The organism is Desulfovibrio desulfuricans (assembly GCF_004801255.1).
In the GTDB taxonomy this organism is placed as follows: Bacteria; Desulfobacterota; Desulfovibrionia; order Desulfovibrionales; family Desulfovibrionaceae; genus Desulfovibrio; species Desulfovibrio desulfuricans_C.
Map to the genome: position 1 here is coordinate 1,247,672 of NZ_CP036295.1, position 57,671 is coordinate 1,305,342.

At 56.3% G+C, this 57,671-nt stretch carries 49 protein-coding genes and 3 tRNA genes (2 of these 52 running past the window's edge); 39 read left to right on the plus strand and 13 right to left on the minus strand.

The window, feature by feature from the left end; all coding sequences use genetic code 11:
* The 3 genes in view from DDIC_RS05240 to DDIC_RS05250 are tightly spaced (at most 4 nt apart) and all read right to left on the minus strand, a layout consistent with a single transcriptional unit that may run on beyond the window.
* On the minus strand, positions 1-2,969 hold the 5' portion of the coding sequence (locus tag DDIC_RS05240) for an efflux RND transporter permease subunit (protein ID WP_136399465.1). The gene continues 103 nt to the left of window position 1, outside the view; the window shows 2,969 of its 3,072 coding nt (coding positions 1-2,969); it begins with the start codon at positions 2,967-2,969; its stop codon lies beyond the left edge, outside the window.
* Complete coding sequence (locus DDIC_RS05245; protein WP_136399466.1) at positions 2,956-4,029, minus strand: efflux RND transporter periplasmic adaptor subunit; 1,074 nt, start codon at positions 4,027-4,029, stop codon at positions 2,956-2,958. The genes DDIC_RS05240 and DDIC_RS05245 overlap by 14 nt, the downstream gene beginning before the upstream one ends.
* A 4-nt stretch (positions 4,030-4,033) precedes the next feature.
* On the minus strand, positions 4,034-4,657 hold the full coding sequence (locus tag DDIC_RS05250) for a TetR/AcrR family transcriptional regulator (RefSeq protein ID WP_168732474.1): 624 nt from the start codon (positions 4,655-4,657) through the stop codon (positions 4,034-4,036).
* Positions 4,658-5,002: 345 nt separating this feature from the next.
* On the opposite strand from DDIC_RS05250, the gene DDIC_RS05255 reads away from it, so the two are divergent.
* The gene (locus DDIC_RS05255) at positions 5,003-6,262 is read left to right on the plus strand and encodes a hypothetical protein (RefSeq protein ID WP_136399468.1); all 1,260 of its coding nucleotides are present in this window, start codon (positions 5,003-5,005) and stop codon (positions 6,260-6,262) included.
* A gap of 105 nt (positions 6,263-6,367) precedes the next feature.
* On the opposite strand, the gene DDIC_RS05260 is transcribed toward DDIC_RS05255, so the two are convergent.
* A tRNA-Lys gene (locus DDIC_RS05260) sits at positions 6,368-6,443 on the minus strand.
* 366 nt (positions 6,444-6,809) lie between these two features.
* Here DDIC_RS05260 and DDIC_RS05265 point away from each other — a divergent pair.
* The 15 genes from DDIC_RS05265 to DDIC_RS05335 all read left to right on the plus strand — a co-directional run bounded on the left by DDIC_RS05265 (position 6,810) and on the right by DDIC_RS05335 (position 18,686).
* Positions 6,810-6,896, plus strand: a tRNA-Leu gene (locus DDIC_RS05265).
* A 172-nt stretch (positions 6,897-7,068) separates the two neighbouring features.
* On the plus strand, positions 7,069-8,277 hold the full coding sequence (locus DDIC_RS05270) for a tyrosine-type recombinase/integrase (protein ID WP_136399469.1): 1,209 nt from the start codon (positions 7,069-7,071) through the stop codon (positions 8,275-8,277).
* A 110-nt stretch (positions 8,278-8,387) separates the two neighbouring features.
* A complete protein-coding gene (locus DDIC_RS05275; protein ID WP_136399470.1) occupies positions 8,388-9,533 on the plus strand; it encodes a hypothetical protein in 1,146 nt (381 codons plus the stop codon).
* 258 nt (positions 9,534-9,791) lie between these two features.
* Positions 9,792-9,968: a helix-turn-helix transcriptional regulator gene (locus DDIC_RS14140; RefSeq protein ID WP_432612329.1), complete on the plus strand. Its 177-nt coding sequence runs from the start codon at positions 9,792-9,794 to the stop codon at positions 9,966-9,968.
* A 161-nt stretch (positions 9,969-10,129) separates the two neighbouring features.
* Positions 10,130-11,335, plus strand: a complete 1,206-nt coding sequence (locus tag DDIC_RS05285; RefSeq protein ID WP_168732475.1) for an AAA family ATPase — start codon at positions 10,130-10,132, stop codon at positions 11,333-11,335.
* Positions 11,328-12,440 carry a CHC2 zinc finger domain-containing protein gene (locus tag DDIC_RS05290; protein WP_136399473.1) on the plus strand — a complete coding sequence of 371 codons (1,113 nt, stop codon included), beginning with the start codon at positions 11,328-11,330 and terminating at the stop codon, positions 12,438-12,440. The genes DDIC_RS05285 and DDIC_RS05290 overlap by 8 nt, the downstream gene beginning before the upstream one ends.
* Positions 12,441-12,450: 10 nt before the next feature.
* Entirely contained in the window at positions 12,451-12,888 is a 438-nt protein-coding gene (locus tag DDIC_RS05295) for a hypothetical protein (protein ID WP_136399474.1), read from the plus strand.
* Positions 12,889-12,948: 60 nt separating this feature from the next.
* A complete protein-coding gene (locus DDIC_RS05300) occupies positions 12,949-13,440 on the plus strand; it encodes an ERCC4 domain-containing protein (protein WP_136399475.1) in 492 nt (163 codons plus the stop codon).
* Positions 13,437-14,243: a phosphoadenosine phosphosulfate reductase family protein gene (locus DDIC_RS05305; RefSeq protein ID WP_136399476.1), complete on the plus strand. Its 807-nt coding sequence runs from the start codon at positions 13,437-13,439 to the stop codon at positions 14,241-14,243. Before DDIC_RS05300 ends, DDIC_RS05305 begins: the two co-directional genes overlap by 4 nt.
* Positions 14,244-14,920: 677 nt before the next feature.
* On the plus strand, positions 14,921-16,252 hold the full coding sequence (locus DDIC_RS05310) for a flagellar basal body-associated FliL family protein (protein WP_136399477.1): 1,332 nt from the start codon (positions 14,921-14,923) through the stop codon (positions 16,250-16,252).
* A 414-nt stretch (positions 16,253-16,666) separates the two neighbouring features.
* Complete coding sequence (locus DDIC_RS05315) at positions 16,667-16,870, plus strand: helix-turn-helix domain-containing protein (RefSeq protein WP_136399478.1); 204 nt, start codon at positions 16,667-16,669, stop codon at positions 16,868-16,870.
* A 71-nt stretch (positions 16,871-16,941) separates the two neighbouring features.
* Positions 16,942-17,220 (plus strand): hypothetical protein, encoded by a 279-nt coding sequence (locus DDIC_RS05320; protein ID WP_136399479.1) that lies wholly within the window; start codon positions 16,942-16,944, stop codon positions 17,218-17,220.
* Positions 17,213-17,482, plus strand: coding sequence for a hypothetical protein (locus DDIC_RS05325; RefSeq protein WP_136399480.1), 270 nt, complete (start codon positions 17,213-17,215; stop codon positions 17,480-17,482). The genes DDIC_RS05320 and DDIC_RS05325 overlap by 8 nt, the downstream gene beginning before the upstream one ends.
* Positions 17,475-17,687, plus strand: a complete 213-nt coding sequence (locus DDIC_RS05330; RefSeq protein WP_136399481.1) for a hypothetical protein — start codon at positions 17,475-17,477, stop codon at positions 17,685-17,687. The genes DDIC_RS05325 and DDIC_RS05330 overlap by 8 nt, the downstream gene beginning before the upstream one ends.
* Before the next feature lie 399 nt (positions 17,688-18,086).
* The gene (locus DDIC_RS05335; protein WP_136399482.1) at positions 18,087-18,686 is read left to right on the plus strand and encodes an NYN domain-containing protein; all 600 of its coding nucleotides are present in this window, start codon (positions 18,087-18,089) and stop codon (positions 18,684-18,686) included.
* Between the two features lie 539 nt (positions 18,687-19,225).
* Here the strand turns inward: DDIC_RS05335 and DDIC_RS05340 are convergent.
* Positions 19,226-19,555: a hypothetical protein gene (locus tag DDIC_RS05340; RefSeq protein ID WP_136399483.1), complete on the minus strand. Its 330-nt coding sequence runs from the start codon at positions 19,553-19,555 to the stop codon at positions 19,226-19,228.
* A 67-nt stretch (positions 19,556-19,622) separates the two neighbouring features.
* Between DDIC_RS05340 and hpsG the strand changes: the two genes are divergently transcribed.
* The 9 genes from hpsG (at position 19,623) to DDIC_RS05385 (ending at position 30,953) form a co-directional block, all read left to right on the plus strand.
* Positions 19,623-22,097 (plus strand): (2S)-3-sulfopropanediol dehydratase, encoded by a 2,475-nt coding sequence (gene hpsG, locus DDIC_RS05345; RefSeq protein WP_136399484.1) that lies wholly within the window; start codon positions 19,623-19,625, stop codon positions 22,095-22,097.
* A 204-nt stretch (positions 22,098-22,301) separates the two neighbouring features.
* A complete protein-coding gene (gene hpsH / locus DDIC_RS05350) occupies positions 22,302-23,198 on the plus strand; it encodes a (2S)-3-sulfopropanediol dehydratase activating enzyme (protein WP_136399485.1) in 897 nt (298 codons plus the stop codon).
* Between the two features lie 1,082 nt (positions 23,199-24,280).
* Complete coding sequence (locus DDIC_RS05355) at positions 24,281-25,048, plus strand: SDR family NAD(P)-dependent oxidoreductase (RefSeq protein WP_136399486.1); 768 nt, start codon at positions 24,281-24,283, stop codon at positions 25,046-25,048.
* Positions 25,049-25,105: 57 nt separating this feature from the next.
* Positions 25,106-26,170 (plus strand): ABC transporter substrate-binding protein, encoded by a 1,065-nt coding sequence (locus DDIC_RS05360; RefSeq protein ID WP_136399487.1) that lies wholly within the window; start codon positions 25,106-25,108, stop codon positions 26,168-26,170.
* Positions 26,171-26,259: 89 nt separating this feature from the next.
* A complete protein-coding gene (locus DDIC_RS05365; RefSeq protein WP_136399488.1) occupies positions 26,260-27,108 on the plus strand; it encodes an ABC transporter permease in 849 nt (282 codons plus the stop codon).
* Positions 27,105-27,884, plus strand: a complete 780-nt coding sequence (locus tag DDIC_RS05370) for an ABC transporter permease (RefSeq protein ID WP_136399489.1) — start codon at positions 27,105-27,107, stop codon at positions 27,882-27,884. The genes DDIC_RS05365 and DDIC_RS05370 overlap by 4 nt, the downstream gene beginning before the upstream one ends.
* Positions 27,881-28,651, plus strand: a complete 771-nt coding sequence (locus tag DDIC_RS05375; RefSeq protein ID WP_136399490.1) for an ABC transporter ATP-binding protein — start codon at positions 27,881-27,883, stop codon at positions 28,649-28,651. The genes DDIC_RS05370 and DDIC_RS05375 overlap by 4 nt, the downstream gene beginning before the upstream one ends.
* A gap of 9 nt (positions 28,652-28,660) precedes the next feature.
* Positions 28,661-29,434, plus strand: coding sequence for an ABC transporter ATP-binding protein (locus DDIC_RS05380; RefSeq protein ID WP_136399491.1), 774 nt, complete (start codon positions 28,661-28,663; stop codon positions 29,432-29,434).
* Positions 29,435-29,528: 94 nt separating this feature from the next.
* On the plus strand, positions 29,529-30,953 hold the full coding sequence (locus tag DDIC_RS05385; protein ID WP_247647562.1) for a sigma-54 interaction domain-containing protein: 1,425 nt from the start codon (positions 29,529-29,531) through the stop codon (positions 30,951-30,953).
* Between the two features lie 247 nt (positions 30,954-31,200).
* Here the strand turns inward: DDIC_RS05385 and DDIC_RS05390 are convergent, their stop codons facing one another.
* The 5 genes from DDIC_RS05390 to DDIC_RS05410 all read right to left on the minus strand — a co-directional run bounded on the left by DDIC_RS05390 (position 31,201) and on the right by DDIC_RS05410 (position 37,820).
* The gene (locus DDIC_RS05390) at positions 31,201-32,052 is read right to left on the minus strand and encodes a PhzF family phenazine biosynthesis protein (protein ID WP_136399492.1); all 852 of its coding nucleotides are present in this window, start codon (positions 32,050-32,052) and stop codon (positions 31,201-31,203) included.
* Positions 32,053-32,151: 99 nt separating this feature from the next.
* Positions 32,152-32,670, minus strand: a complete 519-nt coding sequence (gene ybaK, locus DDIC_RS05395; RefSeq protein ID WP_247647563.1) for a Cys-tRNA(Pro) deacylase — start codon at positions 32,668-32,670, stop codon at positions 32,152-32,154.
* A complete protein-coding gene (locus DDIC_RS05400) occupies positions 32,652-34,706 on the minus strand; it encodes an ATP-binding protein (RefSeq protein ID WP_136399493.1) in 2,055 nt (684 codons plus the stop codon). The genes ybaK and DDIC_RS05400 overlap by 19 nt, the downstream gene beginning before the upstream one ends.
* 163 nt (positions 34,707-34,869) lie before the next feature.
* Entirely contained in the window at positions 34,870-36,447 is a 1,578-nt protein-coding gene (locus DDIC_RS05405) for a dephospho-CoA kinase (protein WP_136399494.1), read from the minus strand.
* Positions 36,444-37,820 (minus strand): NlpC/P60 family N-terminal domain-containing protein, encoded by a 1,377-nt coding sequence (locus DDIC_RS05410; protein WP_136399495.1) that lies wholly within the window; start codon positions 37,818-37,820, stop codon positions 36,444-36,446. The genes DDIC_RS05405 and DDIC_RS05410 overlap by 4 nt, the downstream gene beginning before the upstream one ends.
* 151 nt (positions 37,821-37,971) lie before the next feature.
* Between DDIC_RS05410 and DDIC_RS05415 the strand changes: the two genes are divergently transcribed.
* A tRNA-Glu gene (locus tag DDIC_RS05415) sits at positions 37,972-38,047 on the plus strand.
* 901 nt (positions 38,048-38,948) lie between these two features.
* Here DDIC_RS05415 and DDIC_RS05420 read toward each other — a convergent pair.
* The 3 genes from DDIC_RS05420 to lysA all read right to left on the minus strand — a co-directional run bounded on the left by DDIC_RS05420 (position 38,949) and on the right by lysA (position 42,614).
* Positions 38,949-39,842, minus strand: a complete 894-nt coding sequence (locus tag DDIC_RS05420) for a DUF2156 domain-containing protein (RefSeq protein WP_136399496.1) — start codon at positions 39,840-39,842, stop codon at positions 38,949-38,951.
* Positions 39,843-39,931: 89 nt separating this feature from the next.
* Complete coding sequence (locus DDIC_RS05425) at positions 39,932-41,344, minus strand: MATE family efflux transporter (RefSeq protein WP_247647564.1); 1,413 nt, start codon at positions 41,342-41,344, stop codon at positions 39,932-39,934.
* A 1-nt stretch (position 41,345) separates the two neighbouring features.
* Positions 41,346-42,614 carry a diaminopimelate decarboxylase gene (lysA, locus tag DDIC_RS05430; RefSeq protein ID WP_136399497.1) on the minus strand — a complete coding sequence of 423 codons (1,269 nt, stop codon included), beginning with the start codon at positions 42,612-42,614 and terminating at the stop codon, positions 41,346-41,348.
* 411 nt (positions 42,615-43,025) lie between these two features.
* Between lysA and DDIC_RS05435 the strand changes: the two genes are divergently transcribed.
* From DDIC_RS05435 to DDIC_RS05495, 13 genes are all read left to right on the plus strand, one after another.
* On the plus strand, positions 43,026-43,448 hold the full coding sequence (locus DDIC_RS05435) for an FKBP-type peptidyl-prolyl cis-trans isomerase (protein WP_136399498.1): 423 nt from the start codon (positions 43,026-43,028) through the stop codon (positions 43,446-43,448).
* A gap of 450 nt (positions 43,449-43,898) precedes the next feature.
* Positions 43,899-46,091 (plus strand): glutamine synthetase III, encoded by a 2,193-nt coding sequence (locus tag DDIC_RS05440; RefSeq protein ID WP_136399499.1) that lies wholly within the window; start codon positions 43,899-43,901, stop codon positions 46,089-46,091.
* A 359-nt stretch (positions 46,092-46,450) separates the two neighbouring features.
* Positions 46,451-47,908 carry an anthranilate synthase component I family protein gene (locus DDIC_RS05445; protein WP_136399500.1) on the plus strand — a complete coding sequence of 486 codons (1,458 nt, stop codon included), beginning with the start codon at positions 46,451-46,453 and terminating at the stop codon, positions 47,906-47,908.
* Positions 47,889-49,481, plus strand: a complete 1,593-nt coding sequence (trpD, locus tag DDIC_RS05450; protein WP_136399501.1) for an anthranilate phosphoribosyltransferase — start codon at positions 47,889-47,891, stop codon at positions 49,479-49,481. The genes DDIC_RS05445 and trpD overlap by 20 nt, the downstream gene beginning before the upstream one ends.
* Positions 49,471-50,304: an indole-3-glycerol phosphate synthase TrpC gene (locus DDIC_RS05455; protein ID WP_136399502.1), complete on the plus strand. Its 834-nt coding sequence runs from the start codon at positions 49,471-49,473 to the stop codon at positions 50,302-50,304. Before trpD ends, DDIC_RS05455 begins: the two co-directional genes overlap by 11 nt.
* Positions 50,298-50,930, plus strand: a complete 633-nt coding sequence (locus DDIC_RS05460) for a phosphoribosylanthranilate isomerase (RefSeq protein WP_136399503.1) — start codon at positions 50,298-50,300, stop codon at positions 50,928-50,930. Before DDIC_RS05455 ends, DDIC_RS05460 begins: the two co-directional genes overlap by 7 nt.
* Positions 50,927-52,120: a tryptophan synthase subunit beta gene (gene trpB / locus DDIC_RS05465; RefSeq protein WP_136399504.1), complete on the plus strand. Its 1,194-nt coding sequence runs from the start codon at positions 50,927-50,929 to the stop codon at positions 52,118-52,120. Before DDIC_RS05460 ends, trpB begins: the two co-directional genes overlap by 4 nt.
* Before the next feature lie 2 nt (positions 52,121-52,122).
* Positions 52,123-52,890, plus strand: coding sequence for a tryptophan synthase subunit alpha (gene trpA, locus DDIC_RS05470; RefSeq protein ID WP_136399505.1), 768 nt, complete (start codon positions 52,123-52,125; stop codon positions 52,888-52,890).
* Between the two features lie 470 nt (positions 52,891-53,360).
* Complete coding sequence (locus tag DDIC_RS05475; RefSeq protein ID WP_136399506.1) at positions 53,361-53,636, plus strand: DUF2325 domain-containing protein; 276 nt, start codon at positions 53,361-53,363, stop codon at positions 53,634-53,636.
* A 607-nt stretch (positions 53,637-54,243) separates the two neighbouring features.
* Positions 54,244-56,475 (plus strand): ferrous iron transport protein B, encoded by a 2,232-nt coding sequence (gene feoB / locus DDIC_RS05480; protein ID WP_136399507.1) that lies wholly within the window; start codon positions 54,244-54,246, stop codon positions 56,473-56,475.
* Positions 56,476-56,601: 126 nt separating this feature from the next.
* The gene (locus DDIC_RS05485) at positions 56,602-57,090 is read left to right on the plus strand and encodes a thermonuclease family protein (protein ID WP_247647565.1); all 489 of its coding nucleotides are present in this window, start codon (positions 56,602-56,604) and stop codon (positions 57,088-57,090) included.
* A 30-nt stretch (positions 57,091-57,120) separates the two neighbouring features.
* Positions 57,121-57,543 (plus strand): hypothetical protein, encoded by a 423-nt coding sequence (locus tag DDIC_RS05490; protein WP_136399508.1) that lies wholly within the window; start codon positions 57,121-57,123, stop codon positions 57,541-57,543.
* A 2-nt stretch (positions 57,544-57,545) separates the two neighbouring features.
* A protein-coding gene (locus DDIC_RS05495) for a 3'-5' exonuclease (RefSeq protein ID WP_247647566.1) crosses the window boundary here: on the plus strand, positions 57,546-57,671 show its 5' portion. Its footprint extends 405 nt past the window's final position; only the first 126 of its 531 coding nucleotides appear in the window; its start codon is at positions 57,546-57,548; the stop codon falls past the right edge of the window.

Sequence of the window (57,671 nt, forward strand, 5' to 3'; positions counted from 1 at the left end):
GCCGTTGCCAGCCCGCCCATGATCGCGTTGGCCATGGGGCCCCAGAAAACGGTCGGGGCGATGGGCAGCATGCCCAGAATGGCCGCCACCGCCGTGAGCATGATAGGCCTGAATCGTATGGTCGCCGCCGCCTTGACGGCATCCCAGTCAGACAGGCCCGATTTTTTTTCGCAGTCGATCTGGTGCACAAGAATGACCGAATTTCTGATGATCATGCCGATGAGCGCCACAACCCCCAGCAGCGCCACAAATCCCATGGGCTGATGGGTGAGCAGCAGCCCCAGCACAACCCCGATAACCCCCAGCGGCGCAACGCAGATAACAAGCAGAAGATGGGTGAAGTTTTCAAGCTGGATTATCAGCACGGTAAGCATGAGTAAAACCATGAGGGGGATTGCCGCCGCCACCGAGGCCTGCGACTTGGCGCTTTCTTCCACAGAGCCGCCGGTTTCGATGCGATAGCCCGCAGGCAGGCTGCGCCGCAGCGCGTCCATGTCTTTTTGCAGGGCCTCCACAATACTGTCAGGCATGACGTCTTTTTTTACATCGGCCTGAACGGTCATGGTGGGCATTCTGTCCCTGCGCCATATCAACGGGTACCCCTGGGCGTACTCGATATCAGCCACCACGCCCAGCGGCACGGACCGGCCGTCGGGCAGGGGCATGTCGAGCATCTGCAGGTCCTCAACCGTCGTGCGCTCCTTGTCCCTTGCGCGCAGCACGACATCAACAAGGTATATTCCGTCCCTGACCTGCGTCGCGGTGACGCCGGACACCGTCGAATAGAGCGTCTGGGCGACGGCGGCGGAGGACAACCCCAGGCGCCGGGCTTCGTCCTGACGTACCCGGAGGCGTATTTTGCGCTCCGGCTCTCCCCAGTTGGTATTGATATTGTGCAAAACAGGCGAAGTGCCCATGAGCGCGGCCACTTCAGCCGCGTACTTTTGCACCTGCGTCATGTCTTTGCCCGACACCCTGTACTGCACGGGCCACCCCACAGGCGGGCCCAGCTCCATGGCGTAGGCTCGGCCCACCAGCTCGGGAAAATCATGGTCGAGCGCCGCCTGCAGGCGCTCCTGCACCTGCTCGCGTTCTTTGGGCCCTTTGGTGACAACAACGGTCTGGGCAAAAAAGTTGTTCTGCAGCTGCTCGTCCAGCGGTAGATAAAAACGTATCGCGCCTCGCCCCACATACGAGCTCCAGTGGTCTACGCCAGGGTCAGCGGCCAGGATGGCGTCAAAACGCTGCGAGATGCGGTTTGTCTCCCTGATGGAGCTGCCCTGCCGCAACGTCATGTCCACCATAAGTTCCGGCCGCTCTGACGAGGGAAAAAACTGCTTTGGCACAAGGGGTAGTGCCGCAAGCGCCAGCACAAAGGCAAGCAGCGTCGCGCCCACCATCTTTTTGGGATGGCGCATGGCCCACAAAAGAGCGCGGTGGAAAAGCTCGGCGGTTTTTTCGGCCCGTGCGCTGTGCGCCTGCAGATGCTCCTTAAGCACCTTTACGCCGATAAGCGGCGCAAACAGCACCGCCACAAACCACGAGACAATCAGGGCCATGCACACCACGGCGAAAAGGGAAAACGTATATTCCCCTGCGGAACTTTTTGCCAGCCCGATGGGGATAAAGCCCAAAATGGTCACAAGCGTGCCCGTCAGCATGGGAAAAGCCGTGGAGGTGTAGGCAAATGTGGCGGCCCTGGTCTTGGTCCAGCCTTCTTCAAGCTTTGAGACCATGCTTTCAACGGTAATCATGGCGTCGTCAACTAGCAGGCCCAGGGCAATGATCAGCGCCCCCAGCGAGACGCGCTGCAGGTCGATGCCGCAGACATCCATGCCGACAAAAACAAAGGCCAGCACAAAGGGGATGGAAAACGCCACCACAGCCCCCGCCCGCGCTCCTAAGCTCAAAAAACTGATGCCAAGCACGATCAGTATGGCCTCAATCAGGGCCTCCATAAATTCGTTAACCGCATCGTGAACGACCGCAGGCTGGTTGGCCACCAGGTGGGCTTCTATGCCCAGCGGCAGCGTTGCGCACAGCTCTGTCACAGCTGTGTTGATGTTTTTTTCGAGCAGCAGCACGTCGCCGCCCTTGCGCATGGATACGGCAAGCCCCACGGCGTCATGCCCGTTGAAGCGAAAAAGCGGCTGCGGCGGGTCGATGTAGCTGCGGCGGACGTCGGCTATGTCGCCAAGGCGCACCTTTTTGTCCCCGGCATACAGCGTGACGTTCGCCAGCTGCTCGGCGGAAACGAATTTGCCCGTGGGTTCAAGAACAATCTGTTCCTTGCCCGTGTCTACTGCGCCCGAGGGCGTCAGCGCATTTTGCCTGCTGAGGGCGGCAATAATCGCTTCGCGGCTGATGCCCAGCGTGGCCAGCTGGTGCGGCGAAAATTCCACATAATAAGCCTCGTCCTGCTCGCCGATGGTGGTCGCCTTGGCAACGTCCTGCACATGCAGCAGCTCGCTGCGGATATCTTCAACATAGTCCTTCAGCTCGCGATGCGTGAAGCCGTCGGCGGTAAAGGCGTAGATGATGCCGTAGGTGTCGCCAAATTCGTCATCAAAAAAAGGTCCCTGCGTCTCGGAGGGCATATCCTGCCGGATGTCACCCACTTTTTTGCGCACCTGATACCAGATGTCGGGCACGTCCTTTTTGGGCGTGCCCGAAAGCAGCTCAATGAAAATTGTGGTTTCGCCGGGCAGGGTATAGCTCTTGAGGTAATCGAGGGATGGCGTCTCCTGCAGCTTTTTTTCAATGCGGTCAGTAAGTTGCAGCATGGTCTCTTCAATGGTTGCGCCCGGCAGGTACGCGCGGACGACCATTGTTTTGACCGTAAACTCGGGGTCCTCGTTCTGCCCCAGCTGAAAGTACGAGCGCACGCCGGCTACAACAACCAGCACCATAAAAAAGACCATCAGCACCTGATGGCTGAGCGCCCACTCTGACAGGTTAATGCGCTTCATCGCTCGCCGCTTCCTTGATTCTTTGCCCTTGCCTGAGGGCCTGCCCCCCAGCGGTCACGATCTTTTCGCCAGCCTCCAGCCCTTTTGCCACAATAACGGCGTCGGTAGTGTATTGGCTTACCTCAATGGGTCTTGCCGTTACGCTGCTTGAGGAAGCGTCGATCACCCATACCGAGGGTTGCCCATCGTGCAGCAGCACGGCGGCGGAGGGGATGCGGATAACCTTGTCTTCCGGCAACAGGATGCGGCCGACCACAGTTGCGCCCAGGGGCATCTGCACTGGTTGTGCAACTATGGCTTTTGTCTGGTAGGTGCGCGTGGCTGAGTCGGCTTCTGGAGAAATTTCATAGATGGTCGCCTCTGAGCAGACGTTATGCAGTCTGTCCAGGCACACTTCCATTGCTCGGCCAGGCAGCAACGAGCCAAGGAGGCTCTCGGGCATATCAAACACAGCGTCGTAGGCGTTGTTTTCGGCTATTTTAAACACGGGCTGCCCCGCGTTAACAACTTCGCCGCTTTCAGCAAACTTGTTGACCACAAGGCCGTCGCTCTCCGAGGTCAGCACTGTGTACATCAGCTGTTCTTCCGCAGTATGCTGACGCGATTTTGCAGCCTCAAGCTGCGCTGTCGTCGCCTTGAACTGCCGTGTGGTGGCCTCGTGCTCCCTTTTGGACACGGCATGCGCGGAGAGCAGGTTTGCCACGCGCAGCGCCTGTTTTCTGTCCTGCTCCAGAGTTGCCTGCGCGGCCGCCACATCAGCCTTTGCAGAGGTGAGCGAATCTTTTACCACCGTGTCGTCAAGCCGGGCCAGCACCGTGCCAACAGTAACCGTATCGCCTACCGACACGTAACGCTCGGCAATCTTGCCGGAAATACGAAATGCGGCATTGACGTATTTGTGCGCGGCGATTTGCCCTGTCAGCTGCGTTGGCTTTTGCCCGTACCCCAGCGCCACAACCATGGATTTGACAGGGCGCGGTTGGTCGCCCTTGGACGAGTCCTGGCAGCCGACGGCGGCCAGGCAAAGTAAGATCAGCAATACAATAGCAGCATGGCGCATAAAATTAAGGCTCCTCAAGGCTGTCCTTGCCGGGCTTTTGCAGCAGTGAATCGAGAATGGCTGGTATGATGGTGTCGGCTGCTTCTGTGCCGGGTACGACGGATTCGAGCACGAGGCCCTGCCACAGGGCCATCAGCGCAAGCGCCATCTGCTTTAACGGTATGGCCGGTTTGCGTCCCAGGCAGTCCGCCAGTTTGCCAAGAGACAGGGAGAGCCTGCCGCGCCAGCGCTCTGAGTTGGCGGCATACATGTCGTTGAAATGGTCGTTGTGTCTGGCGTACAGGGCAAATTCCAGCGTAAGGTTGGAGAGAATCTGATCGCTCTGTACTTCCTTGAGCCAGTCCGCAATCTCTCTGGCCATGGTTTGAGGATCCTCTGGGTTTTGCGAGGCAATAAGCTCGTCGAGGGAGGCAAACAGACGAACCGTATGGATTTCGAGCACTTCCATCAACAACTCGTCCTTGTTGCCAAAGTTGGAATAGAACGCCCCCAGCGTGTACCCGGCCGTTACGCATATGCGGCGGATGGATGCCTCATAGATGCCCACCCGCAACAGCTCCTGCTCTGCCGCGTTGATCAGCGCTTGGCGCGTCTGCTGTCGGCTTTCCTGCCGTGTAAGTCTCTGCATGCGTCCCTCCCGTAACCCGGATGTTGCCCATGGCTGACCTCTTACCAAATTCAGATAGCACTTGCAATCCAGATTGCACGTGATATTTGAATTTGGTAGAAAATACCTGTCGCCAAGATAATCAGGTGGAGTGCTGCACCCAGTTTTGGTTAAAAACAATAAAATCAGCATGATGATAATTTTTACATAGCAGCGCCTGCAGGTCAGACATGACTGATCTGGCCTGCAAGGCCTGTTGCCCCGCCTTGCAGCATGTGTGAAATGCCCTGTACGCTGCCAGACAGGGCTGCAATGCCAGCTATGCAAAAGATGATTATACCATGCGAATATTACAGGAGTTTATATATGTGGTCAGTAAAAAAACGGATGGAAATAGTAACAAGGTATTTTGCATCGCTCTTCGGGGCTGTTTCTTTTCAGGAAAATGGAGAAAACGCTGATAGTAATTTTAGTAAGGGCAGCAGCAGTATTAAAGTTAATATATTTAAAAAAGATGAAGGCTCGTACTATATAAACAGGGCAATCAGCTTTACCCAGGAAGAACAGGAAATCATAAAATGTATTTCAAAAGAAATGCGCAAACTCTTTGCACAACATCTGCTTCCGCACTACGCCAACATCTGCTTGCCGCAAGCGCAATTGCTCGGCATTTCAAAGGCAATTTCGCCTTCAAACTACAAAACAGTATTAACAGTGCTGAATATTCTGGAAGAATTTTCTACGCAGACCTATGAAGGGCAAAGAATTACGTTTTCTGTAGGCATTGATGAAACAGTTACGTTTATGGGCAACAACCTGTCTGATGTGTGCAGGCACGATTTTTCGCGTGTGCTGACATCTGACTGCAATTCCTTGCTGGTCTGCAGCAGGCAGGGGGGGATTGTTGATCATTTATCGCCGGTTAACAGCTGCGATATGGAAGACTACTTTGCGCCGCTGGAGTATCTGCCCATTGCCGCCTGGTCTTCACAGGGTAAATACGTATTTTGTCTCAATGATAACGGCGAAATATTGGTATTCAAAAACAGGTGTCTGATTTTTGCGAAACGCCGGGGGCAGTGGTGCTACTTTTCGCACCAGATATATACTTCAACATTCAATCCCGCTCCAATTTTGCTCAAGGTGCTTGACGTGGCCGAGGTCCCCTTTGAAATATTCAAATCAATATACGTCAGCGTGATAGACGCTTCATTTCGGCGCAAGGGGGCGTGCATCGGCGTGATAAAAAAAAGCGCCGTCTACGACGGCGACGGTATCAGGGATTGTATGGATTTTGTTTCTGAATCAGACATCCTCGAAAAAAAGAAAAACGAAAAAACAAAGCTTCTTAATTCTATTGTGGGCGGCAAAAAATTTAATGAGCTATCGCGGCAGTTGCGTCAGGAAATACTGGCAATGGATGGCGCGACAATCATCTTTGAAGACGGAACAATATTTGCCGTGGGTGCGATACTAAAGATCAACTGCGGGTCTTCCGGCGGTGGACGGCGGGCGGCGGCATGCACCCTGTCAAAGTACGGCGTGGGGATCAAAGTCTCGAGCGACGGCAAGATTACCATCTGGTATGACCCTGACAGACCTGATTATTTTGAAGAGATTGGCTAGGTGGCGGCAAGTCGGTGGGTCTGCATGCGTGCGCGTGCGGTGGGCGGGCAGTCATGGCCCATATACGAAAAAAGGTTCGCGGATATACCGCGAACCTGAATTTTCTGGTGGGCCATCAGGGACTCGAACCCCGAACCAACTGATTAAGAGTCAGCTGCTCTACCAATTGAGCTAATGACCCGCAATGCGTGAAAAGGTGTTTACGCAAATGGGGGCTGGGTGTCAAGCGTAAATGAAAATTTTTATGTAATTCTTTTGTACGGCAGGCAGTTATAGCCATGGGCAAAACCTGGCTCGCAGCAAAATTGCCGCGCCGTGCGCGGGCTTGATTGTGTTGGCGCAACCTGGGCGGGGAGATGGGCGCGCCAGGGGCAGGGTGAGCGAGAGGGGACGGGTACCCCGTTGCCAGACCATGCGGTGTTGCCTGCCTGGGGCGGCGTGGTGAAGCCGGCAACCGATTCTGGGGCTTGACTAATCGTCGTGCCTTGGGCTACAAAGCCTCTCACACCAAGCATGCGACGCTGATTCGCAGTATGCTGGCCTGTCTGCCGGGATGGTGGAATTGGTAGACGCAGCGGACTCAAAATCCGCCGAGGGCAACCTCTTGCGAGTTCAAGTCTCGCTCCCGGTACCACAAAAAAGAATCATGAAGCCCCATAAAGTCTCAAAGACCTTGTGGGGCTTCACTTTTTTGGTAGTTGAATGTTTCAGGTAGTATCAGAAGGCCCGTTGACGTGTTACGAAAATGGGGGCAACAATAGGGGCATATTTCTGGCTTGCCCCTCATTATATCAGGAGTTGCCCCTATGAGTCTGACAGATGCCGCCATACGAGCCGCAAAGCCTGGCAACAAGACTATCAAGGTTTTTGACGGAGGCGGGCTTTACCTTGAAGTTGCCCCAAGTGGTGGGCGATGGTGGAGACTGAAATACCGCTTTGCAGGGAAAGAGCGCCGGATCAGTCTTGGCGTGTACCCAGCCGTTGGCCTGCGTGAAGCCCGAAAACGCCGTGACGATGCCAAGGAGCTATTGGCCCAAGGCATTGACCCAAGCGCCCACAAGCAGGCGGAAAAAGAGGCTGTAAAGCGCCAACAGGAGTCAGCCGCACAGACCTTTAAAGCTGTGGCCTTGCAGTGGTGGGAAAGCTATGGCCCTACACTTGCCGAACGCACACGCGACCGTACACAACGCTATTTAGATCAAGACCTACTTCCCGCCTTGGGTGATAAGCCTGTGGCAAGCATTATGCCTGCCGACCTCCTGACCGTTGCCGCCCCGGCAGAAAAACGGGGTGCCTCAAATACTGCCCACAAAATAATGACCATTTGCAACCAGGTAATGCGGCACGCATATTTGTGCGGATTGACGCCCGTTAATGTGGCTGCTGGCCTGCGTGGTGCATTGCGTCCGCTCAAACACAAGCCCCGCCCGGCCATTGTCGAGAAAAAAGAGTTTGGCCGCTTGCTGCGCGATATTTGGGCCTATGAAGGATACCCGTCTGTGCAATGGTATTTGCGGATATTGCCATTCGTTGCGACCCGGCCCGGTGAATTGCGGCTTGCCAAATGGGGGGAGATTGATTTCTCGGAAAACGTGTGGCGACTTCCAGAAGGCCGAATGAAGATGCGCAAAGCTTGGGCCGTACCCCTTGCCCCGCAGGTGGTGAAGATGCTCCGAGCGTTGGAACAATTCTCTGGCGGTGATGCTGATGCCCCGCTTTTTCCGTCTGTGCGCTCAAAGTCTGCCGTCATTGTGGACGCCGCAGGAGGTGCCGCGCTGCGGGCTATGGGCTGGCAGCAAGAAACTGTGTGCCTGCATGGGCTGCGTTCGACCTTTTCGACGATAGCCAACGAAAGCGGGCAGTGGCGACCAGACGTTATAGAAGGCTGCCTTTCCCACACAGACCGCGACAGCGTGCGCCGCGTTTATAATCGCGCAACCTTTTGGGAAGAACGCCGGGCCTTGATGGAATGGTGGGCAGATTACCTGGACAGGTTGAAGGAAGACAAAGTTTAGCCACAAATTTCCTGCCCCTAGCTTTGGTCTGATCCACCAAGGCGAAGAGCCGTTCCCTTACGGCCTGGGGCGGGGAACTTTTTAAGGGAACAACTGAAGGGGGTGGTGGAATGAAAATATTGAGAAATTTCATTACAATAGAAGACCTTGAAAAACGATGGGGAATAGGAAAAAACGAAATAGTTCCTTTTGTTCATGGTATTGGGCATGATATTAACCTTTGGTATACACGTGAACCTAGATTATTGCCCAATGGAAAGCAAAGTGCAATCGTTAAAAGAGCACAATACACAAACGGTAGCATTGTAGATGCTGAAGAAGTATTATTTTTAGAATCTAAATATCCAGAGTTAATAAAAGATAAAACTATAGTAATTTGTAATAATGAAGATGAAGAAGAGCCAGAGGCTAAAAATAAAATAAACGACCTTTACCGGGACAATTTGTTTCTGGCAGTTGATTTAGATGATAAACTTTGTCCGCCCTGGGACGCTTTTTTTGCTAAGAGAGTATTTATCACCACGATACCGAAACCAGAAAGCGGAGACTATTATCCACCTGATGTTTTGATGCGTAGATATAAATTAAGCCCGGCTGAATTTATAGGATATCTTTCAATTCATGATGATTTATATCCATATGGGATAACATCAGATTTTTATAGTTCTGGCGTTGGCATCCCTGAAAAATTGGATATGCTAAAAGATATTTCCTTCCATTATTTAGAAATTCAGAAACATGAAAAAAGCATGGAAAAGTTCCACGAATATGATGCAGAATTTAACGAGCATATGAGATTCGTCATTCATGATGATAATTCACATAGTGCAGAGAATACAGAACAATCCGTTGATGACATAAAAATGCAACTCACAGAGGCCCGAGTGCAGATTGCGGCTCTGAATAAAGCCAACAGCCTATTAACTGAACAGAACCAGCACATGGCAGAAGAGCTTGCAAGCCTAGCCACAGATAGCGGCGAAGGCCAGCCAGCCTCGCGCACACACGCTGCCACCAAGTCAAGGCAAGAGAAGACCTTGAGCGCATGGAAGCCAGCCATTGACGCTATGATAAAGGTTGCCGTGCGCTGTGGTGAAAATGGGGCCGCCCTCCGGCAGCAACCTGACTTTAATGCCATGTTCAATGATATTGATGCCGAGCTTAATGACGCCCAGATGAATCTTTTCCGCAAGGCACTACCTGATGAACATATTGATCGTACGGGTGGTCCAAGAGGAAAGGTGACACCCTCCTGACAACGTGAGAATCGTTACACAGCAAGGCTTTTCTACACTTTGCATACCCCCCTGATGACGTGAAATACTCCTGAAAACAGTTCACGTTATCAATGGGGTATTTTACGGTCTCCGACCCGTCCGCCAACGTACCCACGTTATCAGCAGGGTTACAATAAAAATACCAGCCCCTTATCCTCTCACGTAGTTCAAAAAAAACTCGTGGGAGGATTTTTTATGTCCCAGCTAAATGGAAGGCGAATTCAATATGCAGGAGCTATGCGCGCAAAGTCCGCAGCCGCATTTCTCGACATTGGCGAATCAACCCTTTGGCGGTGGGTTAAAGAGGGAAAATTACCCAAAGGCATTCGACTTACCCCCAGAACGACTGTGTGGTTGCGTGAAGATCTTGAACAATTTTTGAATCAAGCGTTTCACGATCAGCGGGGTGTCTAGGATGGTGGATAAAAAACGAAAAAGCCCCTCAGCTTGGCGGCAGTGGGGGCTTATGAAAAGTGCAGCCTGGCAGCAGCACGATGCAAAGGGAACTTACTCTGCTCTAATCCCGTCCGTCAACGAGTATTCAGTGTTTGCCCTGCTGTTCAAGGGGGTGTTCAGTGAATAGTCCAAGCACCACAGCTACGCCAAACCTTCAAAACCAAATCGCCCATGCACAGGCGGCTTTTTTTAGCGAAGGGCTAGCAGAGCAGACGGAAGGGCAGCAGAAGCGCAAGTTCACCTTTCAAACTGCGGCTGACATCATTAACGCTCTCCAACAGATTGACGCGATAAAGGGAATTATTCCGTCCCGTGGCATCGTGGTTATCTATGGCCCTTCCGGTAGTGGGAAAAGCTTTCTGGCGGTCTATATGGCCTATGCCTTGGGCTATGGCTTGGCTTTCTTTGGCTTCAAGACGCAAGTTATGATCGTGGTTTACATAAACCTCGAAGGTAGTTTGAAAAAACGTCTTGAATCATTGCAGGCGGATAAAAAGCGCAACATTCCCGACAACATTCTGTTCGTTACTGAGCCATTCCATATCATTGAAGATATAGAGTCTTTAGCCGCAGATATTCCAGAAGGGGCTGTGGTTTTTATCGACACCATGAACGCCGCCTCCCCTGGCCTTGATGAAAATTCAAGCCGTGACATGGGCCTGATTCTGGAAGCTGCCAAAAAGCTGCAACAGATCACTAAGGGGCTGGTGGTTATTGTCCATCACAGCGGCAAAGATGCCTCTAAGGGCCTGCGCGGGCATTCTTCGTTGTATGCTGCAATGGATGCCGTCATTGAAGTGGGCCGCAATGGTGATTCTCGATACTGGCGTTTGGCAAAATCCAAAGAAGGGCGGGACGGGATACGTCGTGGCTTCCGTCTCAAGTCTGTAGGCTTGGGCTATGACGCAGACGGGGAACCTGTGACCTCTTGCGTGGTCGAGGAAGACAATACCCCCTTGCAGGAGGAAGAGAAGCCCCTGGCCCCCGCGCTTGCGTACTGTTTAGAGTCATTGCAACGCGCCTTGGTTGCAACTGGAAAAGACTGTGTTCACCTTGAGGAATGGAGGCCGCATTTCTACGAACGCCACACGGGTGATACTGACGGCGCGAAAAGAGCCGCTTTCAACCGTGATAAAAACAAGCTTGTACACCTTGGCAAGATAAGGGTTCAAAATGACAACTATTCTCTAAGCGTACCAGCGTACGAAAGCGTACAAAAGCGTACAGACGTACGCAGCCCCATCACCTCAAGTAGCGTACGTACCGTACCCCTTTCTTTAGAAAGGGTACGCAGTACGCAAGGGGAGGGGTACGCTTATGAATAGCATTCTGAGCTTTATTACTGCCATGAAACAGAAGTCCTCCCGCGAATGGTGCGGCGTATGCCCGATATGCGGGCAGACCAGGGAGGACGGGTTTATTGTCATACTGACTGCCGAAGGCCGGGCGCGTTATTTCTGCCGTAAGTGTATGGAAAGCGGCGACGATATCCAGCTAATGCAGAAAGTTCATGGCCTGTCCTACCGCGAGGCGTGTGAAGCCCTTGGGATTGAGCCAAAGCCCACGACCACCAGCTTGCTTTCTGCCCGGCGCGTACATGTCCGGCCCCGTCCGGCACACCCGGTACAAATGGCCTATGTGCCGCCCAAGCCAGAGCCAGCCGTCATGCCCTGCAAGGAATGGATGGGCAGCGCCGCCGCGTTTTTAGTTGAGTGCCAACGTGGGCTTGAAACTATCCCCGAAGCATTGCTTGCAATCTGCGGGCGCTTCCTGACCCCATACACGGCGCAAGATTGTGGCATAGGCTGGAACCCTGCTGATAGATATGTTTCTCGCGCTGCATGGGGGCTAGCTGACGAACAGGGCAAGGACGGAAAGCCCCGCACAAAGCTTTTGCTTCCTGCCGGGCTGGTGATCGCAACCCGCCGCCGCGCTGGTGTCGTGGCGCTTACGGTACGCTGTCTTGAAGAAGATCGGCAGACCAAAGGCCGCGCCAAGTATCGGCAGATACCCGGCTCAGCTAACGTGCCGTTTATCGCAGGCCGTGCCGGGCTTCCGTTGCTTCTGGTTGAATCCGCGCTTGATGCCGCTCTAGTCTGGCAAGAATCATTCGGGAAACTGGCCGCTGTAGCCCTTATGGGCAACATGAAGGGGCTGGACTCCGACACCCACGCTTTTATTCAGGCTGCCCCCTTGCTGCTGGCTTGCCCGGACAATGACGAAGGCGGGCAAGTTGCCTGGCAGAGATGGAGTGCAGCCTATCCACAAGCAATCCTTACCCCTGCCGTGGGCGCTAAAGACCTGGGCGACATGCACCGGGCCGCGCTGACATGGCCCATTAATCCCGACATTCCCAGCGTCATGGAGTGGGTACCCGGTGTTCTGGCCTTCGCTTCTCGCAACTCAACCACCTACGCGCTTGCCGCATAAGGGTATAGCCATGAAAAAACTTACCGCACTTGAAGCTATTCGCAAGTTCTGCCTGCAATGTCAGGGCGGCGTTTCCGCAAACGTGACCGAATGCCAATATGCCGCCTGCCCCTTTTACGCCTATCGCCTGGGCGTGGCCTTGCCCGCAGGTAAGCACCGCCCCTTGAAAACTATCCGCGCATACTGCGTTGAAGAATGCCAAGCCGGGAACCAAGGGCAGGTTGACGACTGCCAAGGTGACACCGCCGCCGCTGGCCCTTGTCCCGCCTTCCCGTTTCGCATGGGCAAAAGCCCGAATGTCACGGCAGGAACGCGAGAGAAACGCCGGGCTGCCAATTTCAGGCAAACAGCAGCGGGCAAAAATGTGCTGAGTTCAATTTCCACTCGGCACAGTAAGCCCTTTCAGGCCGCAGAATCGTCAAAAAGCACCCGGCCCGAAGTCGTGTGAGGGAGGGCAAAAAATGAACGCTCATTCTTATCAAAATCGGGGTTTCTTGGGGGTGACGGCATGCGCATAGTTCAGGACAGCCGAGAACAAACCCCCTATGCCTTCAATGCTCCGAAGTATGCGGGCGTTAGCGTGGAGGTCGGTACGCTGCAAACTGGTGACTATTCCTTGCACGGCCTGACTGACCGCATTGCCCTTGAGCGAAAGAGCCTTTCCGACCTGTGCGGAACACTCACGGCAGGACGGGAACGGTTTAAGCGCGAATGCGAGAGGGGCCGGGGGCTGGAATACTTCGGGCTGGTGATCGAGCCCAGCATGGACGATGTGCGCCGCCACAACTACCGCAGCGCCATGACACCGCAAAGCCTGCTGCAAACTCTGGCTGCGTGGTCGATTCGCTACGGCCTGCATATTCACTGGTGCGGGAGCCGTGAAGGTGGTGAGTACATGGTTCACAGCCTGCTAGAGAAGTTTTTGAAGGAACAGCAAACACGCCTAGCCGCGCTGGTTCGGGCGCATGGTGAAGGCACTGAGGGAGGTGAAGCCGCATGAATCAGCTTGAACGTGATGCCCTGGCAACGATTGAAAAAGCCCTGGCAGGGCATGACAGCCCGGCAATGTTCTGGAGCGGGGGCAAGGACAGCATAGTTGCCCTTCACCTGTTGCGGCAAGTTCATTCTTCCCCTGCCGTGATCTTCTGTGGGCATATCTACGGCAGCTCGTCTTGGCGTTGGAAATGGGCTTTGCAGGAGCTTACAGAGCAAAACCTGTGCGCCTTTTTCATGCCGCCCACCTGTTTTCAGCTTTGCCAGAACGGTGACGACTTCCTCTTGCTCGGTGCTTATGCCTTCAATGGGCAGCTTCTTTCAACAAGCGCATTCTTGCACTCAAAGGATAAGCGGGGCGATTCTGGCCCATTCACTTGCGCAAGGCATGAAATCTTGTCGGCACCATTGGCCCCACAAGGCCTAAAAGGCGCGTGGAATATGTTCGTTACGGGGCAAAGGTCAAGTGACATTCTGAAGTGCGCGTTTACGAGCGATATGAACCAAGGGGAGCCGTGGCAGGGTGACAGCATTGCTCCGGCTGGTGGCGGGGTGCGGGTTACTCCTCTCCTGCACTGGCAACGCTCGGACGTGTGGGACTACATACGGCGGCATGGGCTGAGGTATCAGCGGGAAAGGTATGAAGGCGGTTCGGCGGCAATGGACTTTGATAGCGGGCAAGCCTGTTGGGACTGCCTCGACACCCGGCATACAGGACAAACGGTTATTTGCCCCAAGACCGGGCAGGAAATGACGGTGAATATCCCTGACGGCGTGTATCAAGCCTCACTGGAAAGCCTGACCGCTTGAGCGGCTAGCGCCCTGTGTAACGGATCTTTTTAGGTGTCGTTTTGGGTGTCGCTTTCTAATCGTAGCCTAAACCTCGCGCGTGCGCGCGTATTGCGTCGCATCTTCGGCCCGAAAGGCGAGTGCTGGCAACCCTATTGTAGCAAGCCTCGCGCGCGTGCGCGTGCGCGTACTGCGCGGCATCGGTAAAACGCTAACTATTCCGAGCTTCATCCGAGCTTCGCTCTTGCTTCACCGTTGCTCATCCATTGTTCAACCTTTGTTCGCTTCGCCTTCGGTTCGGTATGCACGGCAAAGGGGAAGGCTACCTCGGCCCCCCAATTCCCCACAAACAACACGGCCCGGCGTAATCCCCACATGGAGAGGATTATTCCGGGCCATTTCTGTCTAAAATAGATTCAAATAGAATCCGCACGGTCTTAAAGCCAAACAGTCCCAAGATTTACCCCTCCCCCCCCCAGCTTCATAAAACCTCAGTCCTACTGGTTGAAAAAAGTTGAAATCGTGAGCTAGGGAAAACTTGTGTTTCTCTCATGGGGCCAATTCACGTGGTCGCAAGTGACGAGCTTCGCGGAAAGCATCCCCGTCCCGCAAACGACACTGGAAAGGGAACTCGATCCGTTGCCATGCACGCTTGATGCTGGTAGGCAAGAAGAAAAATTGATTGGGTGGGTGAGCGTATGGAGTATATATTAGTATGGATCGCCTGCGGATTTTTCGCCGCAACTGTTGCCTCAAGCAAAGGTCGTGGATTTGGGGGATGGTTTTTTCTTGGTTTGCTGTTTGGCCCAATAGCGTTACTTGCTGTCGGCTTTATGCCAAAAGAAGACACTGTCCAAACATCTCCACCAAGCTTACAGTTACAACACACCCGCAAATGCCCATTTTGTGCAGAAGATATCAAGATAGAAGCCATTGTGTGCAAACATTGTGGTCATGACGTTGAACCGTTAGATATATGCTTAAAGTGCAATACCCCAAAAGGGCTTGGCACGTGCGAAGTGTGTGATCAGGCTAGAATGTCCCTAGGTTACGATTCTGCAAAAAAAAGCGGGAACCCTGTCTGCAATGTTTGCCACTCTGCCCTTGGTGATGGACATTGCAAAGCGTGCATAAAAGAAAAGAACTATCAAATTGCACTACAAAAAAATCAAAAGGTATGTGAATCCTGTAGGGCCATATTGGGGCATGGAGACTGCGATAGATGCAAAAAATTTAAAATTGAAGAAGAGAACTCAGAAAAGAAAATTAAACTAATGAGCAATGTCTTATTGATTATCGTGGCATTGTTTGTCGTTTCTATTTTTGCGTTTGTTTTCTTTTTCAAAGAAACTCAAGACAAACAAGAAACTGCATCTGTCCCAGCTGAAGAAAAAATCGCATACGCTGAGCCTGTAACTATTGAAGCCGTCAGCGCGTATGAAAAATTGGCTGAGGGTGGTGACGTAAAGGCTCAGATAGCCCTAGGCAGGGCGTATATCTATGGAAATAAGCTTTTAACCAGCGATCTTAAAGACAGGGTGGCTAAAGGGTACGCTTGGTATAAAAAAGCCGCCGACCAGGGCAACAAAACTGCCCTCTATGAATATGGCAGAGCTTGCTATGAAGGTATGGATATAAAAAAGGACATTTCAGAAGGGGTGCTACTTCTGGAACAAAGCGCGGCACAAGGATATGCGCCTGCGATAAAATTTATAGACCAAATCAATGCACAAAAGTATATAGAACTTGGCGAGTTTAATGTTAAGCTGTCTGGGAAAAATAAGGATAGCTTCATTAGGGCGAGTTTTACGGCAGACTTGAACGAAGGTGTAATTCCAGTTGAAATAATTAAAGAGTCAAAAACAATTCACAATACAGTTACTGCACTGTTAAGAGAGAAAACATTAAAATCTCTTGAAGCACCGCAACAAAAATTAGCACTATCCAATGAGATATTAAAATCCATAAACAAAAAAATTGGTAAGGATGTCATAAAAGGCGTGCATTACACTGATCTACATTTTTACTAGCCCCCACCAAGCCCCGCGATTGCGGGGTTTTTCTTTTTGCATCCGGTACGCTACGCATTCGCCGTATGCCGCATTCTACAAATGTGTCACCTACTCAAAAGTAACGCCTCAGAGCCGAAATGTGGCGGCTGGCAGATTGTCAGCGTGGAGTACATATGGTGGACATGCCATCCCTCTGCCCGGCAAAATGTTTCACAGAGAATAGAGTGGCACGCTGTATATGTTTCGTAGCACAATAATTTAATGTGCGCAGGGCCATTTTGTGAAACGCTGATAATCATTGAATATTTGTTTTTGGTCCATGTCTCATAAGAGGTGATATGTAAACTTTCTTAAACTTGAATTGAGATTATTAAATTTATAGCTGCATAAATTAAACGAAAATGGCAAGAAGAAAAAAACGGAGGTGAACAAATGACCCCACTGACAGAAGAGGAAAAGGCCAATAGGCCAATGAACCTTGAAGAAGTCATGGAATACCTCCGCGTTGGGCGTAATTCAGCCCTTACCCTCCTGCAAAGCGGGAAGGTTAACGCGGTTCAGGTAGGCCGACAGTGGCGCGTTACCCGCAAAGCTCTGGATGAATTTCTTTCGGGCAAAGCGGCAAACAAGGAATAAACAAACAGCCCGGCAAGGAAGCGGCAACTTCCCAACCGAGCTTAACCACGAACCCCAGGAGGTTCACAGCTATGGAATCCTTATCTCCTTCCGAAACTATCAGCAAGCACGCCCTCGCCAAAGAATCCGACCCTGATTTGCAAACCCTGCTATGGGAAGCTCACGAGCTTTCAACATTCCTTGCCGAAGTCGTGAACATGGAAGAACGCCTGGATACCCCTTTGACGTTCTCCGACTGCGGGCGCTTGGGCCTGAAGCGAATCCTCGCGCACCTGTCGCACCTGACCATTGATGCAATCGGACAGACGCCAGTGCGTCAAAATGGATGCAAGGGGGCTGACAATGAATAGCACCCCCCTGACCATACGCGACCACGGCAACGCAATCATGCTGTCTGAATCCATTGAACTCATGGCGCGTGGATTGCGGGAAACCTACCTTGACCACGGCTTAAAGTCTGGTGACGAAACCGCCGAGCAGTCATTGCTTGCCGGGCTGAACCTTATGGCCCACGCCGCGCACACCTTGGGCGATTATGTGGAGCAGTGCCAGAATGAGCTTGAGCGGGCAGCGGCGGCGCAGAAACCCGGCAAAGGGGCAAGCCATGAGTGAAGATATTCGCCTCACCATTGATATAAGCCTCGATTCTGCTTCCCTGCTGGCAAGTGATATTGTCACCCTGGCAGACGAAGCACGCCGCCTCATGAGGGCGGACACCAACGAAGGCCGACTTGCTGACGGCGCTTTTGGCCTGATCGCCAATGCGGCAAAGCAGCTGGATGATCTGCTATCGGAGATGGCGAGAAAAGCGGCCTAGAATCTAAGCCTGACCATCTAAAACGAAAATCCCGACTCAGTACATGGGCCGGGACAAGTGCGAGGCAACCAGCGATGGGGCCATCCTTCGGGGTGGCCTTTTTTGATCAAAGGGTGTCGGTAGCATGGATGCCTTCTTTAGTGGGCACAGCACGCACAAATTCCTTGGAACATCAGCATATTGTATATACAAAAAGCATAGCCTTGACGTCACAAAACCCGCGTGGAATAAGGCTTTCCGAGCAAATTTGTAAATACAAAACATGCTTTTTTATTGACGCATGCGATATATGTGTATATACAAAAATCACAAATCAACCCGCAGATTGTCGGCCTTCGCGGCATCGGGTCTGCGACCCCCCGGTGTACGCACCGGGGTTTCTTTTTTTGGGGAAATGAGATGCATACGGCTTTTCTCATCGACGGTTTCAACTTTTACCACTCAATACAATATCTTAATAATAAGCTAAAATGGTTTGACTATTCAAGTTTCTGCAAGCACTTCATGCGGGAAGAAGACACGCTGCACAGTATCACCTATTTTACGGCCCTGGCCAATTGGCGCGAACGCGCTGTAAAGCGCCATAGCGTTTTTATAGAAGCGTGTGGGGTGATGGGCGTAAACGTAGTTCTTGGAAAATTTAAAGAAAAAACAGCCAGATGCCCATACTGTGAAAAAAATTTCACTAAGCATGAAGAAAAAGCCACTGATGTTAATATCGCGCTTTTTGCCTACAGGCTTGCGTCACAAGGTGTCGAAAAAGTTTTTTTAATCACTGGGGACACAGACATGATCCCAGCCATAAGATTAATTAAACAGGACTTTCCTCAAACAACCGTAGGGGTAATTTTCCCGTACCACAGATATACTGGTGAAATGAAAAAAGAAGCCCATCTAAGCTATAAAACTGACGATAACTCGCTAGAAAACTTTATTCTCCCGACAGTCCTTGTAAAGCCAAATGGCAAAAAGATAAGATGTCCAGCAGAATGGGCATAGCCCTGGCAATGATGAGCCACACGCACATTGCATCGCTAATATTATCCTCTTCCCCATGCCCACTCTCTTCGACCCACTTGCCCACTGGATGCCCCGCCAGTATGGCACCGAATGAAAAAGGGGGCAACTTTAGGGGCAACTTTTTTTATTGAATTACTTTTATGTTTATATTTAAGCGTGTTGTGTCTAATAAATGGCACTCGCTCCCGCACCACGTAAAATCAAGGGTTAGGGTTAATTCCCTAACCCTTTTGCTTGATTTTTCCGCACCATCTTGCACCAAATCCAAGGGCGGCATCAATTCGGCTGCTCTGGACTGCCCTTCAGGCGTAACATGGGCATATGTGGAGCAGTGCCAGAATGAGCTTGAGCGGGCCGTGGCGGCGCAGAACCCACAAGCGCAACCCTCAGTGATCTGGGGAGTCGCTGGGCAGAACTTTTGCGAAAAACAACCGGCGATGATCCCGGTTTGGTAAGAAAGTTTACACAGATGCACTAAGAAGGGGCAAAAAAGCTGCATCTGGGCAAATCGTCCCGAATCATCGTAGCCACTGTTTGATGTTGCGCGCTGCTTTTTCATGTAAGGAGGAGCGTGCCAGTTTAGATGGCTCCCATTTGCCATAGCCGCAAATACTGGTTGGTAAAGACTTGTTTGAGAGTTTTAATTGGGGCTGCTTGTGAAAAGTGTTTTTTTGCACTGTTGCAAAAAAACACTTTTTTAATTTATTTAATAAAATAAGATTATTACTAAAATTTTGTTGCAAAATTACAACATGGGAACGCTTTGGGGAAAAGTGAATATTGAGGGAAAATTTAAGTAAAATGTTTAAAAACATATAGTTAGCAGTAGTGGCACGAATGATGCTCATAGATGGGTATTGCGATGAATATCACAAGCATCTCGCTTGAATATACTCACCATCCAGGAGTTTAATCATGAGTCAGTGCGGTTGCTGCATGTCCCCCCAGGAAGAGCGCGTTGCCAATAAAAGCGTTGATCGCAAAGGGCGCGAACGTGTTTACGGCATTCTGGAACAAAACCAGTTCACCCTTCCCCATGTGGACGTTGAACGCGCCAAGTATTTCACCGAATCCATGCGCGGGACCGAAGGCGAACTGCTGACCCTGCGTTGGGCCAAGGCCCTGAAAAACGTGGCGGAAAAAATCACCGTCTACATCACCCCCAATCAGCTTATCGCTGGACGCGTGGGCAAGTTTGGGCGTTACGGCATCCTGTATCCTGAAATCGACGGCGACTTTTATCGCGAGGTGCTGGCCGACCTTGAGCACCGCGACAAAAGCCCCTTCCAGATTTCACAGGAAGACATCAAGGTTGTTATGGAAGAGATTGCCCCCTACTGGGAGGGCAAGACCTACCACGAGCACCTCAACAAAACCCTGCCAGCCGAAATACGCAACGTCACCTATGTGGACGAGCGCGGCCTCAAGTCCAAGTTTGTGGTGAGCGAAACCTCCTCGTACCGCTCGGCCCTGCAGTGGGTGCCGGACTACGAAAAGGTCATCAAGCGCGGCTTTCTCGACATTCAAAAAGAGGCCCGCGAAAAGCTGGCCACCCTCGATCTGACCAATTCCGTTGATCTGTGGGATAAAAAGCCCTTCCTCGAAGCCATGATCATCGTGTGCGACGCCATCATGATCTGGGCCAAGCGCCACGCCGATCTGGCCCGCGATCTGGCCGCCAAAGAGGCCAACGCCAAGCGCAAGGCCGAGCTGCTGCAGATTGCCGCAACCTGCGACCACGTGCCCGCGCATCCTGCCCGCAGCTTCCGCGAAGCGATGCAGTGCCAGTGGTTTGTGCAGATGTTCTCGCGCATTGAGCAAAAGGCCAGCGCCATTATTTCCAATGGTCGTATGGATCAGTACCTGTACCCCCTGTACAAAAAGGACATTGAGGAAGGCAAACTTACCCGCGAAGAAGCCAAGGAACTGCTTGAATGCATGTGGGTGGACATGGCCCAGTTTATCGACCTGTACATCAACCCTACGGGCGTTGAATTTCAGGAAGGCTACGCCCACTGGGAGGCCGTAACCATCGGCGGGCAGACCCCCGACGGCGAAGACGCCACCAATGACCTGACGTACCTGTTCCTTGAATCCAAGCGCGAGTTTCCGCTTAACTATCCCGACCTTGCGGCCCGCATCCATTCCCGCTCGCCCGAACGCTTTTTGCGCGAAGTGGCCCTGACCATCAAGGACGGCTCGGGCTTTCCCAAGCTGATCAATGACGAAGAAGTGGTGTTCCTCAACACCATCAAGGGTTGCCCGGTTAATGAAGCTCTGGACTACGCCGTTTCGGGCTGCACCGAAACCCGCATGCCCAACCGCGATACCTACACCTCGGGCTGCGTGTACGTGAACTTTGCCACCGCGCTTGAAATGACCCTGTACAATGGCCGCATGCAGCACTACGGCGACGAGGTCGTGGGCATTGAAACGGGCGAAGCGACCAGCTTCAAGGGCTGGGAGGAATTCTACGCAGCCTATCAGGCCCAGCATCTCAACCTGCTGCGCAAGGCCTTCCAGCAGCAGCACGTGGTGGACAAGCTGCGCCCGCAGCACTTTGCCGCGCCGCTTTCGTCCGTGCTGCACAACCTGTGCATGGAAAACCTCATGGACCTGCACTGCGAAAAAATCCCCGGCGGTGTGGACTACTCGTACTTTGAATTTTTGGGCTACGGCACGGTGGTAGACTCGCTTGCCGCCATCAAAAAGCTGGTGTTTGACGACAAGCGCCTGTCCATGCAGGAAGTTGTGCAGGCCTGCAAGGCCGACTTCAAGGGGTATGAACCCGTGCGCGAAATGCTGCGCAACGCTCCCTGCTACGGCAACAACGACCCCTATGTGGACAGCATTGCCAAGGACGTGGATCGCTTTACCCAGGTGGAGGCAGAAAAAAGCTCGCGCGACCGGGGCGTGCATGTGGACGTGCGTTACGTGCCCATCACCTCGCACGTGCCTTTTGGCAAGGTGGTTTCGGCCACGCCCAACGGCCGCCATGCCTGGACGGCGCTTTCCGACGGCTCGTCCGCCTCGCACGGCGCGGACAAAAACGGCCCCACCGCTGTGCTGCTCTCCAACTATCACTCCAAAAACTACGGCATGATCAACCGCGCTTCGCGCCTGCTCAACATCAAGCTGTCGCCCAAGTGCGTGGCGGGTGATGACGGCACGCAAAAGATCGTCAACCTCATACGTACCTGGTGCGACCTCAAGCTGTGGCACTTGCAGTTTAATATCGTGAACAAGCAGACCCTGCTCAACGCCCAGAAAGAACCCGACAACTACCGCAGCCTGCTGGTGCGCATTGCGGGCTACAGCGCGTACTTCTGCGATCTGTCGCGTGATCTGCAGAACGACATCATCGACCGTACGGAACACACCCAGTTCTAGGTCGCTTGCGGCGGGCGGTTTGCCCCTTCGGCTGCGTCAGGTTCCTTGCCGCAATGCATGCCGCCCGCCGGGTTCTCTCCGCAATACGCAGCAGACAAACCCAAAAGGGGAGGGGGCGCCCTCCCCGCAAAATTTCCCTCCTGCAGGGCTTGCCCTTTCTTTCAACCGGTGCGCCAGGGCTGGCCGCACACGAAGGATACCCCCATGACTGACGCGCAAGTGCAAGGTATTGTTTTTAATATCCAAAAATTCAGCGTGCACGATGGCGAAGGCATCCGCACCCTGGTATTTTTAAAAGGCTGCCCCCTGCGTTGTCGCTGGTGCAGTAATCCTGAATCGCAAAACCTTCAGCCAGAGCACGCCTTTAACCCCTCGCGCTGTCTCACGGCAGAGGTGTGCGGGCGTTGCCTTACGGCCTGTAAAACGGGCGCTTTGAGCCTGGTCAACGGCCTGATCATGCACGACCGCAGCAAGTGCCGCGAGTGTTTTGACTGCGTGCGCGCCTGTCCCTCTGGTGCGCAGAGCGTGTACGGCGAAACCATGAGTGTCGCGCAGGTGCTCGATAAGGTTGAAGAAGACGGCGTATTTTATCATCGCTCCGGCGGCGGCATGACCCTGTCTGGCGGCGAGGCCATGATGCAGCACGAGTTTGCCGCTGCACTGCTGCGCGAGGCCCGCAGGCATCATATCAACACCACCATTGAGACCTGCGGCTGTTATCCCTACGAATACCTGCACGAGGCGTGCAAGTACCTGGACAAACTTATTTTTGACATCAAAAGCCTTGACCCTGTGCTGCACAAACAGCATACGGGCGTGGACAACATGCTGATCTTGCGTAATTTTGCGCGAGTCTGCGAGGATTTTCCGCAGTTGCCCATCCTGGTGCGCACGCCCGTTATCCCCGGCTTTAACGACAACGAGGATGATATCCTCGCCATACGCGAATCTATCCCCCGGCGTCCCAACATAGAGTATGAACTGTTGGCCTACCACCGCATGGGGCAGCCCAAGTACGCCTACCTTGGGCGGGAGTACGCCCTGGATGGAGCCCGGCTTGATGACCAGAAGATACAGCGGCTTAGGGACATCTCCGCCTGATGACGCCCTGCAGCAATATTGCCCGCAACAGCAACGCCAGAGCAAAGACGCCCTGGCGTTGTTGTTCGTAATATTTGTGTGTTAAAGACGATTAATGATTCGTGCGGGCATTATTGGGTTGGCTGCATGCTCAAGGTAGTTGCGCAGCGTCTGTCCTCGGCACTCCTTTGCAGCATGCCGCCGGAAGATGGGCCACTGCCGAAATAGAACGTGCATGCACAGCGCCTCAAAAAACTCAGAGGCTCGCATTTGCAGCTGGGTTTGAGGGTGCGCCCCTTTGCTGTGCAACCCCAGTTTCTGGCTGGTGTGCCAGTCTGGCAGCAGGTACGTTTGTTTGACAAAATTCGCAAAGCTATTTGTGCAAAGCAGTTGCGGAGCACTCCGCCGAGGACGCGGTCTGCAACCCGTGGCACATCCCGCCTCTTCGGTATTCCCTAATATCCCCCCTGATTTGCCTGGCCCAGCTTGCCCGTTTTATACTTGCGCCGCATGTCCTGAACGCAGCTGCAAGGGCCTCATTGGTAACCATCTGTTTGCCGGATTGTTGCAAAAATTAATAACTGATCAATTTTTTTAATAAACGCTTGAGCTTTTCGTTGATGCTTTTTTGCAACAAGAAACCAGACTTTTGTGTATTTTTGCACAACATACTCAGGTGCTGTACTGATAACTCGCTAAAATAAAACAAGTAATGTACAATTATCGCATGTTGTTTTATTGCAACATGTGGATTGCACTACTGTTAATTACGAAAGAAAATCATTATTAATTATTATAACTATCTGTTAATTAAGAGAATATAAAAAATTCAGGTTTGCAGCCCAAGCCGCAGAGAAGGCAATGACGGATGGTACAGGCCGATGATCGTATTTGTTAATATTGGTACAATCTCATATAAATATATAAGTCACTAATATTAATATATTATTTTTTTTATAACAAGTGATATATACGTTTATTTTATCTGTTTTGTAAAAAAAATCACAAATGGCCTGCTTTTTGCTCTTTCAAAACTGCTACATTGTTTTAGGTACTCCCCGTAAGCGTTGTGCACTTTTGCAGCCGTTTTTACTGGAGACGCTATGCTTTTAGCAGCTTTGTTTGATCTCTCGCGTAAGACAGCCCTTGTTACCGGCGGCAATTCTGGTTTGGGGCTGGCTATGGCCCATGCTCTGGGGCTGGCAGGTGCAGAAGTCATTCTTGTAGCCAGACGGCAAGACGCGCTGCAGCGGGCTGCTGCGCAACTGCAGGCAGAGGGGGTGAGCGTTCAGACCTGTTCCGCTGATCTTTCCGGGCCAGAGCTTGCGCTTGCGTGCGGCAGGTCAATTGTAAACAGGTTTGGGCCTGTTGATATCCTGATCAATGCCGCCGGCGTCAATCTTCGTCAGCCGTTCAGTCAGGTAACCCCCGAATCATGGGGCGCACAGCTCAGCCTTCACCTTTCCGCTCCTTTCTTTCTTTCCCAGATTCTGGCTCCCCACATGCGTCACAGGGGATGGGGCAGAATAATCAATATCGCTTCCCTCCAGTCTTTCCGCGCATTTGCCGACAGTGCCCCTTATGGGGCGGGCAAGGGGGGGATTGTCCAGCTTACCCGGGCCATTGCCAGAGAATGGTCGCCGTACGGAATAACCTGCAATGCCATAGGCCCCGGGTTTTTCCCCACAGAACTGACGCGTCCGGTATTTGAGAATAGCGAGCTGGCCGAAAAGAACGCTTCCCAGACATGCGTTGGGCGCAACGGCAGGCTTGATGATATTTACGGTTGCACCGTGTTTCTGGCCAGCGACGCCTCCGCGTACATAACCGGTCAGGTAATTATGGTTGATGGTGGTTTTAGTGCCCGTTGAAAGGGCTTGGCTGTAGATATGATTGGTCTTTTGTGTTTGAGAAAAAGGAGTCTGTAGATGAAAAAACTATGTGCCGCCTTTATGTTGCTGGCAAGTCTGGCCGCAGGGTTGTTGCCCGAGGCCGCCGTTGCCGAAGAAAAACCCGTTGTCCGTACCAGCGCCCAACCTTGTCTGCATGGTTTTCCCATGTGGTATGCCGAAAAACAGGGCTGGCTTAAAGACGCCCCCTTTACCGTAAAGTTCATGCTTTTTGCCTCTGGCGCACCCCAGACGGAAGCTCTGGCCGCTGATCAGTGGGACATCGGGTCCATGGGCACGGTGCCAACCATGATGGCCAGCATGCGCTATGGCTACAAGCTCATCGGCGTGTCCAACGAGGAAGGCGCTACAAACGATTTGTGGGTAAGGCCCGATTCGCCCCTGCTCAAGCACAAGGCTGCACTGGCCGGTTTTCCGGAAATCATAGGCAATGCAGATGACTGGAAGGGCAAGAAAATTCTGGCTACCACCGTTTCCACTGGCCACTACGCCCTGACCGCCACGCTAAAAGCTTTGGGCCTTAACGACAGCGATGTGTCCATTGTACATATGGAACAGGGCCAGGCCATGACAGCCTTTAGCGCAGGCCAGGGGGACATCCTGCAGTTGTGGGCCCCGCTCAGCTATGTGGCAGAAGCCAAGGGCTGGACCAAGGTTTCGTCGGGCATGGCGGCCAAGGTTCGTATTGCCGGCGGCATCGGCGCGCGCAAGGACTTTGCGGAAAAGCACCCCGACCTGGTGGTTGCCTGGCTTGGCATCTACATGCGCGTTATCGAAGGCATGAAGACCAACCCCGAGCCGTACGTGAAGCCCCTGCTTGAATACTTTAACAGTTACTGCGGGCTTGAACTTACCGAAGAACAGGTGCGGATGGAATTCAAGTATCGCCCGTTGTTCAGCGTGAGCGAGCAGGTCAGCGCCCTTGAAGACCCAGCCAAGCTGGCTGCCTGGATGAGCGGCGTTGCCAACTTCATGCTGGATCAGGGCCGTATCACCAAGAAGGAGTTTGACCGTTACGTCAAGGCCAACTTCTTCATTGATCCCAGTTTCATGAAGAAGCTGGCTGCAGAAACCTCAAAGTAACGGGCAACGGCTGCATCTGATAGCCGCCTTATACGCCTTTCCGGGGCCGACAGCCAAGGGTCTGCGGCCCCGGGAACCGAGGAGCAACAATGACGCCCATCCATGAACAGAAAAACGACGGCAGCGAAGAGGTGAGCCTTGAAATTCAGAAGGCCAACTACCTTGCAACCGCAGCCAAGGAAAACTGGATATCAATGGTGAGCTTTGCGGTTTTTATTCTGGTATGGGAAATGATCTGCCGGTTTGAGATCATCGGCCCCTACCAGCTCGTACCGCCGTCAGAAGTCATCACCGTTTTTTTTGAAAAATTCACGCAAGTTAATCCCGACGGCGGTCTGCTGCAGCAGCATGCCGCAGCCAGCCTGCTGCTGGCATTGACCGGTTTTGTGGCTGCCGTGGTTATCGGGGTTCCGCTGGGGCTTTTTATGGGTTGGTACCCCAGGGTCAACATGCTTGTGCGGCCCATATTTGACGCCATCAGGCCCATCCCGCCCATTGCATGGATTCCCATTGCCATTCTGTGGCTGGGCATCGGCATGCCCGCAAAGGCATTTATCATTTTTCTGGCTGCCTTTGTGCCCTGTGTAATCAATTCCTATACCGGCATACGCCTTACCAATCCCGTGCTTATCCGCGTAGCGGAAATTTACGGTGCTTCCAATTTTGAAACATTTCGCAAAATTGGCGTGCCCTCGGCAATCCCCATGATTTTTACAGGCATGAAGCTTTCGCTCAATGCGGCGTGGACAACCCTTGTGGCCGCAGAGCTGCTGGCTGCCTCGGTTGGGCTGGGCTTTATGATCCAGCAGGGCAGACGTCTTGCCAGACCTGACATCATCATTGTCGGCATGCTGACCATCGGCCTGTTGGGTGCGCTGATGTCCTGGATTCTCACAAGGATAGAAGCACGTTTTGCCTCGTCAAGGAGGCTCTCATGAATGGATTTATCAAGGCCCATTCCGCCTGGCTTGCGCCTATGGCATCTATTTGTGCTTTTGTGGTGCTGTGGGGGCTTGTGTCCCTCAAGGTCAACCCGGAATTTTTGCCTTCGCCCGCGATGGTGTGGCATGAATTTATCCGGCTTTGCCATGTCCCTGTTGGCGGCACCAGCCTTATTGGCCATGTGGGCTACAGCCTGCAACGGGTATTGATAGCCTTTGGCCTCGCCATACTCATGGGGCTGCCACTGGGCCTGCTGATGGGGTGGAGCAGAGTGTGCGAAAAAATAGTCTCCCCCATTTTTGAATTGCTGCGCCCCATTCCGCCCATTGCATGGATACCCATTGCCATTCTCTGGCTTGGCGTTGCGGAAGGCTCAAAGATTTTCATCTGTTTTGTAGGCGCTTTTGTCATCATGATTCTCAACTCATACACCGGCATGCGCTATGTAGACCCTCTGCTGATAGATGCGGCGCGATCCTTTGGCGCCAGCCGGTCGCAGCAGTTCTTCAACGTGGCTGTGCCTGCCTGCATGCCGTCCATATTTGCGGGCGTGCAAAATGCCCTTTCCATGGCCTGGATGTGCGTGCTTGCGGCAGAGATGGTCGGCGCGCGCGAGGGGGTCGGCTTTATCATCATTCAGGGCATGGATCTTAACAAGTCCTCCATGATTCTCGTGGGAATGATACTCATCGGTGTGGTGGGCTCCCTGCTGGCGGCGGCTTTGCGCTGGGTTGAACGTGTGCTCTGCCCCTGGAGGAGGGAAATGGTATGAATGCCGAAAAAAAAGTCAAAATTGCCTGCAATGACGTTTCCAAAACTTTTTATGTGCCGGGGCAAAAACAGCTTTTGCATGTACTGAACAAGGTTTCACTGCAGGTGTACGAAAACGAGTTTCTGGTCATTCTTGGGCCTGGGCAAAGCGGAAAAACCGTGCTGCTCAACTGCGTGGCGGGGCTTCTGGAACCCACTGCCGGATCAATCTGCATCAACGATGTGCCCATTTCAGGGCCGGGTACAGACCGGGGCATGGTGTTTCAGCGCTATGCGCTCTTTCCGTGGAAAACAATAGAGCACAATGTGGCCTTTGGTCTTGCAGTGCGCGGTGTTTCCTTAAAGGAACGGCTTAAAATCGCCCACAAATATATAGAGCTTGTGGGACTTACAGGTTTTGAAAAGGCCTACCCGGCGCAGCTCTCGGGCGGCATGAAGCAGCGCGTGGGCATTGCCCGTGCCTACGCCAATGACCCGGACATCCTGCTGATGGACGAACCATTTGGCGCGCTGGACGCCCAGACCCGTTACGCGATGGAACAGGAACTGCGCAGCATATGGGAAAAAGAAAAACGCACTGTCTGCTTTGTAACCAATAATATTGAAGAAGCCATTTACCTTGGCGACAGGGTTGTGGTTATGTCCGCCATGCCGGGCAAGGTAAAAACAGAGTACAACATTGATATTCCGTCACCTCGCGAGTACACGCATCCCACATTTCTTGCCATGCGCAAACAGATTTCAGAAGACACCGATTTGGTGCTGTAGGAGACAAGTATGTTATTTGGAAATAAAGCCACCTACGCCGCAAACCGGGAAGTAAAGGTTTCGGTTTCCAGTCTGACCAAGCGGTACGACGACCTGCTGGTGCTCAATGATATCAACTTCGATATCTATAAGGGCGAAATGCTGTGCATTGTGGGGCCGACTGGCTGCGGAAAAACAACATTCTTGAACTGTCTTTCACGTTTTATTCCCATTACGCACGGATCCATAAATGTCGATGGAGAATCCGCCGACCCCAGAAAACACAATATTGCTTTTGTGTTTCAGGAAGTGTCCGCCATTCCCTGGCTTACAGTGGAAGACAATATCCGTTTTGGTCTGCGCATCAAGCGGCTGCCCGAAGATGAAATTGAAAAACGTGTTGAACGCATGCTTGATGTGGTTGGCCTTATGAAATACCGCACCTACTTTCCCCAGCAGCTTTCGGCCAGCATGGAGCAGCGGGTGGTTATTGCCAGAAATTTTGCCATCAATCCCGACCTGCTGCTTATGGACGAACCCTATGGGCAGCTTGACGTAAAACTGCGTTACTACCTTGAAGACGAGCTTATGCGCATCTGGAAGGAGCTTGGAAGCACTGTTGCCTTTATTACCCACAATATAGAAGAAGCCGTGTATCTTGCGGAGCGTATCCTGATACTTTCTCCCAAGCCGTCCACCATCAAGGAAGAAGTCATTGTGGATTTGCCCCGACCACGGCAGTTTGATGATCCCAAGTTTGTTGCCATCCGCGACTATGTGACAGAAAAAATCAAATGGTGGTGACCGTCGCAGTTCGCTCGGGCGTCCGGCTGCGTATGCCAACAGTGAGCGCCGGGCAGTTGACCGCCTAAACCGTGCAGCATACTGGGGAGCGCATATGCAAAGACCAACAGTGCTTGCCGAGTATATGGAACAACTGTGCGATACGTTTCAGGACGCCATATGCGTTACCGATCACGAAGGTCAGGTGGTTCTGGTTAATACCCGCCATTCTGAACTTACGGGAATTCCAAAGGAAATGATGATCGGCAAACGCATACAGGACATGGTGCAAAGCGGTGTCTTTGACGTGGTGCTCAACCCGCGCATCGTTGAATCCGGCAGGCCGTTTTCAAGTGTGCAAAACCTTTATAATGGCCGCACGATGTTGCTGGACGGTCACCCCGTCAAGGATGAAAACGGCAGCGTTATCTACGTTGTTACTGTTATACGCGATGTCACGGCGCTGGCTGAAATGCGCGAGGAAATAGCATCGCAGAGGGAACTGCTGGAAACGTTTCAATCCATGAACCATGAAGGCAAATCGGGCAGTCAGTATCCGCGTGTTGTAAAAAGCCCGGTTATGCAGCGCCTGTATGCCGAGGTGTCAGGCATTGCGGCAACAGATGCAACGGTTCTGCTTCAGGGCGAAACCGGCGTCGGCAAGGACATGGTGGCCCGGCATATCCACCAGCAAAGCCAGAGGGCCAATGCGCCGTTTATCAAGGTAGATTGCGGTAGTATCCCGGAAAACCTGATTGAATCAGAGCTATTTGGCTATATGTCCGGCAGCTTTTCCGGCGCCAGCCGGAGCGGAAAAGCCGGCCTGATTGAGGTGGCCTCGGGCGGCACCCTGTTCTTGGATGAGGTGGGGGAGCTGCCCATGCCCATGCAGTCCCGCCTGCTGCGCCTGATTCAGGACAAGGAAATACAGCGCGTCGGTGCAACAGCTCCCAAAATGGTGGATGTACGTATTGTGGCGGCGTCCAACAAGGATCTGGAACGTGAGGTCGACAGGGGGATGTTTCGGGCCGATCTGTATTTCAGGCTCAAGGTTGTGGTCGTTACCGTGCCGCCGCTTCGCGAGCGCAAGGTCGAAATTCTGCCGCTGGCCGAGGGTTTTCTGGCTTATTATTCCAGAAGATACCGAAAAAATGCATGGTTTTCCGAATCCGCAGAAAAAATTCTGCAGGAATACCGCTGGCCTGGCAATGTGCGTGAGCTTGAAAACCTTGTGCAGGGGCTGGTTGTGACCTGCAAGAGGGGCGTTATTGACGCCGCTGACCTCGCAGGCATCAGCCACGAACCCTGCCAAGCGTCGGCAGGTGAAAACTGCTGGTACCCCAAGATTGAGGGACGGTCGCTCAAAAGCATTATGCGTGATGTGGAAAATGCCGTCATTGAGCAGGGCTTGAAACGCTATGGGTCGCTGCGTGAGCTTTCCCGCCATTTGCAGATGGACCGCAGCACGTTGTTCAGAAAAATCAAAGGCAGGGAATCTGCCAAACAGGATGAAAGTTTGCCCCGCAAAAACTGTCAGTAGCCGGGCCGCACAAAAAAGTGCAATTCATGCCATAGCGGTCTTGCAAGCAGATTTTTGCGCGGGTCCAGAGGGGAGCTGCTGCCCCTGTGTTGCGCCAGGGGTTGCAGCAGGATGGTGAAGAACCACGAGCAACAAGAGATGTCTGCCTGATTTTGCCGTATAGGCGGCGCGAGCGTCAGAATGAAATTCCAGGGCGTTTCCGCCCGGCGTCTGGGTTTTGGCAATTGAATTTTGCGCTGCCGCTGTTTTACAGCTCAGGGGTAAACTCGCCGCGCACCAGCAGGCGCACCTCGCCGCTTACCAGCATGCTGCCGCTGGCTTTGTCCTTGCGGATGCCGATTTTTGAATCGCGCCCCACAAAGCGCCCCTGCCTGAGCACAATGGCCTCGGCGGGAAAAAATCTGTTGCGGCTGTAAAGGTAGGCCCCCACTGGCCCTGCGGCGCTGCCGGTGGCCACGTCTTCGATCAGGCCTGCGTTGTCCCAGGTTCTGCCTTCCAGTGTATTTACATCAAAGACGTACACAAACTTTGCACCGATCCGGGCAAGTCTGCCCTCATAATCGTCAGTCGTAATGCGGGCCTGCTCGAGGCCTGAAACTACGGGTACAAGCAGATAGGGCAGACCGGTCGAAACAACTTCCAGGGGAAACTGCGGCGTCATGTTGTGTTCGCTCAGGTTAAGCGGCTGCAGAAGGTGTGGGTACTCCTGGGGCTGCGGGCTGCAAACAAATTCCGCCTGTCCCTGGTCCATGCAGCAGTCATGGCAGTCGCCCCGCGCCGAGCAGGAAACCGAAACCTGTCGGCTGTTCAGGTTGAAGAAAACAACCCCGGCGTCGCTCGGTAAAAATTCGTGCCGCACCACAGCCGCTGCGCCCAGGATGGGATGCCCGGCAAAGTCCAGCTCTTCTTCAATAGTAAAAATGCGGGCATCAAAGCTGTTTTTGCCGCATCTGACAAGAAAAATCGTCTCGAACTGCCGGAATTCCCGCGCAATTTGCTGCATCACGGCCCGCTCGGGAAAGGACGGTGCGACAAAAACCGTCAGCCCGTTGCCGGTCATGGGTTTTTGGCAAAAGACATCCGCGTGGTAGTACAGCATGTAGCCTCCTGTGCGTGGGCGTAGTGCTTGGGACCCGTGACTTCGGGGCTGGCTGCCAGACCGCCCGGCTGGTCGGGATGCGTAAAAAGGCGGGGGAGCTTACTGCCGCGCCAGAGGAGCGTATTGCCCTGCAACGGCCCGGAGCAGATCGTCGGGGGGCAGGCGCAGCTGCACGCCGCGCTGCCCAGCGCTGACAAAGATATAGTCGTACAGAATGGCGCTTTCGTCCATAAAGACAGGATAGGCCTTTTTGGCCCCAAGCGGCGAGCATCCCCCCCGTATGTAGCCGGTGAGCGGGCGCACATCCTTGAGCGGAACCATCTCCACATGCTTGTTGGCAGAGGCGACTGCCAGCGCCTTGAGGTCAAGCTCCGCCGCTGCGGGTATGCAGGCCATGAGAACGCCCGTCTTGTCGCCCCGTGCGACCAGGGTTTTGAACACGCATGCCGGGTCAACGCCCAGCTTGTGCGCCATGGTTACCGCAGAGAGGTCGCTTTCGTCCACCTCGGCGGTATGCAGCTCAAAGGCAATGCCCATGCTTTCAAGAATTCTGGCGGCATTGGTTTTGGAAACTTTGGCGGCGGACATGGAGGGCGGTATCAGTGCAGGTTGAGCCATGCGGCGAGCTTTTTGCGCAGTATGTCCTGACTGAAAGGCTTGGCTATGTGGTCGTTCATGCCGGCATTGATGATTTCGGCAATATTGTCCGGCATGGTGGCGGCGGTAAGGGCGATAATGGGCAGGCTTTTTTTGTTTTTATCCTTGGGCAGTGTGCGGCGCAGCTCGCGCGTGGCGGTCAGTCCGTCCATAACCGGCATGTTTACGTCCATGAGCACAATATCATATGGGGTCTCCGTCGCCATGCGCAGGGCTTCCTTGCCGTTGGACGCAACATCGCACTCAAAGCCCAGCTGGCGCAGCATTGCGCGCAACACTTCCACATTGATTTCGTTGTCTTCAGCAACCAGAACGCTGCACTCTCCGGCCCCGTCAAGCGGCATGGGGATGGACGTATTGTGCTCCGGCGGGCAGTAGACGTTGCGCGCGGGCGTGCAGGGTATGCTGAGGTGAAAGGTCGACCCCTTGCCCAGCTCGCTCTCGCACCACAGCGAGCCGTGCATAAGCTCTGCAATACGCTTGCAGATGCTCAATCCAAGCCCGGTACCGCCAAACCGGCGGCTGATGCTGGCATTTGCCTGGGTGTACGGGTCAAAGAGAAACTGCTGGTATTCGCGGCTGATGCCCATGCCCGTGTCGGTAATCCTGAAGTGCAGGTTGTCGGTATCGCCCGCTGTTTCGCGGTCGATGCACAACGAAATGCGCCCCTCGGCGGTAAACTTGACGGCGTTGCTCATCAGGTTGAGCAGCACCTGCTTGAGCCGCAGGCTGTCGCCCCACAGCTTGAGCGGCACCTCGTCGCCAACCCTGCAAATATATTCAATCCCTTTTTGCTCAAGGGGAAAACGCAGGGATGTGTGCACAAATTCAAGCACGTCTTCCAGCGGATAATTGGTGTTTTCAAGCACCATCTTGTTGGCTTCGATTTTGGAAAGGTCCAGAATATCGTTGATAATGGCCAGCAGATTAGTGGCGGAAGAACGGATTTTTTGCAGGTAATTTTTTTGGTCGTCGCTGGGGTTTGACTGCAGCGCAAGGTGGGTCAGGCCGATGATGCCGTTCATGGGCGTGCGTATTTCGTGGCTCATGTGCGCCAGAAACTCGCTCTTGGCCTGCGAGGCCACCAGGGCGTTCTGCTTTTCGTGCTGCGTCTGCAACAGATCGGTAACGTCGCGCGCGATGCTCAGACGAACCATCTTGTCGTTGTCCCACTTGATGGCCTTGTCAACGACGGTATAGGTGCGCCTGTTCACCTTGTTTTCGTAGGTCCAGTGGTAGGGTTCGCCAGAGGTCGCAATGATGGCGTTGGTGCAGAAGGGGCAGGGCGCGTCGCGGCCCATAAACCTTTTGTAGCAGATATTGGAGAGTGAATCGTCCTTATGCTGGCAGGTTTCTTCTACGCTGTTGTTGACAAAAAGTATCTTGTACGTCTCCATGTCAACTATGCAGACAGGGTCGGAAAAAGCGCCAAGGATATCATGCAGCTGGCGGTGTTTGCGCTGTAACTGCCCGTAAAGGCGAAAATGCGTAAGCGTAATGGCAAGGATGTTGCCCAAAAGATGGCAGAGGCTGGAATCCTCAATAGTCCATTTGCCGATATACCGGCGGCGCAAAAGACAAATACCGCCAAACAGCTGGCCGTCATGGGCAATGGGCACGCAGATGGCCGATTTGACTCCACGAAAGAGAAAAAGGTCTTTTTGCGGCCCTTCGGGCATGGTTGCCGTGTCGGCCACGCACATGCTGCTGCCTTCCTCAAAAACACTGAGGACTGGCGCGATATCGTGCAGGGTAACAGCGGGCATGCCCGCATCCGGGTGCATGCTGGAACGCCAGACTATGGGCGCAAACCACTGCTCGTCGTCAAATTCGACCAGAGACACCGTATCGCAGTGCAGCGATTCGCCAATGCTGGCCATCGCTGCTCTGAGAAAAGGCTCTTTGCTGACGTGCAGAAGGGCTGAACTCGATATTTCCAAGGCCAGTACCAGGGGGTTGGCAAGGTTGCCCTGATATGGCTGATGTGTGTCTGACATTGCTTACTTCAACTGATGCTTTTGCTCTGAAAATTTAAAGATTGCCTATACGCGAATAGAGCGAATAGTGTCAAGAAATGACAAATAAGATGAAAAGTTCATGAAACTTCAGCGGATAAGTGATTTCTGATTGCCTTTTTTTTCTGATTAAAGTTGCCTTTATTTATTGCCACAGACGGACAAGATGTTTAGCAAGGGCCTGTTCATCCTTTTGATCTTTTGCGCGCATTTTTTCAAGAAATTCTTGCGCGCGTTCGCATAATATCTCCGCAGATCCATCGTTTTGCACCACCGTGTCACATGCGGCCATTTTGCGTTCCTGCGGCCATTGCCAGCCTTCAATAGCCTCAATTTTGTCCTGCGGCCAGCCCCGGTTGGCCTCTATGCGTTGCGCGCGCACGGGCAGGGGGCAACAAATGCCAACCACGTGCGGCTCGGGCGTAAAGCTGTGCTGCCAGCTGGTTTCAAAATAGAGAGGTACTTCAGCAGCCGCCAGAGGAGCCCCCAGCGACTCTTGCTGCGCCCAGAAGGCCTCAAGCTCGTTGCGCGCCAGCGTATGCACGAGCTTCTCCACCTCGCGGCGCAGCTCGCGATTGTCGCGCATGGCCTCCAGCAGGGCAGCCTTGTCCACCGAGCCGTCAGGGCCGAGCAGCGGGGTGTCGCCAGCCATACGGCCAATCCATTTGGCCGCTTCGCCTTTGGGACCGTACAGTTGCGCAACCGCCGCGTCAGCGCTGAAAACAGGCACGCCCAACCTTGCCAGGCATTGGGTAAAGGCGGATTTGCCGCTGCCGGGGTTGCCCGTAACAATGACGCGCCGCATGCGGCGGCAGCCCTGCAGCGCGGACAGCAGCATGTCGTCCGGCGGCGGGCAGGCAAAACTCATGGGCGCGCCGGTGGCAGGGTGGGTAAAGCTGATGCGCCATGCGTGCAGCATCTGCCGTGGGGCAAGGGCCTGAACCTGTTTGGGGGCGTACAGCCTGTCGCCAAGCAGGGGATGCCCAAGATGGGCCAAGTGCACGCGTATCTGGTGCGTGCGCCCCGTATGTATGCGCACCGCCAGCAGCGAAAACCGCCGGTCAGGCGCTGTCCACAGGGTTTTCCATTCGGTATGCGCGGGGCGGCCTCCCCGCGATTCCGGCACCACGGCCATCTTGATTTTTGCTGTGGGGTGGCGGCCTATGGGCTCGAGGCACTGACCCTGCGGCGATGGCACGCCGCTGACCAGCGCAAGGTATTCCTTGTGCACCTCGCGCCGGGCAAAAGCTTCGCTGAGCAAAAGGCGGTCCTGCTCCGTCAGGGCCACAAGCAGGATGCCGCTTGTGGCCTTGTCCAGCCGGTGCACAATGCCGGGGCGCTGGCCTTCTATCCGGCCAAGCTGCGGAAACCGCCCCAACAGCCGCTGCACCAGCGTCTGCTCCGGGCATGAGGGGCAGGGGTGCACCGTAAGCCCCGCAGGTTTGTTGCAGACCACCATGTGCTCGTCCTGCCATAAAAGTTCGAGATGCCCCTCCTCCGCCTGCAGGGTTGTGGAGGTCTCCGGCAGACTGAGCACAATAGTCTGCCCGGCGCGTATTTTTGCGTCGGCGCGGGTTTCGGGCAGGCCGTCTATCTGGCAACGCCCGGCCTGAACAGCCTTTTGCAGCGCTGCCCGCGAAAGCTCCGGCGCTGCCTGGCGCAGCACGCGGTCAAGGCGCTGGCCCGCATCGTCTGCGGTAGTTGCAAGGCGCAGTTCTGTCACTGAAGCGTGTCCGCCGGGGTGCTCAACGTACGCAGCCTGTCTGCAAATGTCGTTGTGCGGTAAAGGTTTTTGAGCTCCGCGCCGGGAGTGATGGAGGTAACCACGGCCCTGCCGATGACAAAGCGGCCATCAGTGTCGCTGCCTTCAACCGTGCGCACGCCCCACACATTGTGGAAGATGGCTGGCCGGCCGTTGTACTTGCCCACATACAGCATGATATGCCCGCGCATGCCCACCAGACTCAAAAACGGCACGCCGTTGCGCAAAATCACGTCTTCCTTTGCTTCTGTGGGCAGGCCTTCAAGCATGTTGACCGCGCCTGTGCGTGCCTGCGCCACTGAGTTGCGCGGCAACCATATGCCAAAGGGGGTAAGCAGCTCGCGCGTGAGGGCAGAGCAGTCGCGGTCGCCAAACATGCCGCCCCAGCCGTAGGGCTGGCCAATCATCACATTGCCCACCTTGGCCACGTTGCCGGGGGTCATGCGCATGGGCCAGGGCGCCGCGTCGGCGGAGGAAAGCGATACCTGAGCCAGCTCGGCCATGCCGTCCACGCCCTTGACCGGGGTCATTATTTCTATGCTCATCTGGCCGGAGCCCTCAGCCATGGACGCGCCGTTGCGCATGGGCAGCAGTGCGCCGATATTGGCGGTAACCGGACCGTTGGGCGTAACCATGGTTACCCGGTCGCGCACAAGCGCCGCAAAGGCGTTGTTGCGGTACATATGCCTGAACTCCGCGCTGACGGGGGCCAGGTCTTCGTCCGCAACCCAGCCGCCAGCCACGGGGCATTCCACATAATGCCAGCGTCCGTCGCGGGTAGTGTGCGCAATAAGTACGGGCGTGCCCACGGGCAGCAGTGAATACTGAAAGTAATCAAACGGGTTGGACTTGGGGTTGGGCGTAGGCTCTGAAAAACGCGGCTCGTTTGTGGGCAGCTCGCGCAGGTTGGCGTTGCGCACGGTTATGGCGGGCTGACTGAGCGAGGGGTATGCGCCCAGAGCCGCATTGGCGCTCATGTAGTCCCATTCCGCCTGGGTCCAGCGGGTGTCGCCGTTTTTATAGCCGCGCGCCTTGTTAAACAACACGGACACATCGCGTTTGTGGATGGACGTTCTGGTCATCTCCCAGGGGCCAAAGACAATGCGCAAAAATCTGGCAGCCTGGTTTGCCTGCTCGGCAGTTGAAATGAGCTGTTTGTTTTCGCCTGCGGCCTTGGCGTATTCATCCAGGTTCTGGGGGTAGCGCCGGAGGTCTTCAAGTGTGCCCATCCATGTGGGCATGTTGCCGTCCCGGGTGGGAATTACCTTCCCGCCGCACGCGGTCAAAAGGGCAAAACAGGCAATCAGCAGGGGAAGGTGAAGACGAGATTTCATGAGGGCTGCTCCTTCCTTCAGGCAAATTTGCGCCGCCTCCGGCGGCTGGACTATGTCTAGCACCTGGGCGCATGTTCGGCAACGGCTCTTTTAATGGCCGTGCATGAAATACTTGACAAACAGGCCAGTGCACCGTATTTAACTCGACGTTGTCACCATCGTCTATCCGGTTAGGACGGCGGCCTCTCAAGCCGCTAAGACGGGTTCAAATCCCGTTGGTGACGCCACAATGAAAACAAGGACTTGCGAAATTCGCAAGTCCTTTTTTCATTATACAGCCGCGCCGCCTCTGAAGCAGCACGGAATGCATTCGCAACCTTTTGGGGATCTGGAAGCCGCATTGCTGAACATCCGCGTGCCCCTGCAACCATTCATTTTGCCGTCGGCGCGGCGGCTGCAGCACGGCACGCAGGTGTTTTGCCGTTGGGCAGTTGTGCGGACAGGGGTTGCTTTGGGGCAATAACGTATGGGGTGACGGCAGCGCATGCTCGCTGGCGGTCAAACCTGCATTGGCAATGGACGCGCAAGGTCGCGTCGGTCGGGCAGGCCGGTAAAGATCAATAAATATCTGGGCAGGCAACCGGCGGGAGAAAGTGAAAATATTTTTGCCCTTCTGCTGCGCAGGAGAGAGGGAGGGACTTTTGCGGTCTGCTGTCTGTGTGCTTGGTTTTACAGATAAAAAAGATTATGAGCCTGTGGCGCGCCAAGGTTGGGTTGGGGCTGTTTGATTTTTCAACTTGGTATCTCATGTTGACAAGAATACCAGATATGGCATGATCCTTTCACCTCAACTGTTTTATTTTTTGTGAAACCCCGGCTTTTGTCGGGGTTTCGCGTTTTGCCCGGCCTGCCCGGTCTGTTTTGCCCCGCCCCCACTGCGCCGTGCCGTTTGCCTGATTGCTGCTGCGCGTTTTTCCGGCGTGCAGCCATCTGTTAATTCAGCCAGTTTCGCAGCGCGGCGCAGGTTAATCGCGCGTTTGCAAAAATCCGCGCCGCAGCCGCTTTGTGGCGGCCGTTGCGCGGAGTCCCTGCTGTTCAGCCCTCTGGGGTTGATGGCGGCAGACCGCAGCCGTGCAAAAGGGCAGAGCGTGTCGGCCCCGCAATTTTGCACGGCTGCGGCGGATAGTATCAGTTTTTGCGGATGCGCACCTTGTACTTGCGCAAAAAGTCGGCGGGCAGGTAGGTCATCTTGGCCTGGCGTAGGCCTTCTTCGTCCAGATCCTGCGCCCGGTTGATGTAGGTAAAGCCCGCACCCGCGTTGCGCGAAAACAGGCAGTTGATGGTCTGGTACACGCCCTTGAAGCCGTTGAGGCCTTTTTCGTAGTGCACGCCAAGGTTTTCGCCATCCAGGTTTTCACCCACGCTGAAGGCCACCATCTTGCCGTCCACATACAGCGAGCCGCCCGTAAGCCCGGTAAAGCAGTTCCAGTGGCTGAGCACGCGGTTGATGGCCTCGTTTTCGGCCCTGAGCGAGGGGGATTCTTCGCATTCGTGCCACTGACACCAGTCGTCCTGCACAGCCAGCACGTCTTCCACCATGGCGTCGTCGAGCTGGTGGTAGTCCGGCTCGCCGTAGGTTTTTATGTAGCTGTTGAGGTGGTTGCGCTTTTTGTGAAAGCGGTTGCCCGGCAGCTCGGCCAGTTCATCCTGTTTGTACAGGTATTCCCACTGGCCCCGGTCTTCTTCGACATCCACGAGATGCCCAAGGTCGCGCTGCCAGATTTGCAGCAGCTTTTCTGGCACGCGGGTGATGTTGTGCGCCTCGGGGTTAAAGCCGCAGGGCAGCAGGTCTTTCCACGAAACGGCGTTCCAGTCGCCCACGGGGGCCCAGCATACCTGGTAGGGGCGCGTCTGGCGGATCCAGCACAGATTATCGTCAAAGCACCACTCAAGGCCGTAATAATCCTGCCATCCCCAGAGGTTGGCCAGGGTGTAGTCCAGTGAACGCTGGGGCGTGCGCGCCCACAGCTCATAATATTGCTGGCGTCCGTCCAGACTGACAGGCGTAAAATTTTTGCTCACAGTTCTCTCCTTGCGTCCCGGCGTACAAATGCACAAAGCATGCGGGTCACATGCCACGATGGTCGCTGTTGCGGCCGCTCAGGCGGTATTTATGGGGTTTGCGGCTGGCGGCAGCGGCTCATGGCAAAGCGCGTCCAGTCGCGGAACAGCACCACATAGAGCATGATGCAGGTTTGCAGAATCTGGGAGACGAGCATGGCCAGAAACACCCCCGAGGCGGTGCCCCAGAGTATGTGGCCAAGCAGCCAGCCCAGGGGCAGACGCACCACCCAGAAACTGCCGCCAAAAATCATGAGGTTGTACTTGGTGGCCCCGGCTCCGGTCATTATGCCGCCCATTACGGTGCTGGCGATGGAAAATGGCGTGGAGAGGAGGTTGTAGGTAAGGTAACTGACAATCTGGGCCTGAGTGCCCGGTTCCTGTGAAAGCAGATGCGCGATCTCCTGCCTGAACGGCCAGAGCAGGGCGGCCATAAAGCTCATGGTCACGGCCGCAAGGCTTACCATGTTGAGGGACACGCGGCGGGCCTCGTCGGGCTTGCCCGCGCCCAGACTGTTGCCCACCAGCACGGCCACGCTCATATTAAAGGCCATGCCCGGCAAAAACAACAGGGCTTCGACCCGCAGGCCCGCATTGAGCCCGGCCAGAGCGTTGACGCTGTCGGCGGGCAGCGAGGCCACCAGCACAAACAGGGTCATGTAGCCAGACTGCCACACGATCTGCGCCGCGCCCGCTGGCAGGGCAACCTTGAGCAGGTAGGGCAGACCGGACTTGAGCCAGCGTAGCGAAGGCAGTGACTTGCGGCCAAGATAGCCGGAACGCGCAAGCAGGATGCAGTTGCATATAGCGCCAAGATACTGCGCGCCCACGTTGGCCCAGATCAGGCCCATGTAGCCCATGTTGGGCATGCCAAACCAGCCGAGCCCGAGACCAAGACAGGCCATCAGGTTGCACAGGCACACGCCCGCAGCCACCCACAGGGGCGGCAGCACCTGACGTGTGGCGCGAAACATGACGCCCGTAGAGGCGTACAGATACTGGGCGGGCAGGCCCAGCATGCTGACGGCCCACATGTCCCTGGTTTGCGGCATGATGCTGTCGGGCACCATGAGCATGCGTAATATGCCGTTGCTGAAAAAAGCGGCTGCCAGGGCCACCACAAAACCCAGGCCCAGGCAGCCGATAACCGTTGTACCAATGTAGCGCTGGGCCCGCATGACCTTGAGCGCGCCAAGCGACTGGCTGACGGCAGCCGTAGCGCCGCTCGAAACGGCCATGGCCACCACCATCAGCAGGATGCCGCACTGGTTTACCATGCCGAGCGCCGCCTGGACGTCTGCGCTAATTCGTCCCGCTACCCATACGGCCACAAAGCCCATGAAAAACATAAGGTACATCATGAGCATCTGGGGCCAGGTAAGCCGCCAGATAGCGCGCGTGGAGGTGCTCAGGTCGGGCGCTGGCCGGGCCTGTTGCACGGGGGGTCCGCTGTATTGTGTCACATTAATCCATCAGGCAGCTCGCAAGATCCTCAAGGGTTTCGCGGCGGCGGATAAGTTTGGCAGTGCCGTCGCTTTGGATGAGAACTTCAGCAGGGCGACGACGCTGATTGTAGTTGGAACCCATGGTAAATCCATAAGCTCCGGCGTCAAGTACCCCGAGCACATCTCCTTCGCAAATAACTGGCAGATCGCGCTCTTTGGCAAGGATGTCGCCGCTTTCGCAAATATTGCCCACGATGGTCTGCACCATGTTTTTGCGGGCGGCCTTGTCCGCGCCGTAAATTTCCACATCGTGAAACGAGTCGTACATGGCCGGGCGCACAAGCACGTTGAAGCCCAGGTTGGTGCCCACATAGCGCCTGTCGCCGTTGTTTTTGACGGCGTACACAGAGCCCAGCAGCACGCAGCATTCAGCGGCCACATAGCGTCCCGGCTCCACAAGGAAGCGGCCCTTGTAGCCCGACTTTTCGGACCAGCCGCTGATGAGCGCGGTCAGGCGGCTGCCCAGATCGGCCATGTTCAGGCGGGCCTGACCCTCGTACTTGTGGTAGGGGATGCCAAAGCCGCCGCCAAAGTCGATGACTTCAAGCTTGGCCAGCATGCTGGCGGGCAGGCGGTCGGCAAGGTGCAGCAGCACTTCGGCGGCGTCGAGGTATCCGCCGGGCTCCATAAAGAGCGAGCCGATGTGCTGGTTGATGCCCGCAAGGGTGAGGTCGTGCTTTTCAAGCAGGGCAAACACGTCGTCCAGTTTGTCGGGGGTGACGCCAAACTTGGTTTCCTTGCCAGCCGTCACGACCTTGGCATGGTGGCCCGCGCCGATGCCGGGGTTAAAGCGCACCATGACCTTGCCGCCGTGGTTGATGCGGCCAAGGGTGTCGAGCTGCGAAAGGGAATCGACGCTCACAAGCAGGCCGCGCGAAACCGCGTTTTGCAGCTCGGCCTCGGAGTTGTTGTTGGAGATGTACAGTATCTCCGCCGGGGTAAAGCCAGACAGCTCGTCCATGTACAGCTCGCCGGGGCTCATGGCGTCCACCACCAGCCCCTCCTGGCGCACGATGCGCAGCAGGGCGGGGGTTGCATTGGCTTTGACGGAGTAGTTTACGCCGAACCCCGGGTGTTTTGAAAGACCCATAAGATCGCGGCAATGCTGCCGCAGCACGTTTTCGTTGTAGACGTAGAGGGGCGTGCCGTAGGTTTCAGCCAGCTCGCGGGGGGTGTGGCGGCCGTAAAAATTGCATTCGTCGGTGTACGTGGAGCGGATGTCGGACATAAATACCTCTGAGATGATACCTCTGAAAGATTGCATAAGCCGCCCTGACCAGAGCGGAGGCTTCCCGTTGAGAGCAATTGTTGATTATCCGTACGGTTTCGCGCTCTGTCAAGTGCGCTGACAGGTATTGCAGCCGCTTGCGCAGCGGCCGACAGCGTAAAAGCAGGCGGTGCAAAACATGCGGGCACAGGTCGGCAACGGTGCAGGCCCAATGCCCGCAAACCCGCGCAAATGCGGGACGAGGGGCACGTTGCCCAAGGTGCAACATTGACATAACCCCCCTGTCATGTTTTGCTTATATTTTACTGGGCGTTGTTCTTTTCGCGCGCGGGCCTGGCCTGCGCAGCGCCTGCCGCCAGTGTGGCCAGGAGTAGCCGCTGACCGCCCATACACACTGCATATGGAGTAGTTATGCCTATCAAAAAAGGCGATACGGTGCGTGCGCACTACACGGGCACCCTTGACGACGGCACGGTGTTCGACTCTTCGCGTGAGCGCGAACCCCTTGAATTTGTGCTGGGCAAGGGCATGTTGATTCCGGGTTTTGAGAGCGCCGTAGAGGGCCGCGAAGCGGGCGAAACCGTTACCGTGACCATTGCGCCTGACGATGCCTACGGCGATGCCGATCCCGAACTCGTGTTCACCGTTCCCCGCGCCCAGGTGCCCGACCATATTCCCCTCAACGTCGGCGTGCCGTTGCAGCTCTCCAACGAGCAGGGCCAGATGGACGTGACCATCACCGAAGTGGGTGCGGACGAGATCACCCTTGACGCCAACCACCCCCTGGCGGGCAAAACGTTGACGTTTGAAATTGAAATCGTGAGCGTTGGCTAGAAGCTGCCGACGTTGAGAGAGTATTTCTCAAGGTGCATCAGCCCTTGCCGCGACGCCTGACAGCCTCGCGGCGGGCATGCGTTAACGCAGCGCGAGCAGTTTTGCCTGAAATTGCACGACCTGCGGTTTTGCTTGCAGCTGTTGAAGAGGTGCGCCTGGCACAACCGCCTGCTGCCGTTTACGGGCAGCGGGCGCGGCGCACCTTTTTAACGGTATCGTTTAGGCTGTACTGGTCTGAGCTGTTGTCGCGCAGGCCTGGATGACATGGTTTTGGAGCGGGCGCTGCCCAAGCGTCCTGCGTGCTTTTGCGGCGGCTCCCCTTGTCCGCGTGCTTCAGGGCGGCACGGGCGCGGGCGTTACAGCGGCTGCTGCAAAGGCGCATGTCCAACCGCCGCAATCGGGATTATCGCACCCACAACACAGCGCACGCCCTGAGCGCGAGGTTCGTCCATGAGCAGTAAATCCGCCAGACAGAGCGCCATTGAGGCCATCACCACCTACAAACCCGAAGCGGCCCCCCTCAACTTCGTGGATACCAAACCCACAGATATTTTCGGGTGCAACGTGTTTAATGACCGCGTCATGCGCGAGCGCCTGCCCAAGAGCGTGTACAAGGAGCTGCGCAAGACCATTGAGTTTGGCGAACGCATGGACCCCGCCATCGCCGACACCGTTGCCGCAGTGATGAAAGACTGGGCCATCGAAAGAGGGGCAACCCATTTTACCCACATTTTTTATCCCCTCACCGGGCAGACCGCCGAAAAGCACGACAGCTTTCTGATGCCTGACGGCTCCGGCGGCGTTATTGCCGAATTTTCCGGCTCCATGCTTATTCGCGGCGAGCCCGACGCCTCGTCCTTCCCCTCCGGCGGCCTGCGCTCCACCTTTGAGGCGCGCGGCTACACCGCGTGGGACGTGACCAGCCCCGCCTATATCATGGAGAACCGCAACGGCACATTTTTGTGCATTCCCACCATGTTTCTGTCATGGACGGGCGTTGCCCTGGACAAAAAAACCCCCATGCTGCGTTCGGGTCAGGCCCTCAACCGTGAAGCGCACCGCGTGCTGGCCCTGTTTGGCGAAGACACGCCCCTGCCCATTGTTTCGTACGCCGGGCTTGAGCAGGAATACTTTTGCATCGACCACAACTTCAATTTTGCGCGTCCCGACATCCAGATCGCCGGGCGCTCCCTGTTTGGCGCGCGTCCTGCCAAGGGGCAGGAATTCAGCGACCAGTATTTTGGCGTGATTCCGCAGCGCGTGCTTTCGTACATGATGGAAGTGGAGCGCGAACTCTACAAGCTGGGCGTGCCCGTGCGCACCCGTCACAACGAGGTCGCCCCCAGCCAGTACGAAATTGCCCCCCTCTTTGAGGTGAGCAACCTGGCCGTGGACCACAACCACATCACCATGTCCATGCTGCGCAACGTGGCCAAGCGCTACGGCCTCAAGTGCCTGCTGCACGAAAAGCCCTTTGCCGGGGTAAACGGTTCGGGCAAGCACCTGAACTACTCCATCGGCAATGCGGAGCTGGGCACCCTGTTTGATCCCGGCGAAACCCCGCACGCCAACGCCAAGTTTCTGGTGTTCTGCGCGGCCATGATCCGCGCCGTGCACAAGTTTGGCGGCCTGTTGCGCTCCACCGTGGCCAGCGCTGGCAACGACCACCGCCTGGGCGCCAACGAGGCCCCGCCGGCCATTATGTCCATCTTTTTGGGCGACCAGCTGACGGAAGTGTTTGAAGCCTTCCGCGCCGGGCGTGTTGAAAACGCCTCTGGAGGCCGCAAGGGCCGCGCCCTCAACCTGGGCGTGGATACGCTGCCCCCGCTGCCCGCCGATCCGGGCGACCGCAACCGCACAAGCCCGGTGGCCTTTACGGGCAACCGGTTTGAGTTCCGCGCGCTTGGCTCCAGCCAGTCCGCCGCCGGTTCCATTACCGCGCTCAACACCATGATGGCCGACTCGCTTGGCTTTGCCGCCGACTGGCTTGAAAAGGAACTGGCCCAGGGCAAGACCTTCAATCAGGCGCTGGAATCCTTTATCAGCCACGTCATCGACGAGCACAGCGCCGTTATCTTTAACGGCGACGGCTACTCTGAAGTGTGGCACAAAGAGGCCGAGCGCCGTGGCCTGCCCAACCTGCGCACCACCCCCGAGGCCCTTGCCGAGCTTACCAGGCCCGAGGTCATCAACCTCTACGAAAAGGCTGGCGTGCTCAACCGCTCAGAGCTCAAGGCGCGGCAGGAAATCTATCTTGAGCAGTACTGCAAAACCGTGCGCACCGAGGCCAATCTGGTTATCCGCATTGCGCATACCATCATTTACCCCGCGGGCATGCGCTATCAGGGCGAGCTGGCTGCCACGGCGGCCAACATGCGGGCCATCGGCAAGGACCCCAAAACCGTGACGCTGGCCGAGATCACCGCAAGCCTGCGGCTTATACAGGACGCCAGCGCCCAGCTTGAAGACGCGCTGACCAAGGCCGACAGCCTGGGCTACGGCTTTGAGGCCGCCCACAGCTACCGTGAGCATGTGCTGCCCCGCATGCTTGAGGTGCGCCGCTACGCCGACCTGCTTGAGGTGCGCGTGGCAGACGATTTGTGGACGCTGCCCAATTATCAGGAAATTCTGTTCGGCAAATAGTTGAGAGCGGGCGTGTGGAGAGGGCAAAGGCCCGGTTGGGGGAGTATGCCCCTCTCCACATGCCCGCAACAGCCCGCAGGCCGCGCGGCCTGCAAAAAACCATTTGGAACTGTTGACAGCCCGCCAGCGGGCGCGTAATGTGTCTTTAAACATAAGGAACAAGGCATCTGCATGAACGTTTTCTCCAACACCATTTCTAACAGCTTCAAAGGCTGGTGGTGGCGCATCCAACTGCGTGGGGGAGACGTGCGGGCTTAATAGTTCCGGTACGTTGGCATTGTCGTAAGCAGGCGCCGTCTCCCCAGGGAGGCGGCGCTTTTTGTTTTTTCTGGTACAAAACAACCCAAAGGATGCGGCAGATGAATACGAATGGGGATGCGCAGCACATGCTGACGCTGCAACAGTCCGCCCGCTGGTTGCCGGCGGATATGGATACGCCCATCAGCCTGTTCATGGGCATGGTCGGCGCTGGTAACGGCATTTTGCTTGAAAGCGCCGAGGTGGACGGCCGTTGGGGCCGGTACAGCATCCTGGCCTGCGATGCGGCCATGTTCATCAGCTGCCGCGAGGGCAAACTGGCGCTCGACGTGCGCGACAGCAGGCTTGACGCGCTGCGCCGGTTTGAGGGCGACCCCTTTGTGGACGGCCTGCGGGCGCTCATGGCGGCGCTTTGCATCGCGGCTCCGGCAAACATCAGCAACCTGCCGCCCATTACCCGCGCCCTGTACGGCTACCTTGGGTTTGGCATGGCCGGTCTGTTCAACCCCAAGCTGGCGAGCGTCATGCCGCAGAGCGAGGCCGACTGCCTGCTCATGCTGCCCTCCACCGTGCTGGTGTTTGACCACCTGTACAACCGTCTGTGTCAGGTGAGCCTGGGCGAGCACCGCTCGCTGCAAAGCTCGCGCGAGTCGCTGGAGGCCCGCGCCACCGGTCAGGCCGGAGCCGTGCGCATCGACCCAGACAATGTTTGCGCCGAGCCGGGCGAGCAGGGCTACAAGGACTATGTGCGCCGCATCAAGGAGATGCTGCGGCAGGGCGAGGCCATTCAGGTTGTCCCGTCCGTGCGGTTTTCCACGCCCTTTGAGGGCAACCCCTTTGAGCTGTACCGCCGCATGCGCCGGTTCAACGCATCGCCCTACATGTTTTACATGCGCTTTCCCGAGCTGACGCTCTTTGGCTCGTCGCCCGAGGTCATGGTGCGCTGCACGGCTGGGCATCTGCAGCTTTCGCCCATAGCGGGCACGCGCAAACGCGGGGCCGACGACCTTGAAGACGCCCGCCTGGCCGCCGAGCTGCGCGACGACCCCAAGGAGCGCGCCGAGCATGTGATGCTGGTCGACCTTGGCCGCAACGACCTTGGCCGCGTGGCCCAGCCCGGTTCGGTGAATCTTGAGCGTTATATGGAAGTTGAGCGCTACTCGCACGTCATGCACCTCACGAGCCGCGTCAGCGCCCGGCTTGAAGAAGGCAAAGACGCCCTGGACGTGCTGGCGGCCACCTTTCCTGCGGGCACGGTATCCGGCGCGCCCAAGGTGCGGGCCATGGAAATCATCCGTGAGCTTGAGGGCCGCGCGCGCGGCCCCTACGCGGGCTGCATAGGCTGGCTGGGTCTGGACAAGGACAGCGTCAACCTTGATACGGGCATCACCATCCGCAGCATGTGGATGCGTGACGGCAAGCTCTTCTGGCAGGCGGGCGGAGGCATCGTGCATGACTCCGATCCCGATCTGGAATGGAAGGAAGTGTGCAACAAATCAGCCATCATGCGCCTTGCCCTGCGTGCGGAGGACGAAGAATATGTTTCTGCTCATCGATAATTACGATTCCTTTACCTACAATCTTGTGCAGGCTTTTTACGCCCTTGGTCACAAGCCTGTGGTGCTGCGCAACGACGACCCCGCCGTGCTTGACATGGCGGTGAACCCCGAGCTTTCCATGGTCTGCATTTCGCCAGGGCCGGGGCATCCTGCCGATGCGGGGCTGTGCCCCGAGTTTCTCAAACGGCTCAACCCGCGCGTACCCGTGCTGGGCGTATGCCTTGGGCACCAGCTGCTGGGCCTGCACGCCGGAGCCAAGGTTGAGGTGGGGCCCTGCATCATGCATGGCAAGCAGTCAGAGATCGTGCACGACGGTACGGGCATGTTCCTGGGCCTGCCCAACCCCATGCGCGTGGGGCGCTACCACTCCCTCGTGGTGCGCGCGGATGAAGACGCCGAAAACCCACGCTTTACGGTCACGGCCCGTGCGCCCGAGGGCGAGGTCATGGCCCTGCGCTACAACGACCGCCCGTGGGTTGGCGTGCAGTTTCACCCCGAATCGGTGCTGACCCCCGACGGTCTGCGCCTCTTGGGCAACTTTCCGCAGAGCATCATGGGCACCGGCGCTGAAACCTCCGATTTTTCGGGCATCCTGGAGCGTCTGGCCCGCAGGGAAGACCTTACGGCAGAGATGGCGGCGGCGGGCTTTGCCGCACTCATGGACGGCAAGATGACCCCGGCCCAGGCGGGCGGCTTTCTCATGGGGTTGCGCATGAAGGGCGAGAGCGCCCTTGAGCTGGCCCACGCAACCCGCGCTGCTCTGGCCCGGGCCGTGCGGGTGGACGGCATTTCGGGAACAACCATTGACGTGGTGGGCACCGGCGGCGACGGGCGTCACTCCTTCAACTGTTCCACTGCCTCGTCCCTCACGCTGGCAGGCATGGGCTACAGGGTGGTCAAGCACGGCAACCGCGCGGTGTCGTCCAAGTGCGGCAGCGCCGACGCCCTGGAGGCCCTTGGCATCACGCTGGAAAAAGACCCGGCCTCCGTGGCCGAGATGGTCAAAAAACGCAACTTTGCCTTTATTTTTGCTCCGTACTTCCATCCCTCCTTTGCCAACATCGGCCCGGTGCGCAAGGAGATGGGCGTGCGTACCCTGTTCAATATCCTTGGCCCCATGATCAACCCCGCGCGGCCCAGCCACCTGCTCATGGGCGTGGCAAGGCCCGAGCTGGTCGATCTGGTGGCCGAGACCTTGTTGCAGTCGCCCCTGCAGCGGGCCGCCGTGGTCTGTGGTTCGGGCAACTACGACGAGGTGACGCCCATCGGGCCCGCCAAGATGGCCCTGCTGCAAAACGGCAAGGTAACCTCCATGATGCTTGACCCGCAGGAATTCGGCATCGCCTCCTGCTCTGTGGACGACCTGGCCGTGAGCGGCAAGGAACAGGCCGTGGCCGTGCTCAACGACATTCTCAACGGGCAGGGGCCGCGCGCCATGATGGACATGGTGGTGCTCAACGTGGGCCTCGCCATCTATCTGCTGGAAGAAAAAATGGACATGGCCCTTTGCATGGCCCGGGCGCGCGAGGCCGTGAACGCCGGTGCGGGCAGGAAGGTGCTCAATGCTGCTTGAGCGTTTTCGCAAGGCTAAACAGGCCGAAGTAGAGGCGCTGCAAGCCCTGCAGGCTCTGGGCAAGCTGCCGCCGGTGCATGAAGGCCCGCGGCCAGACTTTGCGGCGGCGCTAGCCCGCCGCGCCCCCGGCAGCCCGCTGGCCGTGGTGGCCGAGTACAAGCGCGCCTCGCCCTCGCGCGGCGTGATCTGCGAGAGCCTTGAGGTGGAGGACGTAGCCCGGCAGTACGCCGCCGCAGGCGCCAGCGCCATATCCGTGCTGACCGAAGAGGCCTTTTTTCGCGGACGGCTCGAGTATCTGGCCCGCGCAGCTGATCCGGCGCTCTACAACGGGCCCCGCGTGCCCCTGCTGCGCAAGGACTTTATTTTTGACCCCCTGCAGGTGCGGGCTACGGCAGCGACGCCCGCCTCGGCCCTGCTGCTCATCGTGCGGCTGACGCCTGATGCCGCGACCCTGCGCGCCCTGCGCGAGCAGGCCGAAAGTTACGGCATTCAGGCAGTGGTTGAGATATTTGATGCCGAAGATCTGCGCCTTGCCCGCCAGAGCGGGGCGCGCATCATACAGGTAAACGCCCGCGATCTGGAAAGTCTGGCGGTGGACAGGGATGCCTGTCTGCAACTGGTGCGGGCCTGCCCGCCCGCCAATGGCGAGCAGTGGATTGCGGCCAGCGGCATGAGCAGCCCGCCGCACCTCAAGGCCGCCGCCGAGGCGGGTTACCATGCGGCCCTGGTGGGCAGCGCCCTGATGGAAAACGGCCATCCGGGCCAGGCGCTGGCCGAACTGCTGGGCGTAACGGCCCAAAACGGTGGAGAACGCACATGTTGATCAAGTTTTGCGGCCTTACACGGCAGGAAGATGTGGATCAGGCGACCCGGCTGGGCGCTGCCATGTGCGGTTTTATCTTTCATGCACGCAGCCCGCGCGGCATCAGCCCGGCGCAGGCCGCCGGCATGGACAGCGGCTCGCTGCAGCGGGTGGGCGTATTTGTCAATCAGGGCGCGGACGAAATAAGGCGCATCATGGACGAAGCCCGGCTTGATTTTGCCCAGCTGCACGGCCACCAGAGCGTGGCATGCGCCCAGGCTGTGGGCGCGGAGCGCGTCATACGGGTGCTCTGGCCCGACCGTTACACGCATCGGGCTTTGCTGTATAATGATTTGCAGCGCAATGCCGAAGCCTGCGCGTATTTTTTGCTGGATGCAGGCCTTAAAGGCGGCGGCAGCGGGCACAGGCTTGACTGGTCCGATCTGGGCAGCCTGCTTCCGCCGCAGCCCTGGCTGCTTGCCGGGGGCCTGAGCGCCATCAACGTGGGCAAGGCCCTGGGCATGTGCTCACCTGCAGGGGTGGATTTCAATTCCGGCGTAGAAGACGCGCCGGGGCGAAAAAACAGGGAAAAAATGGCGGCCGCCTTTATGGCCGCAAACTCCAAAGGCAATGGGTATTCGCTATGAAAGACAGTTATTTTGGTGAGTTCGGCGGCTGCTTTGTGCCCGAACTGCTTATGCCGCCCCTTTTGGAAGTGGAAGCGGCCATGCGCGACATTTACCCCACCGAAAAGTTTCAGGCCGAGCTTAAGGACCTGCTGTTCAATTACGCCGGGCGCGAGACGCCCCTGACCTATTGCCCCACGCTTTCGCGCGAGCTGGGCTTTGACCTGTGGCTCAAGCGCGAGGACCTGCTGCACACGGGCGCGCACAAGGTCAACAATACCCTTGGGCAGGCCCTGCTTGCCAAGTACATGGGCAAGACCGCACTGGTGGCGGAGACGGGCGCTGGCCAGCACGGCGTGGCCACGGCTGCCGCCGCCGCGCGGCTGGGCATGGAGTGCACCATCTACATGGGCGCGGAAGACGTGGAGCGGCAGGCCCCCAACGTCATGCGCATGAAGCTGCTTGGCGCGACAGTGCATGCGGTCGAAAGCGGCACCCGCACCCTCAAGGACGCCATCAACGAGGCTCTGCGCGCCTGGATCGGCAGCCAGAAGACAACCCACTACTGCTTTGGCACCGCAGCCGGTCCGCACCCCTTCCCCACGCTGGTGCGGATGCTGCAAAGCGTCATAGGGCGCGAAACCCGCGCCCAGATGCTTGAAAAAACCGGGCGGTTGCCCGACGCCGTGGTGGCCTGCGTGGGCGGGGGCTCCAACGCCATCGGCATGTTCCACCCCTTTGTGGACGACGCCAGCGTGCGCCTTATCGGTGTGGAAGCCGCAGGCACGGGCGAGACCGGCTGCTTCAATTCCGCCCCGCTGAACCTCGGCACGCCCGGCGTGCTGCACGGTGCATACAGCATGCTGCTGCAGAACGAAGACGGCCAGGTCGAGCCCTCGCATTCCATCTCCGCCGGGCTGGATTATCCCGGCGTGGGGCCGGAGCATTCGTGGCTGCAAAAGACCGGGCGCGTCCACTACGGCATGGTCAAGGACGCCAACGCGCTCCACGCCTTCCAGCGTTTGTGCCGTGCCGAGGGCATCCTGCCCGCGCTTGAGTCCTCGCACGCGCTTGCCTGGGTGCTGGATCACCCGCACGAGTTCAAGGCGGGCGACCAGGTGGTGGTAAACCTGTCTGGTCGCGGCGACAAGGATCTGGGCATTGTCAACAAGGCGCTGGGCTTTGCGGCGCAGGGTCAGGAAGAGGTGTAGCCATGAATTTTCTTGAACAAAAAATACGCGATGCCAAGGCCGCCGGACGCCCGGCGCTTATTCCCTTTTTGACGGCGGGCTTTCCCGATCAGACCACCTTTTGGCCCACGCTGATGGAGCTGGACGAAAGCGGGGCCGACATCATTGAAATCGGCGTGCCGTTTTCCGACCCGGTTGCCGACGGCCCGGTGGTGGAAGAAGCCTCGCGTCGCGCCCTGAGCGACGGCGTGAGCCTGCGGGGTATTCTTGAGGAACTCATTGAGCGCAAGGGGCTCGTTCAGGCCGGGGTGGTGCTTATGGGCTACCTTAACCCCTTTTTGCAGTACGGGTACGAAAAACTGGCCCGCGACGCTGCGCGCGGCGGCGTGCACGGCTTTATTGTGCCCGACCTGCCCTATGAAGAGGCTGGCCCGTTGCGCGAAGCCCTGAAAAAAGAGGGCATTGCCCTGATCCCCCTGGTGGGCCCCAACACCAGCGCGGAGCGCATGGCGCTGTACGACAGCGTGGGCGAGGGCTACGTGTACGTGGTGTCGGTCATGGGCATCACCGGCGAGCGCAATGATATTGCCCCTCAGGTGGCCGTGACCATGCGGCGGGCGCGGTCTGCATTCAAACTGCCGCTGGCACTTGGCTTCGGCCTGCGCGAGCCCTCGCAGCTTGAGGCTCTTTCGCCCGACGCGCAGCCCGACGCCGTGGTCTTTGGCAGCGCTCTGCTCAAGCATATTGATGCGGGCAACAGCGCTGCCGAGTTTATGGCCCGCTGGAAGTAACACCGGCCAGAAACGTCTGCCAGCGTGATTTTTGCGGAGAGAGGCCCTTTGCTGCCCCTGTATATGTTTTTTTTGCCGTGCGGCGGCTGGAAAAACACACAGCAGGGCAAAGGGGCCTCTACCCCGCGCCGCCGCTGGATTTTTTGCTTGCGGTTCAGGCTCCAGCGTGAACTTTCTGACCTGGAGAGGGGGCGCGGCGGGGTGCATGCCCATGTTGCCTGAAATATATCCGACGACGTTTTTTGCGAATAGTATTTAACAAAAACAGCTAATTATCTGTGCTGCTGGCCACATGGCCGAGGGCGTTTTTCCGTACAGCGGGGAGACGTCCTTTTTTTATTATTTAGAATGAAATTTATTTTCAAAAATATTGCCGGATATGCTTGACTTTGAAATTCGTTTTCAATTAAAAAGGAGTCACGGAGCAACCCCAACCTGCAAAAGCCCAGAGCGGCAATACGGAGACTGATATGTGCGTCACCCTCATAGGCGGCATGGACCGACTGAAAAAAGAGTACATGGCAGCGGCGGAACAAGACGGGCATTCCCTGAAGTTCATCACCCGTAACGAGCCGAACTTTGTGAACAAAATCGGCAACCCCGACGCCATGATAGTGTTCACCAACAAAATTTCGCACGAGGCCAAGCGAAAGGCCGTTCAGGTGGCGAGGTCGCGCAACATTCCCCTGCAGATGGTGCATTCGTGCGGCGTGTCCTCCTTGCGGGAATGCCTCAAGGGAGCCTAGGCTGCTGAAGGAGCGTATTTTCATGCAAAACTGCCTCCCCGGCAACACATCGGGAGGTCGTTGACAGGTTCAGCGGCCTCCCGCAATCGCGTGGGGCGGGCGGCGAACGGGTGGCGGCTGGCGCTCCGTCAACGCCAGCGGGGTGTTGCGTGCGGCCCGAAAAAAGACATACTGCTGGCGGATTGTTACAAATTGCATGAAATTATTATCCGCGGCTTGACATTTGGGAGGCAGGTGGCTAAATCAATCTGGACTTTGGAATTGAATTTCAATTTTTTGATCAGGGTGCGACCAAGCCAGACAAATGGCAGAGAATGACGGCAGGGTTTGGGCGCAGGCCAAGCAAGACATGATGCGGAGAGGTTAGGGCATTTCAATTTTGAAATGCCGCGGCGGATGCCTGAGCAGACGCCCGACGTGCAGGCGTAGGCGCAAGTTGTTTGCGGTGTTAAGAACCATAGCGTGCGTGTCTTAAACTTTGCGAATGTATGTTCTCAAAGTTAATCTGTTTCAGGAAGGCTGGTATGAGCGAAGTTTTGTTCACGGTAATGGCTGCAATGCCGCAGGCGCGGCTTCAGTCTGTCCATAGCATGGGGGAGGTGCGCGCATGAGCGCAGTTCGGCAGTTCAATAATTCCGATGATGCCAATTTTACTGCAGACGGCAGGCTGCGGATAGCTCTTGCGGGCAATCCCAACTGTGGCAAGACCACGGTTTTTAACGGCTACACCGGCGCGCGCCAGCATGTGGGCAACTACCCCGGCGTTACCGTCGACCGCAAGGAAGGCAACATTGCCGTTGAAGGTACGCCGGTTACCCTGGTGGATCTGCCCGGCACGTACTCGCTGACGGCGTACTCGATGGAAGAGCTGGTGTCCCGGCGCGAGCTGGCGGCTGGAAATGTGCAGGCCGTTATCGACGTTGTGGACGCCTCGGCCCTTGAGCGCAACATGCTGCTTACGGTGCAGATACTTGAGATGGGCGCTCCCGTTGTTTTGTGCTGCAACATGATGGACGAAGCCCGCGCCGCAGGTATTCATATTGATATGGAGCGCCTCAGCTCGCTGATGGGCATCCCCGTGTTGCCCATGGTGGCCCGTACGGGCGAGGGGCTGACGGAGGCCATGGCAGCTGCCGTCAAACTGGCCAGAGAGGGCAAGCGTAACGCCCTGCGCATCTCGTACGGCAGCGATATCGACCCAGTGCTGCTGGATATGGAAAAGCGCATTGAAGACGGCGGCTTGCTGGCCAGCAAGTATATGCCTCACTGGGTAGCCCTTAAAATGCTTGAGGGCGACAGCGAAATATTGAGCGAAGTTCGCGCCGCCAACGCCGTGCTGGCCGAAGAGCTGGACGGTCTGCGCAAAAAGGCCGTCAGCCATGTGCGCAGCACGCTCAATACCAACCTCGAATCCATTATCACCGACTACCGGTACGGATTTATCCGCAGCCTGCTGCGCGACGGCATAATCCGTCAGGACGCGGGCAAGGACCGTCTGGCCCTTTCGGACAAGCTGGACAAGGTGCTCACCAACGCGCTGCTTGGACCGCTGATCATGGTCGGCGTGCTGTACCTGATGTTTCAGGTAACCTTTACCCTGGGCGCATACCCGCAGGGCTGGGTTGAAGACGGCTTTAAGCTGCTTGGCTCGCTGTTTACAACCCTGCTGCCCGAAGGGCTCGCGCAGTCACTTATCGTTGACGGCATCATCGCGGGCGTGGGCAGCGTGGTTAGCTTTGTGCCGCTGATCCTCATCATGTTTGCGCTCATCTCCTTTATGGAAGACAGCGGCTACATGGCCCGCGTGGCCTACATGATGGATCGTGTTTTCCGCTTTTTTGGCCTGCACGGCGCATCTGTCATGCCGTACATTATCGCTGGCGGTATTGCAGGCGGTTGCGCCATCCCCGGCGTCATGGCCACCCGTACCTTGCGCAGCCCCAAGGAAAAACTGGCAACCCTGCTTACGCTGCCCTATATGACCTGCGGCGCAAAACTGCCCGTGTTTCTGTTGCTGGCCGGGGCCTTTTTTCCCGACAATGCCCCCACGGTCATGTTCGTCATGATGATTACAGGCTGGGTCATGGCTCTGCTGGTGGCACGTCTGCTGCGCTCGTCCATCGTCAAGGGCGAATCCACCCCCTTTGTCATGGAGCTGCCCCCGTACCGCATGCCCACACTCATGAGCCTGCTGCTGCACTGCTGGGAACGCGCCTGGATGTATCTTAAAAAGGCCGGTACGGTGCTTGTGGCCATCTCTGTGCTCATCTGGGCTGCCATGACCTTTCCCGGTCTGCCCGAAGACAAGTCGGCCCCTTACGACACCCAGATCACCCAGCTGGAAGAAAAGCTGGCCGCCTTTGCAGAGGGCGACAAAGCCCGCGCCCCTATTGAAGAAGAACTGGGCAACGTGCGCAACGAGCTTAAAGAAGAACAGTTGGCGTATTCCGTGGCTGGCCGTCTTGGCAAGGCTGTGGAACCAGCCACCAGGCCCATGGGTTTTGACTGGCGTACCGACATAGCCCTGATCGCCGGTGTGGCTGCCAAGGAGGCCGTTGTGGCCACCATGGGCACGGCCTACGCCATGGGCGACCAGGACCCCGAAGACGCCGCCCCCCTGGCCGACCGCCTCAAGGCTGAAGAGGGCTGGTCAAAGGCTACCGCGCTCGCGCTCATGCTCTTTGTGCTGCTGTATTCGCCCTGCTTCGTGGCCCTTGTGGTCATACGGCAGGAGGCTGGCAGCTGGGGCTGGGTGGCCTTCAGCATACTGTTCAACACCGGGTTGGCCTATGCCGTGGCTACGGCTGCCTACCAGCTCGGACGTGTCGCCTGGGGGTAGCCTGACTTCGGTTTACTGATTGGATTTCCCCCTTTTTATCTCCTGTGCCGCCTGCCTTGACAAAGGTCTGGCGGCACAGGCATTATCTGGCAGTACAATCTGCAAGATGTTGCGGGGGATTTTTTAATGCTTATCCGGCTGTTGACATTTATCGTCTTTATTATTTCCACTGCGCTTCCTGCAGTTGCAGAGACCACCTGGACTGCGTATGTGGTAAATGTGGAAGATGGCAATACCATTTCTGTAAGCACCAAGCACGGCAGCGATGAACCGGAAGCGGTTTTGATTTTTTACGGCATCGAGGCCCCCAGCCATAACCAGCCCTTTGGCCCCGAGGCCGTGGCCTACCTGAAGAGCGTCATGCCCAAGGGTACCAAGGTCGGCGTTGAAACGGTGGGACAGCTTGAAGCTGGGCCCATTGCAGCGCTGGTGCAGGTGGGTGGCGATTCCATCAACTACAAGATGGTGATGGGAGGTCTGGCCTGGGTGGACAGGCAAAAGTGCAGGGCCATTTTTTGTCGGCGCTGGCTTATTCAGGAACACCAGGCTGTGGTTGACAGGCGCGGCATCTGGAGTTTGAATATGAGCACCCCACCTTGGCAGTGGGGCCGCTGACAAATCGTCATACCCCCAAAAGGAGCGCTTATGGAAGTTACAGGTTCCGAAGAATTGCGCGAATTTCTTGACTCGTGGCAGGACGACCCGCTCAACATAAAGAAATCGTTTACGGAATACATGGAGTTTCTGGCTGCGCACAGTAATGTAAGCTTTACCTTTAAGGCCCGGCCTGGCGTCAGCTACTCGTTGCGCGCGCGGCACAGCATCCAGACCAAACGAGTGCTCTTTGTGCTGCTGGACGTTGTGGACGACGAACCCGCAAGCCGCTGGCTTTCCATATGTTTTTATGACGACATGGTGACAGACCCCGCCGACAAGGGCGACTTTGTGCCCGGCGGCCTCATGGGCGAGGACGCCCGCTGCTTTAACCTTGAGGACGACGATGCCGTCATGCGCGACTATATCAGGGCGCGTCTGGCCGAGGCCGCCCGCAAAGCCGCAAAAGAGTAAGTGTGCTTTCTACAGATATATGCAGCAGTGTAGCCATTGACTTTGAAACTTCAGGCTACTCGGCCCACAGCGCTTGCGCCGTGGGCCTTGCTCGTATTGAGCAGGGCAGGGTGACCGATGTTTTTTAC

Bases quoted from the DNA above. Each gene is read 5' to 3' on its own strand.
- DDIC_RS05375 (WP_136399490.1), top strand. From the start codon at position 27,881: ATGAATGCCGAAAAAAAAGTCAAAATTGCCTGCAATGACGTTTCCAAA.
- DDIC_RS05245 (WP_136399466.1), bottom strand. From the start codon at position 4,029: ATGCGCCATGCTGCTATTGTATTGCTGATCTTACTTTGCCTGGCCGCC.
- DDIC_RS14140 (WP_432612329.1), top strand. From the start codon at position 9,792: ATGCGCGCAAAGTCCGCAGCCGCATTTCTCGACATTGGCGAATCAACC.
- trpB (WP_136399504.1), top strand. From the start codon at position 50,927: ATGAAAGACAGTTATTTTGGTGAGTTCGGCGGCTGCTTTGTGCCCGAA.
- hpsG (WP_136399484.1), top strand. From the start codon at position 19,623: ATGAGTCAGTGCGGTTGCTGCATGTCCCCCCAGGAAGAGCGCGTTGCC.
- DDIC_RS05275 (WP_136399470.1), top strand. From the start codon at position 8,388: ATGAAAATATTGAGAAATTTCATTACAATAGAAGACCTTGAAAAACGA.
- DDIC_RS05370 (WP_136399489.1), top strand. From the start codon at position 27,105: ATGAATGGATTTATCAAGGCCCATTCCGCCTGGCTTGCGCCTATGGCA.
- DDIC_RS05270 (WP_136399469.1), top strand. From the start codon at position 7,069: ATGAGTCTGACAGATGCCGCCATACGAGCCGCAAAGCCTGGCAACAAG.
- DDIC_RS05400 (WP_136399493.1), bottom strand. From the start codon at position 34,706: ATGTCAGACACACATCAGCCATATCAGGGCAACCTTGCCAACCCCCTG.
- DDIC_RS05250 (WP_168732474.1), bottom strand. From the start codon at position 4,657: ATGCAGAGACTTACACGGCAGGAAAGCCGACAGCAGACGCGCCAAGCG.
- DDIC_RS05290 (WP_136399473.1), top strand. From the start codon at position 11,328: ATGAATAGCATTCTGAGCTTTATTACTGCCATGAAACAGAAGTCCTCC.
- lysA (WP_136399497.1), bottom strand. From the start codon at position 42,614: ATGTCCGACATCCGCTCCACGTACACCGACGAATGCAATTTTTACGGC.
- DDIC_RS05485 (WP_247647565.1), top strand. From the start codon at position 56,602: ATGCTTATCCGGCTGTTGACATTTATCGTCTTTATTATTTCCACTGCG.
- DDIC_RS05490 (WP_136399508.1), top strand. From the start codon at position 57,121: ATGGAAGTTACAGGTTCCGAAGAATTGCGCGAATTTCTTGACTCGTGG.
- DDIC_RS05300 (WP_136399475.1), top strand. From the start codon at position 12,949: ATGCGCATAGTTCAGGACAGCCGAGAACAAACCCCCTATGCCTTCAAT.
- DDIC_RS05385 (WP_247647562.1), top strand. From the start codon at position 29,529: ATGCAAAGACCAACAGTGCTTGCCGAGTATATGGAACAACTGTGCGAT.
- DDIC_RS05440 (WP_136399499.1), top strand. From the start codon at position 43,899: ATGAGCAGTAAATCCGCCAGACAGAGCGCCATTGAGGCCATCACCACC.
- DDIC_RS05340 (WP_136399483.1), bottom strand. From the start codon at position 19,555: ATGAGCATCATTCGTGCCACTACTGCTAACTATATGTTTTTAAACATT.
- DDIC_RS05475 (WP_136399506.1), top strand. From the start codon at position 53,361: ATGTGCGTCACCCTCATAGGCGGCATGGACCGACTGAAAAAAGAGTAC.
- DDIC_RS05365 (WP_136399488.1), top strand. From the start codon at position 26,260: ATGACGCCCATCCATGAACAGAAAAACGACGGCAGCGAAGAGGTGAGC.
- DDIC_RS05455 (WP_136399502.1), top strand. From the start codon at position 49,471: ATGCTGCTTGAGCGTTTTCGCAAGGCTAAACAGGCCGAAGTAGAGGCG.
- DDIC_RS05445 (WP_136399500.1), top strand. From the start codon at position 46,451: ATGAATACGAATGGGGATGCGCAGCACATGCTGACGCTGCAACAGTCC.
- hpsH (WP_136399485.1), top strand. From the start codon at position 22,302: ATGACTGACGCGCAAGTGCAAGGTATTGTTTTTAATATCCAAAAATTC.
- feoB (WP_136399507.1), top strand. From the start codon at position 54,244: ATGAGCGCAGTTCGGCAGTTCAATAATTCCGATGATGCCAATTTTACT.
- DDIC_RS05355 (WP_136399486.1), top strand. From the start codon at position 24,281: ATGCTTTTAGCAGCTTTGTTTGATCTCTCGCGTAAGACAGCCCTTGTT.
- DDIC_RS05310 (WP_136399477.1), top strand. From the start codon at position 14,921: ATGGAGTATATATTAGTATGGATCGCCTGCGGATTTTTCGCCGCAACT.
- DDIC_RS05325 (WP_136399480.1), top strand. From the start codon at position 17,213: ATGAATAGCACCCCCCTGACCATACGCGACCACGGCAACGCAATCATG.
- DDIC_RS05390 (WP_136399492.1), bottom strand. From the start codon at position 32,052: ATGCTGTACTACCACGCGGATGTCTTTTGCCAAAAACCCATGACCGGC.
- DDIC_RS05330 (WP_136399481.1), top strand. From the start codon at position 17,475: ATGAGTGAAGATATTCGCCTCACCATTGATATAAGCCTCGATTCTGCT.
- DDIC_RS05410 (WP_136399495.1), bottom strand. From the start codon at position 37,820: ATGAAATCTCGTCTTCACCTTCCCCTGCTGATTGCCTGTTTTGCCCTT.
- DDIC_RS05360 (WP_136399487.1), top strand. From the start codon at position 25,106: ATGAAAAAACTATGTGCCGCCTTTATGTTGCTGGCAAGTCTGGCCGCA.
- trpA (WP_136399505.1), top strand. From the start codon at position 52,123: ATGAATTTTCTTGAACAAAAAATACGCGATGCCAAGGCCGCCGGACGC.
- DDIC_RS05335 (WP_136399482.1), top strand. From the start codon at position 18,087: ATGCATACGGCTTTTCTCATCGACGGTTTCAACTTTTACCACTCAATA.
- DDIC_RS05460 (WP_136399503.1), top strand. From the start codon at position 50,298: ATGTTGATCAAGTTTTGCGGCCTTACACGGCAGGAAGATGTGGATCAG.
- DDIC_RS05295 (WP_136399474.1), top strand. From the start codon at position 12,451: ATGAAAAAACTTACCGCACTTGAAGCTATTCGCAAGTTCTGCCTGCAA.
- trpD (WP_136399501.1), top strand. From the start codon at position 47,889: ATGTTTCTGCTCATCGATAATTACGATTCCTTTACCTACAATCTTGTG.
- ybaK (WP_247647563.1), bottom strand. From the start codon at position 32,670: ATGGCTCAACCTGCACTGATACCGCCCTCCATGTCCGCCGCCAAAGTT.
- DDIC_RS05320 (WP_136399479.1), top strand. From the start codon at position 16,942: ATGGAATCCTTATCTCCTTCCGAAACTATCAGCAAGCACGCCCTCGCC.
- DDIC_RS05305 (WP_136399476.1), top strand. From the start codon at position 13,437: ATGAATCAGCTTGAACGTGATGCCCTGGCAACGATTGAAAAAGCCCTG.
- DDIC_RS05435 (WP_136399498.1), top strand. From the start codon at position 43,026: ATGCCTATCAAAAAAGGCGATACGGTGCGTGCGCACTACACGGGCACC.
- DDIC_RS05315 (WP_136399478.1), top strand. From the start codon at position 16,667: ATGACCCCACTGACAGAAGAGGAAAAGGCCAATAGGCCAATGAACCTT.
- DDIC_RS05380 (WP_136399491.1), top strand. From the start codon at position 28,661: ATGTTATTTGGAAATAAAGCCACCTACGCCGCAAACCGGGAAGTAAAG.
- DDIC_RS05255 (WP_136399468.1), top strand. From the start codon at position 5,003: ATGTGGTCAGTAAAAAAACGGATGGAAATAGTAACAAGGTATTTTGCA.